Here is a 56,152-nt window from a genome sequence, read left to right as displayed (position 1 = left end):
GATGGTGTAACCGCCGTCCACCAGCAGGCTTTGGCCGGTGATGAAGCGGGCCTCGTCCGTCGCCAACCACAGCGCCACATCGCCGATGTCTTCCGATTCGCCCAGGCGGCCGGCGGGCGTATGGGCGATAAAGGGCGCGAACGCCGCGCTGTCGGCTACGCTGCCGCGCGCCATCGGCGTGTCGATGATGCCGGGGTTGATGTTGTTGACGCGGATGCCCTGGCCGCTGTATTCGAGCGCCACCGCGCGGATCATCGCATCGAGCGCCCCTTTGCTGGCGGAGTAGCTGGATGAGCCGGCCAGCGCGCCGTGGGTCAGCCAGGAGGAGGTGTTGATGATCACGCCGCCCGACCGCTGAGCCAGGAAGGTTTCAATCTCGTATTTCATCGCCAGCCAGACGCCTCTGAGGTTAATGGCAATCACCCGGTCAAAATCCTCGCTGCTCTGTTCGGTGATGGGGGCGAAGTTGCCGATGATGCCGGCGTTGTTGAAAGCGACGTCGAGCCGGCCGTAGTGGGCGGTCACCGCGGCGAGTAGCCGGCGGATATCGTCTTCTTGGGAGACGTCGGTCACGATGGGCAGGGCATCGCCGCCAGCCAGCGCGATATCGCGCGCCGTGGCTTCGATCTCCGCCGCGCGCCGGCCGGCCAGCGCCACGTTGGCGCCTTCGCGGGCATAGGCCAGCGCGGCGGCGCGGCCGATGCCGGTGCCGCCGCCGCTCACCAGTACGACTTTGCCCGCCAGACGGCGCGGCGTTTCATGGGTTGGAGCTGTAGCATTAATCATCGCATCGATACCTGGTAATGGGTTCGATCGCAATGCTATGTTGTTAGATGACGGATAACTATCCGCTAAAAATTCATCTCACTATTAGATAATTTATATCAATAGCATGAAGAAACCCGAACTGTCCGGCCTGGCGGCCTTCGTGGCTATCGCCAGTGAACGCAGCTTCCGCCGCGCCGCCGCCCGATTGGGCGTGACGCCGCCGACGCTGACCCACACCCTGCGCGAACTTGAAGCGCAGGTGGGCATTCGCCTGCTGAACCGCACCACCCGTAACGTCTCGCCGACGGAGGCCGGAGAGCATCTGCTGGCGCAGCTGGTGCCGGCTTTTACCGACATCGACGCCGCGCTGGAGAGCCTGAATGCGTTTCGCGAAGGGCCACGCGGCCTGGTGCGTATCAACGCGCCGCGTTCGGCGATCGATCTCGCCATCGTGCCGCATCTGGGACGGCTGGCCAGCGAATACCCCGGCATTACGCTGGAAGTGGTGGCGGACGAGGGGTTCGCCAACATCGTCGAGCAAGGCTTTGACGCTGGCATCCGGCTCGGCGAGGATCTGCACAACGATATGCGCGCGGTGCGCCTGACGCCGGATCTGCGTTTTGCCATCGTCGCCACGCCGGATTACTTTCAACGGCACGGTGAACCGACGCACCCGCAGGATTTACTGCAGCATCGCTGCATCGGTTGGCGCAAAGCTTCTTCAGGCGAGCGCTACAAATGGGCCTTTCAGCAGGGGGAGCAGCGGTTTTCCGTGGCGGTCAACAGCCCGTTGATACTCGATGACGGCAGGATGATGGTGCAGGCGGCGCTGGCGAACGTCGGCATCGCTTTTGCCATCGAGCAGGAGGCAGAGGAATACCTGGCGAGCGGGCGGCTGCGGCGGGTGCTGGCCGATTGGTGCGCGCCGTTTCCCGGTTTTTACCTCTATTACCCCAACCGCAGAAACCATTCCGTGGCGCTGGCCACGGTGATTGAGTTGCTGCGTCTGCCCACGTAATCCTCTTCGCCTGCCATCGCGTTCGGATGGCAGCAGGCGAATCAAGCTTGAACTATTTTTATTCCCTCGCCGTTTGTTCAGACGCAAATAAACCCTTAAATTCCCAGCGAGTTTATAACTTGCTGTTTATAATTGCTATTTGATTATTTATTACGAATATTCTGAGTTTTTATCGGTTGTTTGAGAGCCCGGTCACACTATTTTTTTGTGCGAAATGTGAAGGGGGTCAATCCATCAGGTCAATGAGAGACGGTTCTGTCTCCTTCTGGCTTACCGATCCTTTTTTCATGCTCCGTATACTGTCTGTAACCAGGGCAACGTGACGGAAATTTTCATAAGGAATGTGCGTGAAGCAATCGTGATTGCATCTGGCATACAAATAACACCGGGTTTTTTTGATTATCTGAGGTGCTTGGTATGGAAAAGAAAAAAATCTATCTGTTTTGTTCTGCCGGTATGTCCACTTCCCTGTTGGTATCAAAAATGAAGGCGCAGGCCGAAAAATATGAAGTGCCGGTGATCATCGCCGCCTATCCGGAAGCGCTGGCTGCGGAGAAGGGGGTTGAAGCGGATCTGATCCTGCTGGGGCCGCAGATCGCCTACACCCTGCCGGAAGTGCAGAAACAGTTGCCCAATAAACCTGTTGAAGTCATCGATCCGCTGCTGTACGGCAAGGTCGATGGGCTGGGCGTGCTGAAGGCCGCGGTGGCCGCCATCAAGAAAGCCAACCAATAACAGGAGGCCGCCGTGAATACCCTCATTGCCTCGCTCGAGAAGGTTATCCTGCCTTTCGCCGTAAAAATCGGTAAGCAGCCCCACGTCAACGCCATCAAAAACGGCTTTATCCGTCTGATGCCGCTGACCTTGACCGGGGCGATGTTCGTGTTGATCAACAACGTGTTCCTGAGCTTTGGCGAGGGATCGTTCTTCTATTCGCTGGGCGTGCGATTGGACGCATCCACCATCGAGACGCTCAATAGCCTGAAGAGCATTGGCGGCAGCGTTTACAACGGTACGTTGGGGATCATGTCCCTGATGACGCCGTTCTTTATCAGCATGGCGCTGGCCGAAGAGCGCAAGGTCGATCCCCTGGCCTCGGCGTTGCTGGCGGTGGCGGCCTTCATGACCGTCACGCCGTTCAACGTCGGCGAGGCCTATGCGGTGGGCGCCAATTGGCTGGGCGGCGCCAACATCATTTCCGGTATGGTGATCGGGCTGGCGGTGGCTGAGATGTTTGCCTTCATCGTGCGGCGCAACTGGGTGATCAGCCTGCCGGACAGCGTGCCGGCTTCGGTGTCGCGCTCCTTCTCGGCGCTGATCCCCGGCTTCATCATCCTCTCCATCATGGGGCTGGTGGCGTTCGCGCTGGCGCACTGGGGCACTAACTTCCACCAGATCATCATGGACGGCATTTCGGCGCCGCTGGCCAAGATGGGCAGCGTGGTGGGCTGGGTATACGTGCTTTTCTCTTCGCTGCTGTGGTTCTTTGGGGTACACGGTTCCATGGCGCTGGCGGCGCTGGACAGCGGCATCATGACGCCTTTCGCGCTGGAAAATGTGGAGCTGTACAATAAATACGGTTCGGTCGAGGCGGCGGTGGCCGCCGGCAAAGAGTTCCACATGTGGGCGAAACCGTTCGTCGACTCTTATATTTACCTCGGCGGCACCGGTTCGACGCTGGGCCTGATCATCGCCATCTTCATCGCCTCGCGCCGCGAAGATTACCGCCAGGTCGCCAAACTGGCGACGCCATCCGGCATTTTCCAGATCAACGAACCTATCCTGTTCGGTTTGCCGGTGATCATGAACCCGGTGATGTTTATTCCGTTCATCCTGGTGCAGCCGGTGCTGACCCTCATCACCTCGCTGGCTTACTACTCCGGGCTGATCCCGCCGATCACTAACATCGCGCCCTGGACCATGCCGGTCGGCCTGGGAGCGTTCTTCAACACCAACGGCAGCATCATGGCCCTGTTGCTGAGCTTGTTCAACCTGGCGGTCGCCACCGTGATTTATCTGCCGTTCGTGGCGATTTCCAACAAGGCGCAAAGCCAGATCGATGCGGCGACGGAAAGCGAAGAAGACATCGCCAAGGCGCTGAAATTCTAACTGTGGAACGGGGCGGCGCGGTCGCCCCGCGAGGGACGCGAATATGGAATATCAATTTGCCGACGGGTTTTGGTGGGGCAGCGCCACCTCCGCGCCGCAGTCTGAAGGGGCGGCCGCGCGCGATGGCAAGAGCCGCAACATCTTTGACTATTGGTACGAGATCGCGCCCGAGCGCTTTCACGATCGGGTGGGGCCGGCCGAGGCCTCGACCTTTTATGACCATTTCCGCACCGATATCGGGCTGCTCAAAACGCTGGGCCACAATACCTTCAGAACCTCGATCTCGTGGTCACGGCTGATCCCGGACGGGGACGGCGAGGTGAACCCGCTGGCGGCGGCATTCTACAACGCGATGATCGACGAGCTGTTGGCGCAGGGCATCACCCCGTTTATCAATCTCTACCACTTCGATATGCCGCTGTGCATGCAGCAGCGCGGCGGCTGGGAAAGCCGGGCGGTGATCGACGCCTATGCGCGTTACGCCGACATCTGCTTCGGCCTGTTTGGCGATCGGGTTACCCACTGGTTCACCTTCAACGAGCCGATCGTGCCGGTAGAGGCCGGTTACCTGAATGACTTGCACTACCCTTGCGTGGTGGACTTCAAACGGGCGGTCACCGTGGCGTATCACAGCGTGCTGGCGCACGCCATGGCGGTGCAGCGTTTCAGAGCGCGGGGGCAGCCGGGGAGCATCGGCATCATTTTGAACCTGAGCCCAACCTATCCGCGCTCCGACGCGCCGGAGGATCTGCAGGCCGCACACGACGCCGATCTGTTGCTCAATCGCAGCTTTCTCGACCCGGTCGCCAAAGGGCGTTATCCGGCGGCGTTGCTGCATCTGTTGGCGCAGCATGGGCTGATGCCTTACTGCGAACCGCAGGACACGCAACTGCTCGAAGGCGGCGTGGTGGATATCCTCGGCGTCAACTACTACCAGCCGCGCAGGGTGCAGGCGAAAGCGGGGCGCCGCGCCGGGGAGCCGATCGCGCTGCCGGAGGACTTGTTCAGTTACTATGCAATGCCGGGCCGCAAAATCAATCCGCATCGCGGCTGGGAGATCTATGAGAAGGGGTTGTACGACATTCTGATGGATCTAAAAGAGAACTACGGCAATCTGCCTTGTTATATTTCCGAAAACGGCATGGGCGTTGAGGGCGAAGAGGCGTTTATCGGCGCCGATGGGCGGGTGGAGGACGATTACCGCATCGAGTTTATTCGCGATCACCTGAAGTGGCTGCACCGCGCGCTGGCGGAAGGCTCGCAGTGCAAGGGCTATCATCTGTGGACCTTTATCGACTGCTGGTCCTGGCTGAACGCCTACAAGAATCGTTATGGGCTGGTGCGGCTGGATCGGGCGGAGCAGCGGCGCACCATCAAAAAAAGCGGCTACTGGTTTGCCGAGGCGGCCAGACGCAACGGATTTGACTAACGGGAGGCCGGGGCCGTGTCCGATAACCGAATTTCGCTGAGTGCGAACGACGTGAAGCTGATTCGCGAGCAGGATTTCTTTAACTGCAAAGACTTTCACCTGTTTATCTATAACAAGGTGGAAAGCGCCACCGGGCTGCATCAGCACGACTATTACGAATTCACCATCGTGCTGAGCGGCAAATGCTATCAGGAGATCAACGGCAAGCGGGTGCTGCTGGAACGCGGGGATTTCGTCTTTATCCCCATCGGCTCCTACCACCAGAGCTTTTACGAGTTCGGCGCGACGAAAATCTTCAACGTGGCGGTCAGCAAAGCGTTTTTTGAAGAGCACTATTTGCAGCAACTGCCGCGCTGCTTTGTCGCCTCGCAGGCCTACAGCCTGAGAAGCGAGTTTTTGGCCTATATCGAATCGGTGGTGAGTTCGCCGCAGTTTCGCGAGGACGATTTCGCCGAATTTCTCGAAACGCTGACCTTCTACGTGATCAGCCGTATTCGTCACTATAAAGAAGACACCGACGGCGGCGATGATATCCCGCAGTGGCTGAAGAACACCCTCGCCGGCATGCATGACAAGGCGATGTTCGGCGAGCGGGCGTTGGCGAACATGGTGGCGCTGTCGGGGAAAACTCAGGAGTACCTGACCCGGGCGATGCGGCGCTACTACCAGAAGACGCCGATGCAGGTGATCAATGAGATCCGCATCAACTTCGCCAAGACGCAGCTGGAGGTCACCAACTATTCGGTCTCCGACATCGCCTTTGATTCCGGCTATGGCGATGTCAGCCTGTTCATTAAAAACTTCAAGCGGCTCACCGACGTGACCCCGGGCAACTACCGAAAAAAGTGTTACGGCCCTCTTTAGGGCCGCTCCCGATCAGTATCAACGTCGATATGCCGATGAGCTTCAGGGCGCCGGTCGGTTAATCATTTGATTTTTATCTTAGCGAAGGGGAATGCCGCACCGGTCGGTCGGCCCTCCCTTGCCAAAAATTCATCCCGCGGGAGCCACTATGGAAAAACTACTGATCGTGAATGCCGACGATTTCGGTCTGAGCAAAGGACAGAACTATGGCGTTATCGAGGCGTATCAGCATGGCGTCGTTTCCTCCACCACGGCAATGGTGAACGGCGGCGGCGCGGAGCATGCTGCAGCGCTCAGCCGGCAATATCCCGGATTGCCGATCGGGCTGCACTTCGTTTTGACCCATGGCAGGCCGCTGGGCGCCATGCCTTCGCTGGTCAACGAGCGCGGCGAACTGGGCAAATGGCTGTGGCGCCGCGCCGAGGCCGGCGAGCTGCCGCTGGACGAGATTCAGGAAGAGCTGCAGCGCCAGTTCGCGCGGTTCGTGACGCTGTTCGGCAGGCCGCCGACGCACATTGACAGCCACCACCATGTGCATATGCAGCCGCAGATTTACCCGCTGGTGGAGGCGTTCGCGCTGGCGCATGATCTGCCGCTGCGCATCGATCGCGAAGAGGCGAAACGGCGCGACATTGCGTTGCAGACTCCCTGCAGCACCGACGCGTTTGACGCGGGATTCTACGGTGAAATGATTTCCGAAGCCTTGTTCTTGCAGCGGTTGGCGCGCGCCGACGAGCAGGGCGCCGAGTCATTGGAAATGATGTGCCACCCGGCCTTCCTCGACGCGACGATCCTGCAGAGCCAATATTGCCATCCGCGCCTCGCCGAGCTGGATGTGTTGACCGCGCCGACGCTGAAAGCGGCGATCGCCGAACGCGGTTTTCTGCTGGGCTCTTTCCGGGATCTGTAACGCAGCCATTTACAGCATGGCGTGCGCCTTTTTCAGACCGGTGTCTTCTTCCGGATCCGCCCCCTGAGCTGAGGGTTCCGCTTCCTGTTCTTCGGGCTGCGGCTCCTCGACATCGGGCGCCGCTTCCGGCGGCGGCATGGTGTCGTGAATGATCTGTTCATCGAAGGTTGGATTGAGCGCCGGTGACAGCGGCGAGCTGGCGAGGCTGTCCGGCAGCGCAATATGCGGCACCGGCGCGTCCTGCGCCAGCTGCGGTTCCTCTGCTTTGGCCGTCCGGCTCAGGGCTGCCAGCAGCACGCCGCACAGGGCAAAGAAGGCGTACAGAATATTGCCGCCAAGCGGCTCGATCAGCGCGCCGACCGCCAACGGCCCGATGCTGGCACCGACGCCGAACGCCATCAGCAGACAGGCGGCCAGCGAGACGCGGCGCTCCGGCTCGATCAGATCGTTGGCCAGCGCCACCGCGAGCGGGTAGAGCGTAAACTGCAGCATGCTGACGACGAATCCTACCGCCAGCAGCAGCGGAAAATCGATGTGCGGCAGCAGCGCCAGCGGCAGCGCCGCCACGATCAGCAGAATGGCGTTGAGGCGCATCAGCAAGGGGCGGTTATAGCGATCCGACAGCCAACTGAGCGGGAATTGCGCCACCAGCCCGGCGAAGATGGAGAGCGCCATGAACAGGCCGGTTTGCTGAGTGGTTAAGGACTGCAGGCTGGCGTAGACCGGCGCCAGCCCGTAAAACGAGCCCACGACCATGCCGATCACCAGCGTGGTGGCCAGCACCTTGGGAATGGCGCCGACAAAATAACGCAGTTCCATCGGCGCCGGCGACATGTGGCGCGCATTGGTGCGGGTAGTCAGAGCGATCGGCACCAGACAGAGCGCGAAGCACAGCGCGATCACCAGCAGCGTGGCGATGCCCAGATTGCTTTGCAGCATCAGCACGATCTGGCCCAGCGACATGCCGAGATAGGTCGCCGCCATATAGAAGCCGAACACCATGCCGCGCTGGTTGGATTCCGCCTGGTCGTTCAACCAGCTCTCCAGCACCATGTACTGACACATCATGCATAGGCCGATCACCAGGCGCAGCGCGACCCAGGCGGGAATGAACTCCGTCAGGCCGTGGCCCAGCACCGCGGCGGTGATGATGCCGGCGCAGGCCACGTAGGCGCGGATATGCCCGACGCGGGCGATGAGAAAGTGGCCGACCTTGCCGCCGATCACCAGCCCGATGTAGTTGGCGGCGATGATGGCGCCGATCAGCGCGCTGCTGACGTGAATGGAGGTCAGCCGCAGCGAGACGTAGGTAGTGAGCAGGCCTGAGCCCAACAGCAGCAGCAGGGTGGTGGTGTACAACGGCAAAAATACGCCCAACGTTTTTTTCACTCTATCATCCTAATCTCTTCTGGTGCGCCCTGAGACCGCCGCCGCAGCGTGCCGCCTCCGTGATGTTCCTTGTGCTGGTGCGCCGCCGCTCGATGGGGCGCTTCTTTTGATACTAGCAGCTTGGCCGGGCGCTTAAAACCGCACCTCCTGCGAGGCGCTGCGCATTTCTGCACGCCAGCCGCCGCGCCGCCTTGATAAATGCTACTATCGGGCGCATATACCTGAATTCGCGAGGGAGGGGTTATGAGTCAAAACCAACTGCGCCGGCTCAGCGTGCTGGCAGGGGAAAAACTGAAGGCGCAGGGCCGCTGGATCACCTGCGCGGAATCCTGCACCGGCGGCGGCATCGCCAAGGCCATTACCGATGTCGCGGGCAGCTCCGCCTATTTTGATCGCGGATTCGTGACCTACAGCAATGCGGCGAAGCATGACCTGCTGGGAGTGAGTGAAGCGACGTTGGCGGCGCATGGCGCGGTCAGCGAAGAGGTGGTGCGCGAGATGGCCATAGGGGCGCTGCGGGCGGCGCAGGCCGATCTGGCGCTGTCGGTGAGCGGCATCGCCGGCCCGGACGGCGGCAGCGCGGAAAAGCCGGTCGGCACCGTGTGGTTCGGCTTCGCCAGCAGCGATGGCCGGGGGCTGTCGCGCAAGATGCAATTCGAGGGCGACCGCGATGCGGTACGGCTGCAGGCGACGATTTTCGCGCTGCAAACCGCCATCGACGAATTTTTGTAAATTAGGCTTGATACTGTATGACCATACAGTATAATTAGTGACATTTCCTGCACAACATACATTCAGTGGCAGTGTGGGGTAACACCGGCATTGCGAAACGAAGGAGCAAAAATGGCTATTGATGAGAACAAGCAAAAGGCGTTAGCTGCGGCACTGGGCCAGATTGAGAAACAGTTCGGCAAAGGCTCCATCATGCGCCTGGGTGAAGACCGCTCCATGGACGTGGAAACCATCTCCACCGGCTCACTGTCACTCGATATCGCTCTGGGCGCCGGCGGCCTGCCGATGGGCCGCATCGTCGAAATCTACGGTCCGGAATCGTCCGGTAAAACCACCCTGACGCTGCAGGTGATCGCCGCCGCGCAGCGCGAAGGCAAAACCTGTGCGTTCATCGATGCCGAGCACGCGCTGGATCCTATCTATGCGAAGAAGCTGGGCGTCGATATCGACAACCTGCTGTGCTCCCAGCCGGACACCGGCGAGCAGGCTCTGGAAATCTGTGATGCGCTGACCCGCTCCGGCGCGGTTGACGTCATCATCGTCGATTCCGTGGCGGCGTTGACGCCGAAGGCGGAAATCGAAGGTGAAATCGGCGATTCGCACATGGGGTTGGCGGCGCGCATGATGAGCCAGGCGATGCGTAAGCTGGCCGGCAACCTGAAAAATGCCAATACCCTGCTGATCTTCATCAACCAGATCCGTATGAAAATTGGTGTGATGTTCGGCAACCCGGAAACCACTACCGGTGGTAACGCTCTGAAGTTCTATGCTTCGGTGCGTCTGGATATCCGTCGTATCGGTGCCATCAAAGAGGGCGACGAAGTGGTGGGCAGCGAAACCCGCGTGAAAGTGGTGAAAAACAAAATCGCTGCGCCGTTCAAACAGGCTGAGTTCCAAATCATGTACGGCGAAGGCATCAACAGCCGTGGCGAGCTGGTCGATCTGGGCGTGAAGCACAAGATGATCGAAAAAGCCGGCGCCTGGTACAGCTATAACGGCGAGAAGATCGGTCAGGGCAAGGCGAACGCCTGTAACTTCCTGAAAGAAAACCCGGCTATCGCCGCCGAGCTGGATAAGAAACTGCGCGACCTGCTGCTGCACAGCGGCGGTGAGCTGGTGGCTGCCTCCGGTGACGACTTCGAAGATGACGAAGCGGAAACCAGCGAGCAGTTTTAATCGCTGAAGATGTGCGCCGCCGTTTATGTGGTGCACATCCCCTGAATTCAGGCTTGAATGATGAATGACTTGCTAAGCCGCGCCATGCGCCTGCTGTCGCAACGCGATCATAGTGAAGCTGAACTGCGCCGCAAACTTGCGGCGCAGCCGTTTGTGGCGAAAGCCCGGTTTGGCGGCAAGGGGCCGCATGCGCCGACATCGCCGCCGCCGGTAGCCGAAGAACCGGTAGATCCCGCGCTGATCGATCAGGTTATCGTCTACTGTTACCAGCACAACTGGCTGGACGATAAGCGTTTCGCCCACAGCTACATCGGCAGCCGCAGCCGCAAAGGTTATGGCGCGCAGCGCATCCGCAGCGAACTGATGCAAAAGGGCGTGGATAAAGCGCTGGTGCAGGACGCGTTGGCGGAATGCGATATCGACTGGTGCGAACAGGCGAAACAGGTGGCGCAGCGAAAATTTGGCGATACGTTGCCAACCGACTGGAAAGAGAAAGCCAAAGTGCAGCGTTATCTGCTCTATCGCGGCTTCTTCCAAGAAGAAATTCAGTCAATTTACCGTGATTTTGCGCAATGAGCGCACACGGGGTTTTACTTCCCTCTGAAGAAAATTTATCTTATCCCCACTTTTTGTTCGTGAGCTGGTTGTCATCGTCGGGATGACGCGCCACCGGCTCACGTGTCGTTATTCTAGCCTTTCCAGGAAAATTATGAGCAAGAGCACCGCTGAGATCCGTCAAGCGTTTCTCGATTTCTTTCATAGTAAGGGTCATCAGGTTGTAGCAAGCAGCTCCCTGGTGCCTAACAATGATCCGACATTGCTGTTTACCAATGCCGGCATGAACCAATTTAAGGATGTTTTCCTGGGGCTCGACAAACGCGCCTATTCCCGCGCCACCACCTCGCAGCGCTGCGTGCGCGCAGGCGGCAAGCATAACGACCTGGAAAACGTCGGTTATACCGCTCGTCACCACACCTTCTTTGAAATGCTGGGCAACTTCAGCTTCGGCGATTACTTCAAGCACGATGCTATCAGCTACGCGTGGGAACTGCTGACCGGTGAAAACTGGTTCAACCTGCCGAAAGAGAGACTGTGGGTCACCGTGTATGAAACCGATGACGAAGCATTCGATATCTGGCAGAAGCAAATCGGCGTACCGGCCGAGCGCATTATCCGCATCGGCGATAACAAGGGCGCGCCTTTCGCTTCAGATAACTTCTGGCAGATGGGTGATACCGGCCCATGCGGCCCGTGCACCGAGATTTTCTACGATCACGGCGATCACATCTGGGGCGGCCCTCCGGGCAGCCCGGAAGAAGACGGCGACCGCTACATCGAGATCTGGAACATCGTTTTCATGCAGTTCAACCGTCAGTCCGACGGCACCATGCTGCCGCTGCCGAAGCCTTCGGTGGATACCGGTATGGGTCTGGAGCGTATCGCGGCGGTGTTGCAGCATGTGAACTCCAACTATGAGATCGATCTGTTCCGCACCCTGATCGCCGCCGTGGCGAAAGTGACCGGCGCGACCGATCTGGATAACAAATCCCTGCGCGTTATCGCCGACCACATTCGTTCCTGCGCCTTCCTGGTGTCGGACGGTGTGATCCCGTCTAACGAAAACCGCGGCTACGTGCTGCGCCGCATCATTCGTCGCGCGATCCGTCATGGCAACATGCTGGGCGCGAAAGACACCTTCTTCTACAAGCTGGTGGCGCCGCTGATCGAAGTGATGGGCCCGGCGGCCGACGAGCTGAAACGCCAGCAATCGCTGGTGGAGCAGGTGCTGAAAACCGAAGAAGAACAGTTTGCCCGCACGCTGGAGCGTGGCCTGGCGCTGTTGGACGAAGAGCTGGCCAAGCTGCAGGGCGATACCCTGGACGGCGAGACCGCTTTTCGTCTGTACGACACCTACGGCTTCCCGGTGGATCTGACCGCAGACGTCTGCCGCGAGCGCGGTCTGAAAGTCGACGAAGCGGGCTTTGAAGAAGCGATGGAAGCGCAGCGCCGCCGCGCGCGCGAATCCAGCGGTTTCGGCGCCGACTACAACAGCCTGATCCGTGTGGACGGCAGCAGCCAGTTCAGCGGCTATGATCATGACGAGCAGCAGGCGACGGTGATCGCGCTGTTCCGTGACGGCCAGCCGGTCGAGCAGATCAACGCCGGCGAAGAGGCGGTGGTGGTGCTGGACGAGACGCCGTTCTACGGTGAATCCGGCGGCCAGGTCGGCGATAAAGGCGTGCTGAAAGCCGCCGGCGCCGAGTTTGTGGTCAACGACACCCAGAAATACGGTCAGGCTATCGGCCATCAAGGCAAGCTGGCGCAAGGTTCGCTGAAGCTGAACGATCGCGTGGACGCGCAGATCGACACTGAGCGCCGCAACAGCATCCGTCTGAACCACTCCGCGACCCACCTGCTACACGCCGCGCTGCGCCAAACGTTGGGCGAGCACGTTGCGCAGAAAGGCTCTCTGGTTAACGACAAATACCTGCGCTTCGACTTCTCGCATTTTGAAGCGATGAAGCCGGAACAAATTCGTGCGGTGGAAGATCTGGTTAACCAGCAGGTGCGTCGTAACCTGCCGGTGCAGACCGAGCTGATGGCGTTGGAAGACGCGAAAGAGAAGGGCGCAATGGCGCTGTTCGGTGAGAAGTACGACGACAACGTGCGCGTGCTGACCATGGGCGACTTCTCCACCGAGCTGTGCGGCGGCACCCACGCCAGCCGCACCGGCGATATCGGCCTGTTCCGCATTCTGAGCGAATCGGGCACCGCGGCGGGCATCCGCCGTATTGAAGCGGTGACCGGCGCTGGCGCTATCGCTACGCTGCATCAGCAAAGCGATTTGTTGCAAGACGTTGCTCAATTGGTGAAGGGCGACAGCAACAACCTGACCGATAAAGTGCGCTCGGTGCTCGATCGCACGCGCGTGCTGGAAAAAGAACTGCAGCAACTGAAAGATCAGCAGGCGGCGCAGGAAAGCGCGTCGCTGTCCAGCCAGGCGAAAGTGGTTAACGGCGTGAAGCTGTTGGTCAGCCAGTTGGACAATGTCGAAGCCAAAATGCTGCGCACCATGGTGGATGACCTGAAAAATCAATTGGGTTCGGCCATTATCGTGTTGGCGACGACGGCTGATGACAAAGTCAGCCTGGTCGCAGGCGTGACCAAGGATCTGACTGACCGCGTGAAAGCCGGCGAGTTGATCGGCAACGTGGCGCAGCAGGTCGGCGGCAAGGGCGGTGGTCGCCCTGATATGGCGATGGCGGGGGGGACGGATATCAACGCCCTGCCAGCGGCGTTAAACAGCGTAGAAGCCTGGGTGGCCTCAAAGCTGTGAACATAAATAAATAGCACGGACAAACGCCATAATACTTTGTTGATTATGGCGTTTTCATACTGTGCTAACACAATTTAGTTACAATTGCGGGAACAAAGTTTTTCTGGTCGGCTAAACTTACCATTATCTGAGGTGGGACCAAGTCTGCTTACACTTATTGTGGATTGCGCGGCTTACGTTTTCACCACATATGATGGATAATGACGGGGAAACTGAGAGACCCGACTCTTTTAATCTTTCAAGGAGCAAAGAATGTTAATTCTGACTCGTCGAGTTGGTGAAACCCTCATGATTGGCGATGAGGTTACGGTCACTGTGCTAGGGGTAAAAGGCAACCAGGTGCGTATTGGTGTGAACGCCCCCAAAGAGGTTTCAGTTCACCGTGAAGAAATCTATCAGCGCATTCAGGCAGAGAAGTCTCAGCAGACGACTTACTGATTCCGAAGCAGCGTCTCGTTGCCAGACGAGACGCTACTGCATCGTTTTACCCACTTCTTTCGTTCTCCCCTCTCTTTTTCGTGATTATTTTCCCGGTTAGTTTCCTGCTTTATTGCTGCAGACGTTGCGGTTGCCTGTTGATAAAACGCCCTTTTTGCCGTGAAATCGCCCATGTTGGGTGCGAATTGTGCAAACGCGCATGAGTTGGGAAAAATTGTTTGACTTAAAAGTCGGAGAAAGTAATATGTGCGCCACGCAGTGCCGATGAGCTTCTCCAAAGCAAGTTAGGCACAATTCGAAAGAAGCGTATGGTGAGGTGGCCGAGAGGCTGAAGGCGCTCCCCTGCTAAGGGAGTATGCGGTCAAAAGCTGCATCCGGGGTTCGAATCCCCGCCTCACCGCCATTTGCATCCGTAGCTCAGCTGGATAGAGTACTCGGCTACGAACCGAGCGGTCGGAGGTTCGAATCCTCCCGGATGCACCATATTTTGCAGTATGGTGGGGTAGTAACAACGTACCATACGGTATCAAAAAAGAATTCCTGTGCATCCGTAGCTCAGCTGGATAGAGTACTCGGCTACGAACCGAGCGGTCGGAGGTTCGAATCCTCCCGGATGCACCATTCTTAATCTCACTCGTCGCGAAGAGCAATCTCCAAGCGGGTGGAAGAAAAGAAAGTGTTACCAGGGAGGATAACGTTGCTTAAGCAACGGCCCGCAGGGTGAGGCGCTAGCGCCGAATCATCCTCCCGGATGCACCATTCTTCAAGTCTGGCTTTATTAGCAAAGCCGGCACGCGGTAAAAATAGTAATGCATCCGTAGCTCAGCTGGATAGAGTACTCGGCTACGAACCGAGCGGTCGGAGGTTCGAATCCTCCCGGATGCACCATCTAAGAGAAGCCCGCCTTAGCGGGTTTTTGCTTTTCTGTTATTCGTGAAACAGGCAAGCGGCAAAAACAGTCATGCATCCGTAGCTCAGCTGGATAGAGTACTCGGCTACGAACCGAGCGGTCGGAGGTTCGAATCCTCCCGGATGCACCATGTTTAACCTCCCGTATCGCGAAGAGAAATCGTCATGCGGGTGGTAAAAAGAAAGTGTCCTTGGGGAGGATAACGTTGCTTTAGCAACGGCCCGCAGGGTGAGGCGTTGGCGCCGAATCATCCTCCCGGATGCACCATCTAAGAGAAACCCGCTTTGGCGGGTTTTTCGCTTTTCAGCATTTAGCCATTCTCTCTTCACCCCTTTCCTTCTTTGCATCCGATCGATCACAGCACATTCCGCTATGACGCAGTCAGCGACAACCCAACGGCTTTACGCTAAAGTAGTTTTCTTTCCTCAACGATCATGGAGTAACGATGTACGACCGCTATCAGGGTCTTATTTTCGACATGGACGGCACGATTCTGGACACTGAGCCAACGCACCGTAAAGCGTGGCGCGAAGTGCTGTCCCGTTATGGCATGACGTTTGATGAAGCGGCCATGGTGGCGCTGAGCGGTTCACCGACCTGGCGCATCGCTCAGGCGATTATCGCCAGCCATCAGGCCGATCTCGATCCCCATCACCTGGCGGCGGAGAAAACGCGCGCGGTGGAAGCGATGCTGCTGGATAGCGTGCGTCCATTGCCATTGATCGAGGTGGTGAAGTCCTATCACGGCCGCCGTCCGATGGCGGTCGGCACCGGCAGCGAGCACCGCATGGCGGAAATGCTGCTGCGTCATCTCGGCCTGTTCAACTGCTTCGACGCGATCGTCGGTGCGGACGACGTGCAGCGCCATAAACCGGAGCCGGATACCTTCCTGCGCTGTGCCGAACTGATCGGCGTGCCGCCGGAAAAATGCGTGGTGTTTGAAGACGCCGAGTTTGGCATTCAGGCGGCGAAAAATGCCGGCATGGCTGTGGTAGACGTTCGTACGCTGTGAGTAGTACGCTAGCCGTAATATCGTTATTTGGCAGCAGCTTCCTCAGTGCGACGCTGCTGCCGGGAAATTCAGAAATCGTTCTGGTCGCCTTGCTGACCCAGAGTCGCGTCTCGCCGGAGTTGCTGGTGCTGGCCGCGACCCTGGGCAACACTCTTGGCGGGTTGACCAATGTCATTATCGGGCGCCTGTTACCGGCGTTGAAACCACAGCGGGGGCTGGCAACGGCGCTCGGGTGGCTGCAACGCTTTGGCCCGGCTGCGCTGTTGCTCAGCTGGGTGCCGGTGGTGGGCGATTTGTTGTGCGTGTTGGCAGGTTGGCTGCGCATGCCCTGGGGCTCTGTCGCGCTGTTTCTGTGTATCGGAAAGGCGCTGCGTTACATCGTTTTGGCTATGATAACGGTACAGGGCATCGCCTGGTGGCAGTAACCAAGTGAATATAACTCAATATTCTCTCGGGTGCGGATTCAGTATGCTTACGAGTTATTGTTTTTAGAAGCGGGAGGTCAATTTGATCCCGGACGTATCACAGGCGCTTTCTTGGTTGGAAGCCCATCCCCAGGCATTAAAAGGCATTCGTCGCGGCATCGAGCGTGAAACGCTGCGAGTCACGCCGAACGGCACCTTGGCGACCACCGGGCATCCGGAAAAGCTGGGGGCGGCATTGACGCACCACTGGATCACCACGGATTTCGCCGAGGCGCTGTTAGAGTTCATTACGCCGGTTGATGACAATATCGATCACTTGCTGACGTTCCTGCGCGATATTCATCGCTACGTGGCGCGCAACATTGGCGATGAGCGCATGTGGCCGCTCAGCATGCCGTGCTTTATCGAAGCCGAGCAGGACATCGAGCTGGCGCAGTTCGGTTCGTCGAACATCGGCCGCATGAAGACGCTGTACCGTGAAGGGCTGAAGAATCGCTATGGCGCGCTGATGCAGACCATTTCCGGCGTGCACTACAACTTCTCGCTGCCGCTGGAATTTTGGCAGGCCTGGGCCGGCGTGCAGGACGCAGAAAGCGGTAAAGAGCAGATCTCGGCCGGTTATTTCCGCCTGATCCGCAACTATTACCGTTTCGGCTGGGTGATCCCGTATCTGTTCGGCGCATCGCCGGCCATTTGTTCTTCGTTCCTCAAAGGGCGCGAGACCAATCTGCCGTTCGAGCGCACCGAGCAGGGGATGTGCTACCTGCCGTACGCCACTTCGCTGCGCCTGAGCGACTTGGGTTATACCAATAAATCGCAGAGTAATCTGGGCATCACCTTCAACGATCTGCACAGCTATGTGGCCGGTTTGAAGCGGGCGATCGCCACGCCTTCCGAAGAGTTCGCCAAGCTGGGCGTGAAAGAGGGCGATCGCTACCTGCAGCTGAACAGCAACGTTCTGCAAATCGAGAACGAGCTGTATGCGCCGATCCGGCCAAAGCGCGTGACCCAAAGCGGCGAGACGCCGTCGGACGCGCTGCTGCGCGGCGGTATCGAATACATTGAAGTGCGTTCGCTGGACATCAACCCATTCTCGCCGATCGGCGTGGATGCGGTGCAGGCGCGTTTCCTGGATCTGTTCCTGGTGTGGTGCGCGCTGGCGGATGCGCCGGAGATGAGCAGCGATGAGCTGCTGTGCACGCGCAAGAACTGGAACCGGGTGATCCTCGAAGGGCGCAAGCCGGGCCAGACCATCGGCATCGGCTGTGGCGCCAGCCATGAGCCGCTGGAGAAAGTCGGCAAGGCGCTGTTCGCCGATCTGCGTCGGGTGGCGGAAGTGCTGGACGGCGAAGCCGGCGATCGTCAATACCAGCAGGTGTGCGATGAGCTGGTCGCCGCGTTTGACGATCCCGAGTTGACCTTCTCCGCGCGCATTCTCAAGGCCATGAAGGCGGAAGGCACCGGGCGCGTCGGTTTGCAGCTGGCGGAGCAGTATCGCCAGACATTGCTGGAAGAACCGTTGGAAATCCTGAACGAAGCCGAGCTGGATAAAGAGCGGGAAGCCTCGTGGCAGCGTCAACGCGACATAGAAGCCAATGATACGCTAAGCTTTGAAGCGTTCCTGAAGCAAAACGGCGGAAGCTGAAAAAGAAAAAGGCCACATCAATGTGGCCAAATATGCATCTCTGATGACAGGGATGATGATAACAAATGCGCGTCTTTCACATACTCAGACTCGCAGGGTTGGAAAAGGTTTCCCGGTTAGGAAAAAAAGTTTCGAAATAAATGCTCTTTTACGAGGAGGTAGCGAAATGCCATTGCTGGATAGCTTTACCGTCGATCATACCCGTATGGCAGCTCCGGCTGTCCGCGTTGCAAAAACCATGAAAACGCCTCATGGCGATACCATCACGGTGTTTGATCTGCGCTTTTGCCGCCCGAACCTGGAAGTGATGCCCGAGCGCGGCATTCACACGCTGGAGCACCTGTTCGCCGGCTTTATGCGTGACCACCTGAACGGCCAGGGCGTGGAAATTATCGACATCTCCCCGATGGGCTGTCGCACCGGTTTCTACATGAGCCTGATCGGCGTGCCGGAAGAGCAGCGCGTTGCCGATGCCTGGAAAGCGGCGATGGCCGACGTGCTGAAAGTGACCGACCAGCGCAAGATCCCTGAGCTTAACGAGTACCAGTGCGGCACCTACCATATGCACTCGCTGGAAGAAGCGCAGGAAATCGCCAAGCACATTCTGGATCACGGCGTGGTGGTGAACCACAACGACGAGCTGGCGCTGCCGAAAGAGAAGCTGCAGGAACTGCATATCTAGTCGTGCGTGGCCCGCAAAATAAAAAAAGACGCGATTTCGCGTCTTTTTTACGTTCTGGCCGAGGACTAATGATGGCCGACGCTGGACTGCAGCGAGGTGATCGGCGTGACCCGCACCTGTTTAATCATGTTGCCCTGCACGTCGAGGATGTCGATATCGTAATGACCGATGCGCACCCGGGTGCCGATTTCGGGGATCTCTTCCAGCTCTTCCAGCAGCATGCCGTTGACGGTGCGAGCCTCGTTGGCCGGCAAGGTCCAGTTGAAGGCCTTGTTCAGCTCGCGCACGTTGGCGGTGCCGTCGATCAAGACCGAACCGTCGCTCTGCGGCGTGACTTCTTCCGCCAGCGTGGGTGACATCGAGGTGGTGAAATCGCCCACGATCTCCTCGAGGATGTCTTCCACCGTGACCAGGCCCTGAATGTCGCCGTACTCGTCGACCACGATGCCGACCTTCTCTTTGTTGCGCTGGAATTTCACCAGCTGCACGTTGAGCGGCGTGCCTTCCGGAACGAAATAGATCTCATCGGCGGCGCGCAGCAGGTTCTCTTTGTTGAACTCTTTTTTCTCGGTCATCAGGCGGTAGGCTTCGCGCACGCGCAGCATGCCGATCGCATCGTCCAGCGAGCTGCGATACAGCACGATGCGGCCGTGCGGCGAGTGGGTCAGCTGGCGCATGATCGACTTCCAGTCGTCGTTGACGTCGATGCCGACGATCTCGGTGCGCGGCACCATGATGTCGTTGACCGTCACCTTTTCCAGATCCAGCACCGAAATCAGCATGTCCTGATTGCGGCGGGAGATCTGCGACTGGGATTCGCGCACGATGGTGCGCAGCTCATCCTTGCTGACGGCGTCGCTGATGCGCACGTTGGTGCGAATGCCGAACAGGCGCAAGGTCAGGCTGGTGATGCCGTTGAGCAGCCAGACCAGCGGGAACATCACCTTTTGCAACGGGGCCAGCAGGACGCTGCTGGGGAAGGCGATGCGTTCCGGATAGAGTGCGGCGAAGGTCTTCGGCAGCACTTCGGCGAACAGCAGCACGGCGAAAGTCAGTATGCCGGTCGCAATCGCCACGCCGAGATCGCCATACAGCCGCATGCCGACGATGGTCGCCAGCGCCGAAGCGAGGATGTTGACCAGGTTGTTGCCGATCAGCACCAGGCCGATCAGCCGATCCGGTTTTTGCAGCAGCTTCTCGACCCGACGCGCCGAGCGGTTGCCCTGTTTGGACAGGTGACGCAGGCGATAACGGTTGAGCGTCATCATGCCGGTCTCGGAGGCGGAGAAGTAAGCGGAGACCACGATCATGATCACCAGGATAATGATGAGGGTCCCCGTCGACACATGCTCCAATGCAGTATTCCTTATAGAGAGGGAGAATTGAGCCAGGCTGGCCTAGCGCACCATCACCTGCTGAATCAGACGGCTGCCGAAGTAGGCGAGCGTCAGCAGGAAGGCGCCGGCGAAGCTGAACCAGACGACGCGGCGGCCGCGCCAGCCCTCATGGTAGTGGCCCCACAACAGCACGATATACACGAACCAGGCCATGATCGACAGCACGGCTTTATGCACGTTCTCTTTGCTGAACAGATTATCCATGTACAGCAGGCCGGTGCACAGGGTGAGCGTCAGCAGCACCACGCCGATCTGGGTGATATGGAACATCTTGCGCTCAATGCTCATCAGCGGCGGCATGTCGGCGCTGAAGGTCAGCTTCTTGTTTTTCAAAAGGTAGTCGAGCCAGGCGAGCTGCAATGCATAGAGCGCGGCGATGATCAGGGTGGCGTAAGAGAACAGCGCCAGGCCGATATGCACCATCAGTTCCGGGCTGGCCTCCAGGTGAGTGATGAACTCGCCGGGCATAAAGCTGGCGAAGGCCAGGTTGATCATCGCAAAGCTGTAGACGATTGGCAGCAGGAACCAGCCGCGATCGCGCGAAGCGACGAAGGTCATCACCGAGCAGATGATCAGGCTGACGATGGAACCAATGTTCAGCAGGCTGAGATTCTGCCCGGCGCTGACGTCAAAGATGCGCTGCTGCAGCGCGATGGCGTGGCAAATCAGCGCCACCACCGCCGAGACGAGGGCAAGCCGACGGTATGCGCTGTTCTTCCGCAACAAACTGGGAATGATCAGTCCAAGGCTGAGCAGGTAGGCCATCAAAGCCACAATGGAGAAAACTGGCATAGCGTTTAATTTTGCTTCGGCGTGGTTAATTGGAGTGTCAGTATAACGTTGCGCGCGTTTCACTCCAACCTATCTCCAACGCTGAGGCAGAGATCCTGCTCGCTTCGTGTTATCATCGGCGCAATTGTGTCGCCGGAGCGGCCTGTCATTACACGTTGAGCATGAGACGATGTTTGAAAATTTAACCGATCGATTGTCGCGCACGTTGCGCAATATCAGCGGCCGCGGGCGGCTGACCGAAGAAAATATCAAGGAAACCCTGCGTGAAGTGCGTATGGCATTGCTGGAAGCGGACGTTGCGCTGCCGGTGGTGCGCGACTTCATCAACCGCGTAAAAGAGAGCGCGGTTGGCCATGAAGTCAACAAGAGCCTGACGCCGGGGCAGGAGTTCGTCAAGATCGTCAAGGGTGAGCTGATCGCCGCGATGGGCGAAGTCAACACCGAGCTGAATCTGGCGGCTCAGCCGCCGGCGGTGGTGCTGATGGCGGGCCTGCAGGGCGCCGGTAAAACCACCAGCGTCGGTAAGCTCGGCAAGTTCCTGAAAGAAAAACAGAAGAAGAAAGTGTTGGTGGTTTCCGCGGACGTTTATCGCCCGGCGGCGATCAAACAGCTGGAAACGCTGGCGGAAGGTGTCGGCATCGATTTCTTCCCGTCCGACGTCAAAGAAAAACCGATCGACATCGTCAACCGCGCGTTGCAGCAGGCCAAGCTGAAGTTCTATGACGTACTGATCGTCGATACCGCCGGCCGTCTGCACGTTGACGAAGCGATGATGGACGAGATCAAACAAGTGCACGCGGCCATCAAGCCGGTGGAAACCCTGTTCGTGGTCGACGCCATGACCGGCCAGGACGCCGCCAATACCGCCAAGGCGTTTAACGAAGCGCTGCCGCTGACCGGCGTGGTGCTGACCAAGGTCGACGGCGATGCGCGCGGCGGTGCGGCGTTGTCCATCCGCCACATCACCGGCAAGCCGATCAAGTTCCTCGGCGTCGGCGAGAAGACCGAAGCGCTGGAGCCGTTCTATCCGGATCGCGTGGCGTCACGCATCCTGGGCATGGGCGACGTGCTGTCGCTGATCGAAGATATCGAAAGCAAGGTCGACCGCGAGCAGGCGGAGAAACTGGCCAACAAGCTGAAGAAGGGCGACGGTTTCGATCTGACCGACTTCCTGGAGCAGCTCAAGCAGATGCGCAACATGGGCGGCATGGCCAATATGCTGAGCAAGCTGCCGGGCGCGGGCCAGCTGCCGGATAACGTCAAGTCGCAGATGGACGACAAAGTGTTGGTGCGCATGGAGGCGATCATCAACTCGATGACGCTGAAAGAGCGTGCCAAACCGGAAATCATCAAGGGCTCGCGCAAGCGCCGCATCGCGATGGGGGCCGGCATGCAGGTGCAGGACGTCAACCGCTTGCTGAAGCAGTTCGACGAAATGCAGCGTATGATGAAGAAGATGAAGAAAGGCGGTATGGCGAAGATGATGCGCGGCATGAAAGGTATGATGCCGCCGGGCTTCCCTGGCCGCTGACGGGCCTCCGCACGCCGAGTGCGGGCGCTTTCAGCATTCGCCGTTCGCGGTGAAAACCGCCCGAAATTTGACAGGCTGCAAAAGTTGTCCCCTGCGATCGACGCTTTAGATTGCTTTTTGCGCCAAAATGAGTAAAATTTTCGGGCTTTTTATATTGCAACCGGGCCCCGTCCCTCAATGGGGCCCGGCTGTTTTATTAACTAAAGAGGATGTTATGGTAACAATTCGTTTGGCACGTGGCGGCGCTAAAAAGCGTCCGTTCTATCAAGTAGTAGTGACCGACAGCCGCAACGCTCGTGATGGTCGTTTCATCGAGCGCGTAGGCTTCTTCAACCCGATCGCTTCCGGTCAGGCTGAAGCACTGCGTCTGGACCTGGACCGCATCGAGCACTGGGTTGGTCTGGGTGCAACCGTTTCTGATCGCGTTCACGCGCTGATCAAAGACGCTAAGAAAGCAGCTTAATCTGTCGCGGTGGTGGCAATGAGCAAGCAACTCAAACCGGTAGCGCCTAAGCAGCCGATTGTACTCGGTAAAATGGGGTCCGCTTACGGCATTCGTGGTTGGCTCAGAGTGTTTTCATCCACCGAGAACGCCGAAAGCATTTTTGACTATCAGCCGTGGTTTATCCAGCAGGCGGGTCAGTGGCAGCATATCGAGTTGGAAGACTGGAAGCGCCACAGTCAGGATCTGATCATCAAAGTCAAAGGCATTGACGATCGGGACGCGGCGAATCTGCTGACTAATCGCGAGATTATGGTGGATTCTGAGCAACTTCCTCCGCTGGAGGGTGACGATTACTACTGGAAAGACCTGATGGGCTGCCAGGTAGTCACCACCGCCGGCTACGAGCTGGGTAAAGTCATCGATATGATGGAAACCGGCTCGAACGATGTGATGGTTGTGAAAGCGAACCTGAAAGATGCGTTCGGCATGAAGGAGCGGTTGATTCCGTTTCTTCATGGGCAGGTTATCAAGAAAGTCGATCTCACTGCCCGCGTGATTGAGGCAGATTGGGATCCTGGTTTTTGACCCCCGGATCAAACGGTCGAAGCAAGTGGAATAACGGTAAGGGGATTGGCTTGTGTTCATCGGTATTGTAAGCCTGTTTCCTGAGATGTTCCGCGCTATCACCGATTACGGGGTGACTGGCCGGGCAGTAAAAAATGGCCTGCTGAGCGTGCAGTGTTGGAGTCCTCGCGACTTCACCTACGACCGGCATCGTACCGTGGACGATCGCCCTTACGGCGGCGGCCCGGGAATGCTGATGATGGTGCAACCTTTACGGGAAGCCATTCATGCGGCGAAAGCAGCGGCAGGCGAGGGAGCAAAGGTGATTTATCTGTCACCTCAGGGGCGCAAGCTGGATCAAACCGGCGTGTGCGAACTGGCGGCCAATCAGAAGATGATTCTGGTGTGCGGCCGTTACGAAGGGATAGACGAGCGCGTAATCCAAACCGAAATTGACGAAGAATGGTCAATCGGCGATTACGTTCTCAGCGGCGGGGAACTGCCGGCGATGACCCTGATTGATTCAGTCGCCCGTTTCATACCGGGTGTGCTGGGCCATCAGGCCTCAGCGGAGGAAGACTCCTTCGCCGACGGATTGCTGGACTGCCCGCACTATACCCGCCCCGAGGTGTTGGAAGGAATGGAAGTACCGCCGGTTCTGCTGTCGGGCAACCATGCCGAGATACGTCGCTGGCGCTTAAAGCAGTCGCTGGGCCGAACCTGGCTTAGAAGACCTGAACTTCTAGAAAGCCTAGCTCTGACTGACGAGCAAGCGGTGTTGCTGGCTGAGTTCCAACGGGAACATCAGACCAGGCAACAGGACTATGAAGGAAACGTCTGACATCAGACGGGACCGATATATCAGTTTACCTAGGGTAAGAGACATATTATGAGCAACATTATTAAGCAACTTGAACAAGAGCAGATGAAACAAGACGTACCTGCATTCCGTCCGGGTGATTCCGTGGAAGTGAAGGTATGGGTCGTTGAAGGTAGCAAAAAACGTCTGCAGGCATTCGAGGGCGTGGTTATCGCTATCCGTAACCGCGGTCTGCACTCTGCATTCACTGTTCGTAAGATTTCCAACGGCGAAGGTGTTGAGCGTGTATTCCAGACTCACTCCCCAGTAATCGACAGCATTACTGTTAAACGTCGTGGTGCCGTTCGTAAAGCTAAACTGTACTACCTGCGTGAACGTACTGGTAAGGCTGCTCGTATCAAAGAGCGTCTGAACCGCGTTAACTAACGCTGCATCCAAAAGTTAATAGTTATCAGGGGTTGGCCTATGCCAACCCCTTTTTTTATCTTAAAACCTCGGCAGGTTGCATTTGCGAGATTTCGTCTGCGCACCGCCAACATAATAAAGCCTGCATAAGCAGGCTTTTTGCATTACAGCGCCGCGGCGCTTTGTTTCTGCTGACTCTCCGGCGGGTGAGGCTGCGCCGGGATAATGTCATCGCCAGGTTTGACGATCACCCGCGCGACGGACTCGTGCGTGGCGAACGTGCAGCTGCAATTGATGTTGCGGCATTGATGGTAACGCTCTTTGGTCGACTCGCTCAGATAGCGGCTGGAGCGAGTGTGGGCCACGTGACCGCATAATGGACAGTGCATCATAGTTGAATCCCTCGTTCTGCTACATCAGGTTATATGACTTATAATAGCTCATTAACTCGCAAAAGCAAGATTAAGATGCAAATGAATTATCACCCCTCCGTGATTGCAAACTCCATGCGTTGAGTCAGTACATCTAATGCGAGGCTGGTGGAGAAACCTCGATCATTCAGCGTGTGAACGACTTGACTAATGATCCAAGGTTGTCTGTCGATAACCTCTTTGAATCCACTCAGGTGGATCGGCGTTTCTGGACTGAGATCAGGCCGGCCGACGGCGAGGTTTATGGAAAATTGCACATTCCCTTGTTGAATGTTTGCCCACCTCGCTTTTGCCGCACGCATTGCGCTTTCTTTGTTCGCGTAGAGCGTCGGCAGGGTAAAAACGTTATTGCTTTCACCTGCCAGATAGCTTGAAGCCGCATTTTCATCTGTGGTATTCCCTTCCTCACGTTGTACTGTCATCTGCTGTTGCCTGGCATGCTGAGTATCTTGCCATTTGGCAATAACGCCGGTGTAAGCGTTCCGATCGGCCACATTGAAGTAGTGCTGGTCGCCATCGCTGCGTTCCAAAGTCAGTGACGGCAGAGGTTTGCCCGAGATGCTTAGACCGGAACCTGGGACCAGAAACAGCAGGCGTTCATTTTTAATGGCGGCGACGGCACCATTCATGGTCGCCAGCCGGGTAAGAAAGGCGACATCCGTTTCCTGAGACTGATCTATATGCGTGATTTTGATCTCTGCCAGTCCTGCCGCCAGCGTATGCCCCATCCGGTTACGGTTGGCCACTTCGTTGACGATGTCACCAAGGGTGCGATCGTGATAGGAATGATCTCGCGCCACGTTCATCGAGTTTCGAAAGTCGACGCTGCGGGCCCGAATGACGAGTTTATCCGGTGCGCCACGATGTTCGATTTCATCAACGATAAACTTGCCTTTGTCGATCAAGGCTTGTCCTTTCCAGCCGAGCTTCACGGTGAGCGTTTGGCCGCGTTTGGGCATGGCGATTTGCCCATCCGCATCGTCGAGCTCAAGATCCAATCGATCCGCGGTAAAACCGCGATTATCGGTTAACGTCAATGAGAGCAGACGGTGGCGGAAAGCCTCCGTGATGTCCGCTTGCTGTAAAAACAGGGCATAGTCTGGCGCAATGAGCGCGCCAATAGGGACGGGGGTTTGCGTGATCACGGCAGCATCTCCCCGAGCCGCGCCGCAGCCTGACCTGCTTTATCGGCAAGGTCAGAGGCTTGTTGGCGCAGATCGCCGAACATGGCGATCAGCGATTCATCAACGCGCATCAGATTGATCGTAAACTCTATCTGTCGCGCGCTGCCGTTCGAGAAAAGCTGGGTTTTCGTGTCGACTATGCTTTCAATGACATACATCCCATGAATAGTTCCATTGCCCTCGATCAGCGGCCAGGCTCTGCCTTGGGCAGCCATGAGCTGAAGCGCCATCAATGATAATGTCCCTCCGGTTACTTCCGGTACCAAGACTCCCGTCAGCGTTATTTTCTCATTGTCTACTCCCAGAAACTGCGCGGCAGGGCGCTGGCCGATGCGCGGCAGGGTCGGCCAGCGGTAATTGGCGCTGCGTTGCATGCTTTGATAAGGCACGGTTTTCAACATAAAAACAAACATGCCGAGGGTCAGCATCATCATATTTCTCCTATTCGCGAGATTAACTCATCCGACTGCGGGCGTTTGCCGCTTGGCGATGAGCAAGCAATTCAAATTGCCGCGCGACTTCGCGGCCGATGTCTTGTTCATTCTGACCGGCGCCGGCAGTGATGTTGATAGTGACCGACGGAACCTGGATTTGGGTTACCAGCGAACCTGCTACCGGTGAGGCCGGCATTACAGGCGCGCTGAGCGACAGTAAAGCCGCCGACATGGCGGCCGTATGGCGGCGGCCGGTCACTTGAACGGGGCCGCTGACCAACTCAGGACCGTTTTCGCCTACAATGCCGAATTGTCCGGCAGGAATGTCTCCCCCGCGATCGAACTTGCCGGCAAACCAGGCGCTGCCGTTTTCGGCATTGCCAGAGGTGCCGCTCTTATCGCCAAATTGCATCCAGTCGGGAAGATATTCGGTCAATGAAGTCAGTTGTTTTATCCAGCCATCAATGGTGTCTGAAATGTAATTCTTCAGCGCCTCACACCCTGCCGATATCTGCTCCCAAAGGTGGCTAAAGAAGGGGCCGACCTTGTCCCAGTTTTCAATCAGGGTGAAAGCGGCAAGCGCAACCAGGCCGACAATGGCCAGCAGCGGGTTGGCCATCGCTATACGCCCCAGCCACATCATGGCTTGCCCGGCCTTTAGGATCGCGCCGCTGATAATAGAGAACCCTGAGAGTACCTGGGTGGCGACCAGGCTGACGCCGCTGAGGCCGCCGAGCAATAACGTGAGCCCACCGGCGACCTGCAGCAAGGTGCCGGCTAACGCCGGATTATTGGTTATCCAGGTATTCAGTTTTACCAGCCACTCTGTCGCCGTTTGGGTCAGTTCCCGCAGGGCTGCGTTTTGGCCGGTAAACAAGTTGATTCTCAGGCTATCCCATGAGGCAAAAAGCTTTTGGATATCACCCTCTATATTGTCGCCTTTGACGGTGACCAAGTGCTGCGCTGAGCCGGCAACCTGGTTGGCCTGGAGTTTTTCTCTGCCCAAAGGCGCAATCTGTTGCGCCGCACTGAAGATATCGGCACCTGTTGTGGCTTTACTTTTCATGGCTGCACCAACGGCCCGAACATCCATGCCATATTGATTGCTGGCCAGCGCCAATACATCGGCAATACGATCGAATTGATCGGGGCCCAGATTGAAGCTGCGCTGCATTTCCGTCATCGTTGCGACGGTTTCGTTGACGCTGCTGCCTGTCGCGGCGGAGAGTGTCAGTGCGGCGGGCGAAGCCGTTAAAATTTCCTTGGCATTCAACCCTTGTTTTGCCAGCGCTGTTTGCGCTTGTAGGGCTTGATCCGGGGTATAACCGGATTGGCTCATACCGCGAGCCTGCTGCTCGAGAGTCGTGAGCTGCGGATCGGACTTGCCCAGATTCAGCTGTGCCCGCAGTTGAGAAAGCTGTTTTTCAAATTCGATTCCCGGCGCCAGCAGGTTAGCTCCCCCTATGGCGGCACTTTTGGCGACAGAAAAGCCTGCGCTGCTGGTGTTGCGTAATTTTTCCAGCTTGTCGAGGCGCGCTTGATTGCCTGCCTGTGCGGATCGATAGCGCTCCTGCGCTATCGATTGCCGTTGTTCTTTTAGGGTAACGATAGCGGCGCCGGCATTAATTCTGCCGTCACGCAGATTTTTGCGCTCATTGCCGAGCGATTGTAGATTAATCCCTTGCTGGGTAAGATGATGGCGCTGGCTTTTATCGATTGCGGCGAGGAGATCACGTTTCTTTTCCAGGGCATTTATCGTCTCCGCGACCTGCGCAATCTCTTTGTTCATAAATCGGGAACGCTGGCTTGGCTCGCGATCTTTCGTCAGCATTGCCAGCGCGGCGGATTTTTTGCGCGACGCTGCCAGCAACTTATTGGTCTCAGCCAGCGACTGGTTCGTCTTTTGGAAAGCGTCGATGTCATTTTCCTGCCGACGCAGATGTTTGACTTTTTTCTCTGCTCGTTGGATATCCTGTCCCAGACTGTTGTACAGGTTTTTATCCCCGGTGGGCCTGCGCAACTGCCTCATCAGTTCTTTGCTCTGCTTGGCTATCGCTTGAAGCCCGATGACAATCTCGTTTTGTGACTCCAGCTCCTGTCTGCTGTTACTCATCTGTTTTTACTCCACTACGTTGCAGCGCTCTGTGGCGCCAGCCGATCAGCTCCGCCAGCGTCATGCCGTTCATTTCTGACGGCGGCCAGTGGAAAATCACCGCGATATCCGCCATCAGGTCATCTACTGTCAGAGTAGGATCGACCGTTACTCGGCCGATGTCGGCGACAAAAAACCGATCACCTGGCCGGCCAGCGCAATCAGGTCAGGCAGTTCCAAACGGGCACACTCTTCCTTGGTCAGGTTCGGGTAGGTGACCCGAGGCAGAATAGTGATCAACGCATCGACATCGGCGTTGGCCAGCGCGGCCAGACCGATGCCGCGCAGGCTGCCGGCATTCGGCTTGGTCACTTGCACGCGAGTGATTTCGCTATCGCCACGTTTAATCGGAGTATTCAGGACGACGGTGTTTTCCTGGGATGCATTCAGTTCCATGGGGTATCCAGTTTTCAGTCGGAAAAAGGGGGCCAGCGCGGGGCTGGCCGTTTGAGGTGAAAAATTACAGGCCGATGGCGCGGCGGTGCGCTGCCAGCAGATCTACGCCGTCGACTTTTTCGATCATGTTGACGGTATCGATCTCGATCAGCTCTTTGCCGTCGATGCTCAACTTGAAGTAAGTGCAGTCGGTGGAAACTTTGGTTTCGGTATCTTCACCCTGCTTGAAGTCGCCGCTGTCGATCTCTTTATGACGGCCGCGCATCACCACTTCGAGCGCAGAGACGTCGCCGGTATCGTCGCGTTGGAAAGAGCCGGTAAAGCGCAGCGGTACCGCATCGACGCGGCCCCATTGCTTGAGCACCAGTTCGTCAATGCCGCCCATGGTCCATTCCACCACCAGCGCATCGTCGTCCAGGCCGAAGTCCACCGAGGCTGCGCCGCTCATGCCGCCGCCGCGGAATTTTTCCAGCTTGCGTGTCAGTTTCGGCAGCGTCATTGAGGAAACCACGCCCATGTAGTTGAAGCCGTCGTTAAACAGGTTCAGGTATTTCAGTTTTTTTGGCAGTGCCATGCTTCAGTCTCCTTAGCTGTTCACGGATGCGGCGAAGTTCGCCAGGTAGCGATCGGTAATGCGCTGACGCAGAGTCAGATCCTCCAGCGGCGGTACCGGGGTGTAGTCGTAATCGATAAACAGCTTGCCGGCCTTCAGGGTCTCTTTGTCGTTGGCGCTTTCGTCATACCAGCAGTCACCGTCGATGATCAGACCGGCGGATTTCAGTTCGCGGAACTTGGCCTTGATGCCGTCGATCATGTCGCGGATCAGCGTCGGGGTAAGCGGACGGTCAACCGCCCACAGATGAGCTTCGGCCAAGGTGTCGGCCAATACCTGCGCGGTGCGGGTATAGTTTTCAAACTGGAACAGCGGTTCGTCGGAGCAGGTGCGAGATCCCCAGAACTTGAAGCCATCTTTGCGGATCAGGGTGGTGACGCAACCTTCATTCAGCAGATCGGCGTCGGTGCCTGCGGTTTGCAGATCCCAAAATACGCTGGCCGAGATACCGCTCACACCGTTGACGCCGACGTTGGATAAGGTTTTATGCCAGCCGGTCTCCTGGTCGATCTTGGCACGCAGCCCCAGTGCACGAGCGGTGGCGAAGGCGATGTCGCTGCTGTTGGTGGTGGTATTCCAGTTGATGAAGTCCGGCCAAATCAGCATCAGTTCGCGCTGGCTGAAGTTGGCGCGATATTTGATGGCGTCGGACACGGTTTTACAGCCGTAAGCGCTGATATAGCCGAAAGCGCGCAGCTGCTGGCAGATGCCGGCCAACGCGGTCGCCACTTCCTGATTATCATGGCCCGGTACGCCCAGAATGCGTGGTTTCACGCCCAGCTCGGCCTGAGCGGCCAGCAGCGCTTTCATGCCGGTGTACTTACCGTTTTCATCGGCGCCACCGATGATATTGGACGTGGTTTCGGCCTCGTCTTTCCCTTCCGCCACGCGTACCACGACGGTTACCGGCTTAGTCTGCTCGGCGATCGCCAGCAGCGAACGCGCCAGCGTCCCTTTTTTACCTGCTTTGCCGCTGGCGGCCAGGACGTCGGTAATCAGCACCGGGGTGTTGAGAGGAAACAGGGTTGCATCGGCATCTTCTGCGGTACAAACCATGCCGACAATGGCCGTCGAGACGGTGGAAATTACGCGGGTGCCTTCGTTGATTTCGAGGACACGCACGCCGTGGTGATAGTCACCCATAGCATTACTCCGTTTGTGGTTGGTGATGACAGCATGCCTGTTGGGAGGTGGTGCCGCATCTCATTCGGGGTGTGGGATAACTGGTACAACAGCAGGAAAAATAAAGAAAAAAAACGCCCCGGGCGGGGCGTTGAACGACGTTATTGCGGTGGTTGCGGCCAGTCGATATCCGGGGCCGCTTCGGGATCGACCCGATTAAGCAATACGCGGTAGGTTTTCCAGCGGGTCAGCAGCCGCAGTTCCTCTTCGCTCGCCATTCCCAGATCAGTAGCGTCGTTAAGCGTTTCTATCTGCAGCGAACTTTGCTTAATCAACTCTTGTTTTTTATTGGCGGCCTGTTGCCGTAGCTCCTGAGTTGAATACGATCTTGGTATGATGTTTTCTCCATCAAAAATCCAGCGGCCGTTGATATCAGCGCCTTCCGGCAAGTTTTCGACCTCCGCCACACTCATATTTTCTGGGAAAAATCCGGAAACGTCATAATGGCCTTCGGCATTCGGTTTCGCGGTGATTGAACGAATGATCCCGTCCTTGTCATACATCAGTTTTACCGTCTCAGGACGGAAGCTTTTTTGACATTCATACCAGTCTTCCCCGGCATCGGATTTTAAAAACAAAACACCGTGCGAGGCGGCCAGCTGTTTCTGTTCTACCGTTTCCGGCGCGGCGAGGGTAAAGTTTTTCATGTTATTCATCATTATACGCTCCAGACGGTAACCCAATTGCCACCAATGTGTTTTTGCAGCGGACGACGGAAAATTACGTCGATGTATTCATCCACGTTGTTGTTTGCTGCGCCGGTCAGGACATAACCCGCGCTATCCGAATAGCCGGGGCCTCGCCAGGTAGCGATACTTTCCACATTACCCAGGCGAACATCCCGCACAAAGTTGTGATTGAGATAGTTGCTTAAATAGCCTCCCCAAATGCCGCCGTTAATATTGCCGTCTGTTTGATAAGCGGCACCTGCAGCAAATAAGGTGCCGTTCGCGCGGAGTTCACCGTTATTACGGAAGCTGAACCAGCCATCGGCCCCGCCGTTGGCAACATGGATACCGAACTCATGGTGGCTCCCGACCTTCTCATAGTGGTAAAGATCGACGAGCAGATTACCTTGCCCCTGTAGACGCATACCGTTTGTTTGGCGATTGCCGTCGGGATGAGTAAGATTTCCTTGTTTAGTAATAAAATCAGAACTATAAAAAGCGGCCATACCGTTGATATTGGCCTTTCCGCCTATCCAGGCATCACCCGTCGCGCTCAGCTTGCCATTGACGTAATATTCATTGCCGTGAAAGGCTAAGGTGCCTTTGTTGTCATTGATGAGTCTGACATCGAAGTCACCGTTGCTATTGCCGTAATGAAAATCCAGATAGGGGGTGGTACCGAACAGCTCGACACCGGCTTTTGTGGTCAACGCTCCGGCGATGGTTACGCTGCCATTTACGGCTAAAGAGGGTGTAGTGAGGCCGGATTTACTCTCAATCGCTCCATTGACCGTTAAAGCGCCGGTAATGGTATCGCCGCTCTGTTTGACGAACTTCCCGTCGGCTTCCGCCTTGCTGTAGGCGTCGACGTCTGTGGCCGTCGGTTTAAAGCCGGTAGTGTAAATTCGGTACCAGTTCAGCGGTTTGTCAGGGGTCGTGGACGTGCCGATGTAAGATGATCCATTAGGCTGGATCGCCAGATAGCCGCTGGAAGGGCCGCCGTCACACGGCAGGTTCAAGACGCCATAAACACCGCCGCCCGGCGCATTTTTCGATGCACCCGTAACCCGATAGATTTCGCCACGGTTGCTCAGAGTGTCTTCGCGATGTATCGGGCCCCCCCCCAAACCGAACGCGCCCACCTCCATCAGGTTGGTTTTTTGCGCGCCGACGTTGCGTGTGGCGGCAGTACCCAGCTCCAGGTTGCCGCGCGCGACGGACTTGTTTGGCAGGTCTTTCAGGTTCGCCGCGATTTTCAGCGAGGCATCGTTAACCGCTTTGACGGCTTTCGGGGTAGCGGCCAGCGTTTCGCTACCGCTATTGCTGTCGTTGCTCAATTGAGTGAAACCCTTTGCCAGCAAGGTGGCGTCAGGATGATTGCGCGAGCGGGCATGTTCGGCAATGGCTGCACTCAGCGTATCGCGCGAGACCAGTAAGGCGGTCTTGTCTGCGACGATCGCCGCATTGGCGTCGCCTTTTACCAGAAGCACCATGCGCACGACCTGGGTGCGGCCGGCACCTTCGGTCAACTGCGGCTTGTAGGTGTCGGGCGTATTGGCGATCGCCACCAGCACGCCGTTTTTGTCATACAGCCCCAGCTCGCGGATCCACCAACCGCCAACGTCCTCCGGGATCACTTGTTCAGCGATCACTTGGTTGCTGTTGCCGGTATCTATCTGCAGTGAATTCAGCTCGGCGCGCCGTTTTTCGTTCACCAGCTTGGTCTGGCTTTCATCGGGCTGCGTTGGCGAACCGCCGCCGTCGCCGACCGCCATATGCGTAATTTCCAGCTTTTGGCCGGTTGCTGCAGCGTTAGCCAGCAGCGCTTTGCCCTGTTCGGTGAGCAGGGCGCGGTATTTTGCTGTCATGGTGTGGTTCTCTTCTGTTTGCCGGCCGGGTAGGTAAGGCCGTTTTTATACATCACATACAGACTCAATCCGCGCAGGATCTCGCCTGACCAAAAGCCGAAGAACATGCCGTTATCGGTGCCGAGACGCGGCGCGGGCGACCAGCCGCCGTCCATCACGTCACCGGTGGAGAGGTAATGTCTTTGTAATTCCGTAACGCATTGTTCGATAAAGTGTTCGAGGCCCTCAATTTCACTGCCGGCCATTCTTGCCAGCACCGCGCCAGCCAGCCACAGGCCGCACATGTGGCCGGTAAAATCCTGTGCATCGGGCTGCGGCAGGCCGGCCATCGGGAAATCGGTCGGCGTGACACCGCCGGCGTCATTGGTAAAATCAATCAGCCAGCGCAGCCAGTTTTCGACATATTCCACCAGCTTGAGCGGTGGCGTTTTGCTCGCCTGCTGTAACTCGAGCCAGGCGCGCGCGGCACCGAAGAAGGCGCGTGGCTGATAGCCGGACCAGGCCGTGCCGTCACCCCAGTGATACATGGTCCAGGTATCCGCCGGACCGTAACTCAGATTGTCCCAACGGTTCCAGATATAGGCCGATGCGCTGGGGCCCAGCACGCCGAATTGCTGCTGATACCACTGCTGCGACTGCCACAGAAACTCGACCATGTTGTTGAGCATCACCCCGTCGGGATCGGCGGCGGCGTGCACGAAAATGAACGGGTACTGGTAGCCCGGATAAGGCATGCCGTGCCAACCATCGAACTGTTGGCTGTCCGCCTGATAAATGTTGGAGAACGGCATGACGCCCGGCGTACAGAACAGGCCGTCGCGGCGGTGATTCAGGAGGGTGCAGTCTCCCAACAGCGCGGTGTAGGGGTGTGCCGCCTGGAACGTGATGCGATAGCGGATCGTGTAGCCGTCATCGGCGTTGAGCGTTGGTGGAATGTCGTTCAGTACGTAGTAGCTGAACGTGGCGTCCGGTACATTTCCGTCTTGCAGAATGGTTACTTGCTTGACGCGGCTGAAGCGAGGTGCAGCCGGTTTGGGCTCGACATCCTGATGGTCCGGCTGATAGCCGCTCAGCGTAGCCGCTTGCGGGGCGAAATTTGCGATTTGCCATTTGCCGCCGGTGGCGGGCAGCATCCAATACCAGCGCCATTTGTCATCATCTTCGAGCCGCAGGTTGAAGTCGGCGTCCGCGCGATAGACCAACTGCGTAACGGGGAAACTTTCCTCTGCGGTCAACCAGGCGCCGATCACCATACCTGCGTCGTCATTGGGGAAACGGGCTTGGATCACTGTCGCGCTGCGGCTGTCGTAAACCTGTTCCTCAAATTGGCTGGCGATCGCGCAACCGCCGTAGTCGGTCACTGCGCGCAGATCGGCCAGCAGATAGTCGCTGCCGTCTTCTTTCGTCAGCGCCGCCAGGCTGCTGAGCGCGATGTCGTAAGTTTTTACCTGAGGTTGGAGCGACTGCGGCAGACCGATGCCCCATTCCGTGGTGCTCGCCGCGTTTTTTTCCGGTGCTATAGACAGCTGTATTTTGCAGGAGATCGGCTGATTCTGATCGTCGACGCCGCCAAAGCAGGTGCGGATTTTTGACTGGCGATTAATGCGGAACCAGATTGCCTGTTGTTCCAGCGATTGTTGCGATGCTATCTCTTTGCGAATGGTGATCATGCCTTCGGCGCTGCGGCCGTAGCTTACCGGCGCACCGGAAGGGTATGACCAATCGTAGGAGATGCCGTCGGTAAACGGCGTATTGGCGCTGCGGCTCTGGCGAAAGAACTTATCCTGCGCATCAATATCGGTATATTCCATCGCGGTGAATTCAACGCTTTTCCAGGCGTTGAAATAGCGCTGCTCGCCGGTGATGCTGTGTAGCAGATAGCAGGCGTCGGCAAACCACAGCTCGGCATCGGCCGCGTTGCCCATGGCGTTGTGCGGGACCGGCACATGCAGCGGACGGTTATGCTGTACCTGATTGCGTTCGATTAACACGCCGCCGTGTTCGACCGGTTGGCGATTGGCGAAATTCAGCTTGTGATTGCCGCCGAGCGTGGCGTCTTTTAATTGCACCGTACCGATTTGTTCAGCGGGCAGCCCTTTGGCCAGGATCTCGCCGTCGGCGCCGATCTGGTAACCCTGCCAATTGATGATCCAGTCCACGTCATAGCGTGTACCGTCGTTATTCCAGTCGATTTCACCGGCGGCATTGAGCGCGCGCACCTGGGCGTTGACGGCATCCCAGGCCAGCGCGCCGTCGAAGGCGAAAGTAGCGATATCGAGATATTCACCCCAGTAGGGCGCGCCGTGAGGGATCTGCGTACGGCCCTTGTTGAACGTTAGCGGAATACCTTTGAAACCGCTATGCGTCGGATCCCTCGTATCGACCGGCCAATTGGCGGGCACTGGCTCTTTGGCGTTGACGATCCAGTTGGCGATCCAGCGTTGAGGGCTGTCAGGGATCGGCGCACCGTCGTAAAAGTAGGTCACATAGGCGTCAAAACAGGCGATGGCCTGATCCAAATATTTTTGTTCTCCGGTCGCCAGATACGCATGGGCATAGCCAAGGATCTGCAGAGCCTGTCCTTCGGTGGTGGCGTCGTTAGGCAGCCCCGCCATGCGCGACAGCTCGCGTTCATGACGGGAATCGGCCAAAACATGTTCGTCGTTGAACACGAAGTGTTGCTGAGTCGAGTCCAGCGTGGTGCCGGTATTGCGTTGCAAGAATTGGTAATGTCCCTCCAGCATTTGCAGGGCGAGACTGGCATAGTCGGGGTACACGGTAGTAAGCTCTCCATCATATTGACCGCCGGCGACGTCGATTGCGCCAGCGGCTTCGAGGTTCAGCGCCAGGCCTGTCAGATGGCGGCTGACCGGCTTGGCATCGGCGATCATCCGCTCCATTTCCAGATACATCTCTTCGGTGATACCGTTCTCCAACACGCCGATATCCAGCGTGAAGGTGCCGGGCTCACCGTTGGTTTCCCACCACTCGCGCAGTTTGATCAGGTAACCCAACGGTTCCACCACACGGCGAATAGCGCCGATGGTGCCCTTGTGACGGTGGATGAAGAAAGCGGCGGCTACGACGCTGCGTTTGGCATCTTCCGTCCAGGTTTCATCCCAATGATCGACCGAGAAGGCCCAGGCCAGGTACGGCAGCAGATTGACCGGACAGGTGGCTGGATCCCACAGATCGCGCAGCGGCACCGGCATGGCGGCCAGTTCGGCACAGGCGGCCGCAGCCGCGACCTCCAGCGGGGAAGAGCCGACCGGCAGCAGACGGTTACTCATCGGAGCCTCCCACCGTCAGACGATAAGAAGCGCAATGTGACGCCTGGGTTTTGTCCAATACGATGTCGGCCTGCGGGGTCTTCAATTCAACGCGTTGCACCCCTTCGGCATGCAGTGCGGCGTAGATTGCCGACAAGCGAATGTCACGGCCTAAACGGTGCTGGGCGCTGATGTAATTTTTCAGTTTGGCTTCGGCAGCGCGACGTACCGGTTCTGCTTCAGGGCCAGGGTAGAGGTACAGTACGGCATCGATGTTGTAGCTGATGATGTTGGCAGAGCGGACGGTGACGCGATCGGCCACCGGGCGCACATCTTCATCGTTCAACGCTTTATCGACGATCGCCACCAGTTCGGCGCTGGCGGTACCGTCTCCTTCGCGTGACAGTACGGAAATCAGCACGTTGGCCGGACTCGGACTTATTGCGGAAACGTCGGCGACCCGGCCATCGGCGGAACGACCGTGATACTCGTAAGAGCCACTGGATCCAGCCACGCTTAAGCCTTCGAATGCCTGTTGGATGCGCACGCGGAAATCGCTATCCGATTCCATGACCGCCGGCAAGGGCGGGATGACGCTGTCATCCGGCTGTTGCACCACCAGGCGTCGCACCTGGAAGTTTGCGCCCAGTTGGTCGAGGTCGCTGCCGCTGGCATAACCCAGCATCACGGCCTTTGCGGCTTCATTCACGCGCTGGCGTAACAGCAGTTCGCGGTAAGCATTTTCTTGCAACAGTTTGACGATCGGCTCCGATTCCAGCGCCAATGTGCGGGCGATGGCTTCGCGCTGCTCTTCCGGATAAAGGGAAATCAGCGTGGCCTTGCGATCGGCCAGCAGCGATTCGTAATCGAGAGGATCCACCACCGTCGGGGCGGGTAATAAACTCAGGTCAATGGTTGCCATGGTGTCAGCTCACTGAAATAGAAAGGGAAAAGGCATCCGGCGTATCTGTGCGGTTGCCGGTAATGTCGACCACCATTTTTCCGTCAAAGGTGGTGTTGCAACTGATGCCCGTCAACCGAATGCGTGGTTCCCACTGCAGCAGTGCGCTGTAGCAGGCCGCCATCATTTGCAATCGCAGTACGTCGTTTTGCGGCTGATCCAGCAACTCGGACAGCAACGAACCGTAGCTGCGGCGCATGACGCGTGAGCCGATAGGCGTAATCAGGATGTCGCTCACCGACTGACGAATGTGCTCGAGATCGGCGATTGCGCGGCCGTTGCCGCGATTCATGCCAAGAAATTTCGCGTTGTTCATGCTGGTTTGTCCGTTTGGCCTCCGCCGTTTTGCACTCCACCGTGGGTGTGGGTATGCACCACAATGCCGTTAGAGCTGATGCTGCCACCGGTGTGATTGAGATCGCCGGTCATCGAGCCGCCCTGATGGATGGCGATGGTGCCGGTAGTGAGTTGCTGGGTACACTCCACTTCGGGAGCGTCCAGCGTAATTTTTCCGCTGGCGATACAGGTGATGTTTGGCGCCGTCAGAGTGATCCGCTCGGCGGCTTCAATGGTGGCGCTTTTTATGCCGACGGCCTTAAGCGCCCCGATAGCCGGCTCGTATTCGAGCACTGCACCGTCAGGAAAAGCGATATGCGCCGCCTGTGCTGAGGCCGACGGTGCGGGGTGAGCATCGGAAAATACGCCGGGCAACACGAAAGCGGTTTCAAGTTCCCCGCCAAGTGACAGCACCAAGACCTGTTCACCAATGCTGGGCGCCCACCAGCTGCGTGCGTCGCCGGCCCGTCCGGTCAGCCAGTTGAGCCAGTCGGTAAGATTGCCGCCGGTGGCGACGCGGCAGCGCCCGCGTTCCAGGTCGAGCTCGCTGACGGTCCCGATCCGTATCAGGTTGCGCACCAGGCGCTGAATATCGAAGTTGTCTGTGTTCATGTCTCAAGAATGCCGCTGGATGAAAAGGGGGACAACGCGACGGCGTTTGGCTGCCGCCGGCACAACCGAAGCTGCCTGTAGGGCGCTACGGCTGACCAAATTCGCTGAGTAACTCTCCGTGCAGATAAACCTGGGTGAAGCGAACGATGTTCTCCGGTTCGGGAGGTTCAGCCAGCGGGGTGATATGCAATGCGCCATCGCGCAGTTCCACCCGGATTCGTTCGGTGAGTTGCAGCTGCAATATCAACTGGTTCGGCGTGTCTATATCCCTCTGAAACGAAAAATCATTTTTACGCTTGTCCGGATTGGCAAGAAGGTCTGGTTGGTGGCTGCGCAGCCAGGCCAGTACGGCGACCATGACCCGGTCGTCGTCAGCTGACGGCCCATCCAGCGCCAGATTGAGCTGATAGCGATATTCGAAGGACAGCGAGGGGGCGAGCGTTGAGATCACGCGGCCGTTAGCAATGCCAAGGCGCAATCGTTCGGGGTTTTGCCGCAACACGGGAATGGCATTGAACAGTGCGGCACGGAGCTGTTCGGGTTTTAACATGATGTATCTCCTGAAAAAGGGAGCGGTTTGAGTGGGCGTTTGTTGAAAAACGATCAGCGTGAGATGCCGCTCAGACATAGCGCACGTTCGGCCGTGCGGCGGCGCTCCAGTCCTTTGTTTTTGACGCCGTTGACATAAATCCAACGAGGCAGTTGATCGCAAGCCGCCTGCCACTGACGACGTTTGACAAAGGTGGCCAGCGTTGAATTGCAGGCGGCGTTGACGCCGACGTTGAAAGCGAAAGCGCTGACGGCGTCGTAAACCGGCTGCGGCATCTTGACATCCATACAGCGCGCGAGACCGCGCTCTACGGCGCGTACATCGTCGATCAAATGGGCGGCCGCCTGGCGTTCGTTGATGACGGCGCCCGGCTTCACGCCGGCGGTGTGGCCGATGCCGTTGGTCCAGACGCCGGCACTGCATTGGTAGGGTGAAAGCCGGCAGCCTTCGAAATCGGCGATCAGGCGCAAACCTTCCTCAGAGGTTTTCAGCGTATTGAACTGAGGCAGCAGGGCAGCGAGGGTTAAAATAGCCGCCACGCTGCAGCGTTTAGCGAGTGAGCTCATCGTAGACTCCGCGTTTTAGGCCGTTTTTTTTTAGCGATTTCAGCAACTGGTAGCTTTTACGCCGGTAGTACCAATTCACTGCAAAGGTACCGACGCCGACTGCGGCGCCGACCAGGATGGCAATGTCCTGTGCAGAGTGGCTCCCTAACCAGGCCAGGCAAGCCGCGACGAAATAGGCAAGGGTTGAAGTGAGTTTCTCCATCGCTTAATCCCACAATTTGACGGTTTCTCGTTGGGCCGCCGCAGGCAGGTCCGGCAATTCCACCGGTTGACCGTGCGGCAGCAGGGGCCCCAGATCGGCGAGGCCACGGTTAGCCAGATAGACTTGTTCCACCTGGCGTTGCGTGCTGCCGTAGTAGCGCCAGCAAATCGCATCAATGGTGTCACCTTGTTGTGCATAAATTTTCATCATTACCATCCTGCGATAGCGTTGGGAGAGAGGGCTGTGGCCCCGGATATCTTCAGTTTCGCGCGCGTGGGAGGGAGGGGCAACGCGAGGGGGTTGTGGATGAGATGGCACAACTGAGGCGCAAAAGTGCCGCCGGCAGAAATAAAAACCCCGCCGGCGGCGGGGGGATGAAAAACGTTTGGCTGGAGGGATTAGCAGGGGGGGTGTTCGTCAGCGGGATAAAATATTTCTTGATAATCATTGTTCGGCAGCACCTGACTGGCCAAATCGGAGATCAGCGACATGGCGATCAGAAACTCGGAGGCACTGCATTGCGCAGCCTGTGAAACATCGGCGATGAATTGGATGCGGGACAGTGTTACTTGTTGTTTATCCATAATTTCCACTGTTTTTGCCCTCTCTTGATTATACTGTGTATTTATACAGTATTAAGCAAAACGCTAAAGGCGTCAATGGTTGGACTTATCATTTGTGCAGTAAAAATACGGCCAATCATTGATTAGCGGAAATTGTACAAGGAGGCCGTCAAAATGAATTTTGCCGCCGCGTGCGAGAACCTCCAACTGCCAGCGTTGCGGTTCTATGCCAATACCTCGAAGTTTGCGGGCAATATTCAGACAATGCTGCCGCTGTGGCGGCGTCAAACGAGCCGACGGCGCGGGTGCCGGCGGCAAGTAAAGAGCGCGCGTTCCACAGTTATTGCCAGAACTCCAAGGCGTCGCGGCGGCGAGTGTTTTAGCGACGATCCGCCATTGCACGGTGCGCGTTCGGTATACCCGCTCAATTCCCAAATGCGGTGCATAAATGCCGACAACTTTTGTGACGGGCTCGTCATAAGCGTTCCGGGTTTCTGAGGCTTCGCGCGCGACACGCACCCACTGGTGGCTGCGTGGCACATTGGCGCCGCCTTGCGCCTGTATGTAACCGGCAAAGTCGCCGGCGTCGGCAGCGGCGCGCACGGCTTCGGTGCCGGCGTCAAACTGCGGCGTCAGGTTTTGGCCGCGAATACGTCGACATTCGCGGTAGACCCCGAGACCGGGCAGGCCGAAGGGATGAAACTGGGGGATGCGCCAGGTGGCGGCCCAGGCGCTGACCGCGCGGGCGGTATCGCTCAGCGGGGCGCCGGTTTCGCGATCGAGCTCTTCCTCCAATGCATATCCATCGAGGTTTTTTGCGACATATTTGGCCAGATAGGCGGTTGCGCCACCCCGGTTGAGGTGTTTGCTCTGGAAACGATGTTGTTGGGCGCCTGGTTCTGCTGCATCCTGTTGCAGCGCATAACGCTGCATGATGTCAAGCACTGCCTGACGTTGCATTTGTGGAGTGAACATCATCAGATGCCAGTGCGGCGTGCCGTCATGATGAGGCTCAACCACTCGCATACCGTAGACCTGCAGACGGCGATCCTTGAAGGCGGTTCGCATTTTCCCCCACTGGGCAACCAGATAACGTTGGCCATCCTTCGGTGTTAGGGCTTGTCCTTGCCAGCGTGTATTGAAGCGCATTTTGCCTCGTGTGCCGACATGCTGGATAGGGTGAAAGCGTGCCGGCGTCGTCAACGTGATAAACAACCCGCAGTGGCCGTTGCGAGTGGCGTAGGTTTCTATACCGGCGAGGGTATTCATCAACTCCATACGACGAATGGCGGGATTGGCGATGCTGCCGAGCACTTTATCCATAAGATCGGCGCGCTCGCCCGTGGCGACGTTTTCCAGCTCGCAACGGTGAAGATAATCGAGGTTCGATTGACGCCGAGCCTTGACATCGTGAAGGGCCTGTCTGCTGGCATAAGGTGACGTGTTGTTGCGGACGTTGCCTATCGCGATTTGCAGCGCCTCGCGCCACTGCATGCGTTGCATTTTGAGACGCCGCAGCCACCAGCGATCGTCGGTCAGGCGCGACAGCGCCGCAATTGCCCGCTCGCTGTCCAACTTGCCTTTACGATAACAGCGCCAGTGCATGGGCTGGATATTGAAGGCGCGGGCCATCGTGGCGATTTGGCGATAGAGGCGGCGCTGTATATCCGCGTGTAGCAGGATCTCTGCATTATTGCCATGCTTCGCCAGCAAGGCGTCACATTCACTCTGGTAGAGCGCAGAAAGTTGGCCCCCGATACGCCGCGCCAACTGCTCCAGCGCTTTATCGCCCAGCGCGGGCAGTGCGCTATAGCTGTCCGCTTCGCTGCCAAAGTGCAGTGATTTGCGTTGATCCAAACCGAAATTATTATTTATCTGCTGAATGCGTGGCCATATCCGCCGATGGAAAACTCGCACCAGATAATGCCAGGCGGCGTGGGCTCCCTTCTGGCTGAGCAGTTGGCGGTGGCGCTCAAGGAACGGCGTGCGCAAATAATAAGGCAGGTCATGAATGCACTGCAGTATCGCTTGCCATTGGCGCAGTTGGTCGCGATTCAGCGCCGCTTCGCGCCCTATCGCACGTCGTGGGGCATTCCATGGATAGGCGTAATCACCGTACGCTGCGTGTTGTATGGCAGAGGCGTTGACCGGCAGATGCTCCGCCGGCCTATTTTTAACGGCGAGCGACATGACGTTGCTTGGCTTCTGATAGCTGCTGGCAGGTCACGCAGCGGCTGACGCCGGGAATCGCAATGCGTCTCGCCACAGGAATCGCCGCGTCACAATCGGCACAGCAGAACGCCGAGGGCGCTGTGGCAACCGGCCTGGCATACGCAATTTGTTTCTCGAGCATCAATGCCTGGCGCTCCTGCGCCATATCAATAGTATCAGCCATAATATTTTCCAGTATTTAATAGGGTGAATTTGGGCCGAGCGGTGCCCGGCGGGTTGCACGCCAGCTTGATTCGAAAGGTTATTTTTTTGGGGTTAACAGACAGTCTGTTTCGCTGATATAGCGCGGCAACGATTGACTGAGCGAGATGAGTTCATTGAGTGCCGCGACGATTTTCCGCCGTTCGGCATAACCCATTTCGTGAAACTTTAACCACACATAGCGTTCAGTCAGCCCGGCGAGGAAGCAAAACGTATGGCGCAGGTGCAGCGGCGCCGTGTCGTAAATCTCTTCGGCATGGTTGGGTTGCCGGGCAAACAGTGTGCGGCGGATTTCAGCAATACGCCGCAGGCCGATAGCCCGTTGCTCCTCGCTGGCCAGCAGCATGACAGCCTCCTTATCTGAATTTGATGATGGATGAATACTCGCAAAAGCAAGGTTTGGTTATCCGTCGTTTAGGGTCGAAAATTTGAGTAAACACGCTGTAAACAAGGTGATTACGCAAGATTGTTGTCGCCTTGTGGTATTTGCATTTTCATCACCCATGTCGCATCATCTTAACTAAAGCGATCGACATGCCGAGTGACGGCGAATTGACGGTACTTTAAATCGCAAAATGCGACTTGTAAATGCGAATTTCATTTTTAATCGGTGATGATATGCGTGAAGATGCAACAAACAACAACACCTCCGTGGGAGCGGTAATTGAGAGAGTTCTTTCATCTTATGGCGTTGGCACGCAGAAGGAATTGAGTGAAATCCTTGGGATAGCGCCGAATAACATCAGTAGTTGGCAACAGCGGGGTAGTGTTCCCGGATATGTCATTATCAACTGCGCGTTAACTACGGGAGCAGACCTGGCCTGGCTGATGACTGGTGAACTTGCAAATTCAAAAGTAAATCGCAAGCCTGCGTCATCTGCGCAAGGTAAAGCGCTTTACGATCGCGTTTTGGCTTCCGGTGGGAAAGGGGTATTGCGCCGCATTTTGGATGCTTACGGTTTCAATCTGCAAAAAGAATTGGGCGACCTGCTGGGTATCTCTTCAGGCACGATGAGCACCTGGGTCCGCCGCAACTACTTCCCCGGCGATATCGTGGTGACCTGTGCTCTGGATACAGGCGTCTCGCTGCTGTGGCTGGCGACGGGCCAGGGGGAGATGTGGGGTGATGCCGCATCGGCGGTTCCGGTATCCGGAGTTCGCACGATACCGAAATATCGCCTGCTCGCCGGGCAGTTGAAAGAGGGGGGGCAGTGGTCGGCAGACTGTTCTTTGATTCCTGACGGCGTGGCTCAGCCGGCTTATGTTGATGGCGGGCGCGTATCCTGGCTGGTGGATCTGGCCGTTACGCATATCGCCAATGGCCGCTGGCTGGTGGACATCGACGGTAACCTGGACGTATACGATATAGCGCGTTTACCGGGTAACCAGGTGCGGGTCAGCGGCGGCAACGTCGACTTTCAATGTTCTCCGGATGCATTGAAAGCGCTTGGCATGGTCTGGTTAACGTTGACGCCGCAGGCATAAAAAAAGCCCATCGATGATGGGCTTCGAGAAATAATGGGCGGGCAGGTTACAGGCCGTAGACCAGCGTGACCGAGGTTGTCGTGTCGGTGTTCTTCGGCGCAGAGGCCGGTGGCTTGCTGTTGTAGGTCACGGTGTAAGCTACGCGCAGTGAAAAGCGATCGTTGATCGCCACGTTCAACGCGCTTTCCGAGTTCAGCGTGGTTTCTTCGTTCGCCAGTGCGGAGACGCCCTGAATGAACTTGGTGTTGTCGGTCAGCTGATAGGAATAGTTGGCCGCGCCATAGGCCAGCCCTTTGGTCGAGCGGCCGCCGCCATGGTATTCGTCATGGCGCACGCCGGGACCGAATTCCACCCGCAGGTCGCTGAGCGGCCCGTTGAGGATTTGACGGCCATAGCCGCTGGTCAGCGTGGAGCGTGAGTCGTAACCGTTGAAACGGTCGCTCAGCCAGCTGGCCTGGCCGAACAGGTAGTTGCGATCGGTCAGGTTATAGCGCGTACGGCCGCCGGCCTGATACTTTTCGGACGAGCGCACGTTGGAAGAGGTGGTGTTGTTGGCCGCCCCCCACAGGCTGTACGCCGCGTCGGTGTTGAACCAGGTCATGTTGGTGTTGGCCAACAGAGTGGAACTCTGCGAGTTGCCGGACTGGGCGTTGTAGCCCGCCTGCACGTTGCCTTCGAACGGTTTCTTGGCGGTGGCCGGATCGTCCATCGCGGTGAAAAGCGTATTGTCGGCAAGGGCTGAAACACTGGTGAAAGTCGTTAAGCAGCAAATATACAGCGGAAAAGCGCGACGAGCGCGGGAAGAGAGCATCTTGGATCCAGTTGTTAAGGGTGATTATTGTTGATGACGGTCACATTATATCGGTTCATTTCGGCGACAAAAATAGCCGCCATTAGCTTAAGTTTTTAATTTTTATCCCTCATTTATTCGCTTTTCTTCTACTTAAATTCATCGCTTTCGACGGCATTTCGTGCTGATCCTGCTTCGCCCGACCGTCGGTGCCGAGATGGGCCGTGCATCCTCGCTGCAAAATTTAATGTACAAATATGTTTACATTCATTGGCTTTGTTAGGCATGAGGGGTTATAGCGTGGCGATGGGTTTATTATTTGTTTAATTGGTTGTATTTGTTGTATTTAAAACAATTTTTGCAACCCTGACTCAAAGGTGGTTTAAGCAAGATAATGACGGTAATCTTTTATTTACGGAAAATGGATTGAAAACTTTACATATCGTGATAGGGTAGACCCCTGAAACGCTCAATGTTCCATTTCAACGCATAACGCCAAACGACAGGAATAGCATCATGCAAAAAGACGCGCTCAATAACGTACACATCAGTGCAGAACAGGTTCTCATCACGCCGGAGGAGCTGAAGAACCAGTTCCCGCTCAGCGCCGACGACGAAAATGAAATCGCCACCTCGCGTAACACCATCGCCAACATTTTGCAGGGGCGCGATCATCGCCTGTTGGTGGTGTGCGGGCCTTGTTCGATCCACGATCCGGATGCGGCGCTGGACTACGCCCGTCGTTTGAAAACTCTGGCGGCTGACTTGAGCGATCAGCTGTATATCGTTATGCGCGTCTACTTTGAAAAACCCAGAACCACTGTCGGCTGGAAAGGTTTGATCAACGATCCGTACATGGACGGTTCGTTTGACGTTGAAGCAGGCTTGCATATCGCGCGTCGCCTGTTGCTGGATCTGGTGGGCATGGGCTTGCCGTTGGCTACCGAAGCGTTGGATCCGAACAGCCCGCAGTACCTGGGCGATTTGTTCAGCTGGTCGGCGATCGGCGCGCGTACCACCGAATCTCAGACCCACCGAGAAATGGCATCCGGCCTGTCGATGCCGGTCGGGTTCAAAAACGGCACCGACGGCAGCCTGGGTACCGCCATCAACGCCATGCGCGCCGCTGCCATGCCGCATCGCTTCGTCGGCATTAACCAGGCAGGCCAGGTTTGCCTGCTGCAGACTCAGGGCAACCCGGATGGGCACGTGATCCTGCGCGGCGGCAAAACTCCGAACTACAGCGCTGAGCACGTTGCGGCCTGTGAAAAACAGATGCTTGAGGCGGGACTCCACCCGTCCTTGATGATAGATTGCAGCCATGGCAACTCGAATAAAGACTATCGCCGTCAGCCGGCGGTTGCCGAGTCCGTGGTGGAGCAGATCAAGGCGGGTAACCGCTCAATCACCGGCATTATGCTGGAGAGCCATCTGCATGAGGGCAATCAGTCTTCCGAACAGCCGCGTGCAGACATGCGTTACGGTGTGTCCGTCACCGACGCCTGCATCAACTGGGAGAGTACGGAAACCCTGTTGCGCCATATGCATCAGGAACTCGGCGCTGCGCTGACGGCCCGCACGGGAGAAAAGTAAGTTATGGTGGCAGAACTGACCGCGCTGCGCGATCAAATCGATGAGGTGGATAAAGCGCTGCTGGATCTGCTGGCGAAACGCCTGCATCTGGTAGCGGAAGTGGGCGAAGTCAAAAGCCGTCATGGCCTGCCGGTTTACGTACCGGAGCGCGAAGCCGCGATGCTGGCCTCGCGCCGCCGGGAGGCGGAAAATCTCGGCGTGCCGCCGGATCTGATCGAAGATGTGTTGCGCCGCGTGATGCGCGAGTCATACGTCAGCGAGAACGATAAGGGCTTTAAAACCCTGTGCCCGCAGCTGCGGCCGATCGTCATTATCGGCGGCAACGGTCAAATGGGCAGGTTGTTCAATCGCTTGCTGACGTTGTCGGGTTATCAGGTCAGGGTGTTGGATCAGGAAGATTGGCCGCAGGCGGAGCAGCTGTTGGCGGATGCCGGCATGGTGATCGTCAGCGTGCCGATCCACGTGACCGAGCAGGTGATAAGCCGCCTGCCGACGCTGCCTGCCGATTGTATTCTGGTGGACCTGGCGTCGGTGAAGAGCCGGCCTTTACACGCGATGTTGGCGGCGCACAGCGGCCCGGTGGTCGGTCTGCATCCGATGTTCGGCCCGGACGTGGGCAGCGTGGCCAAGCAGGTGGTGGTCTATTGCGACGGCCGCCAGCCGGAGGCGTATCAGTGGCTGCTTGAACAGTTGCAGGTGTGGGGCGCGCGGCTGCATCGCATCAGCGCGGCCGAGCACGATCAGAATATGGCGTTTATTCAGGCGCTGCGGCACTTCGCTACCTTCGCCTACGGGCTGCACCTGGCGGAAGAGAACGTGCAACTGGAGCAACTGCTGGCGCTCTCTTCGCCAATCTACCGGCTGGAGCTGGCGATGGTTGGCCGCCTGTTCGCGCAGGATCCGCAGCTGTACGCCGATATCATTATGTCGTCGGAAGAAAACGTGGCGCTGATTAAGCGTTACTACCAGCGCTTCGGCGAGGCGATAAAGCTGTTGGAGCATGGCGACAAACAGGCGTTTATCGAGAGCTTCCGCAAGGTAGAGCATTGGTTCGGCGATTACGCCCAGCGCTTCCTGGTGGAGAGCCGCACGCTGTTGCGGCAGGCTAACGACAGCCGGCAGTAAAACTGCGGGCAGTAAACATAAAGGGTTCGGCTTGGCCGAACCCTTTTTTACGGTTTCAGGATGGGTTGACCGGCACCACGGTGTCGCTTGGGTAACAGCCCAGCACCTTCAGCGAGCGGGTGATCGGCGCCAGATCGCGCAGCGCTTTTTGCATCGCCTCGGCGCGCAGGTTGGCCTGCACATCGATATAGAACATCTCCTCCCACGGATTGCCGTTGATCGGACGTGATTCCAGCTTGGTCATGATGATGCCGTTATCGCGCAATACCAGCAGTGCTTCGACCAGCGCGCCGGATTGTTGGCCGGTCGCCATGATCAGCGTGGTTTTTGCCGGCACCTGTTCGGAGACATCGATCGCTTTGCGCGCCAGGACGATAAAGCGGGTGATGTTTTGCTGCTGGTTGGCGAGATTGTGTTCCAGCACCTGCAGCCCGTACAGCGCGCCGCCGGCCTCGCTGCCCAGTGCAGCCACCTTCGGCGAATTCAGCTTGGCGACTTTCTCCATCGCGGCCGCCGTGCTTTCGGTGTATTCGATTTTCCAGTGCGGGAAGCGGTTAAGGAACTGGCTGCACTGTTGGAACGGCTGCGGATGGCTGTAGACGGTTTCTATCTGGCTCAGATCGCTGTCGCCGGCGATCAGAACGCAGTGGTTGATAGGGTTAGTCAGTTCGCCGACGATCGACAGGCTGGTGTGTTGCAGCAGATCGTAGACCTCGTTTATCGAACCGGAGCTGGTGTTCTCGATCGGCAAAATCGCGTAGTCCGCCTGGCCGGTTTCCACCTGGGCGAAAATATCCTGAAACTTCTGGCAGCCGCATTCGATCAGCCGATCGAAGTGGCGGGCAGCGTATTGGCGCGCCGCCAGATGTGAATAAGAGCCTTTCGGGCCGAGGAAAGAGATGCGGGCGGAATGCTGGCTGACGGGGTTGAGCTGGTGCTGCAACAGCGCCTGCTGGGTCAGAACGGAGTCTTCAATGATCAGTTGGAACAGGCGGGTGACGTAGAAACCGTCCAGGTCGTAAGGCTTGGCGGCGGCGATCAGCGCATCCAGCAGATCGCGTTCGCGCTCTTTGTCACGGATCGGACGGTGAGAGTGCAGCTTGGTCTTGCCGACTTCGATCGCCAGCTCACGGCGTTCCGCCAGCAAGGCCAACAGTTTCAAGTCCAGTGCGCTGATGCGCTCGCGCAGCACCAATAACGGGTTGTCAGTCATAATCAGCTTCCGCCTTCAGTTCTTATTCGTTGTAAAACAGCCATAAAAAAAGCCCCCTGTTTCCAGGAGGCCTTGTTGTTCGTCTTCGCATTCTTTCTCACACGACGAAACGCCTCCCAGTCAGGGGAAGGTAAAAAAGAATGCGAAGAAAAACGGTGTGCGTGGCATGGTCTACCTAAGGTTAATGCGAACAGGTTTTAAAGTAACCGCTGGTTTTTACCTCGTCAACAAAAATACCCGACAAAAAACGCGCCCTCGGGCGCGTTTGATGCGGCAATCGCTGTCGGACGGTTATTCCTGCTCTTGCGTGACTTCCGGCACGATGTCTTTCACGCTGGCATTGCAGCGGCGCGCTTCGCCTTTGTGCTGCACCTTGTTCAACTGGCGCTCCAGTTTGGCGATCAGCTCGTTAACGGCGGTATACATGTCATCATGTTTGGCGCTGGCGACCAGCGGGCCGTTAGGCGTGGTAATGGTAGCGTCGGCGACAAACCCTTGCGGCTCTTTGGATAAGACGATATGCGGGTTAATCAGCTGGGTCTGCCATTTTTCCAGTTTGGTGAGACGGTCTTCGACGTGATTGCGGATTGCGGGAGTGATATCCATTTGTTTGCTGGTAATGTTCAATGTCATATAACTTACCTCTCTGTCTTTCCGTCTTGGTGAATCCAGCATACCCCGCTTTTTGTTTAAATGCGTGATGTAAATCACGATTTTTTGTCACTTTTTGCAAAGTTAGTTCAATCTGTGATTCAGCATTTGAATTGGCTATCTAATGCTTGAGAGTTGCCGCCGGATGGCGCATTATCGATGAGTTGACCGGTGAGGAGCGCTAGCTAACACCGTGTTTTTACTTGTGTATTTTTCCAGTAAAAACCAGGTCGACGCCAATGAAAACGGCAGCCTTGGCTGCCGTTTGGTTTTTCTGCCGTTGCCGACGCGCGCTTATTGTGGGTTGGCGGCGATCACTTTGGCCACTTTGTCAGCCTGGCCGTTCAGCTGCAGCTGCTTGTAGGCATTTTCCATCAGCGGCAACACGTCGTGCGTCGCTTTGGTATCCGGGAATTCACGCAACATCTGCTCGGCGCGATTAACGACCGCGACGTAAGCACCACGTTTAGTGTAGTATTCCGCCACCGAAAGCTCATACTTGGCCAAACGATCTTTCAGATACACCAAACGCTTGTTGGCGTCGGTCGCGTATTGGCTGTTCGGGTATTGCTGAATCAACTGGCTGAAGTCGCGGAACGCAGCGCGAGCGTGCTGAGGATCGCGGTCCGAACGGTCAACCCCGAAGAAGCCCTGCAGCGCGCTGTCATCAAGCGCCATATCGGTCAGGCCGCGCATGTACATCACGTAATCGATGTTCGGGTGCGTCGGATTCAGGCGCATGAAGCGATCGATGGATGCCTGAGCCATTGGCAAGTCGGCAGCCTTATAATAGGCGTAAATCAAATCCAGCTGGACCTGCTGGGAATACGGCCCGAAAGGATAGCGGTTATCTAACGCTTCGAGTTGCGTAATCGCGCCCTTGAAGTTACCGTCCTGCAGTTTTTGCTGCGCGGTAGCATAGATTTCCGAAGGCGGGTTGTCGGGAACCGCATCCTTGGATGTGGAGCAACCTGCCAGCGCCAGGCTCAACGTGGCTGCCGCCACCAGATATTTCATACGCGTCATGACGTTTTGATTATCCTCAGGGTGTTATTCCGGGAGACTGTCCGTTAAGCTCCCGACAAAGACCAGGTACAATAGCACATTATATTAAACGGCATCGCCGTGAAAACCCAACGTTAACGAAGAAGCTGCATATGGCACAACAAGTACAACTCACCGCAACGGTGGCCGAATCTCAACTCGGACAACGTTTAGATCAGGCTTTGGCCGAATTGTTCCCTGATTATTCACGATCTCGCATAAAAGAGTGGATCCTGGGCGATCGGGTGAAGGTCAATGGCAAAACGTCAAACAAACCGAAAGAGAAGGTGCTGGGCGGAGAGACAGTCGCCATCGATGCACAGATAGAAGAAGAAGCGCGTTGGGAGCCGCAGGATATCGCGCTGGATATCGTCTATGAAGACAGCGATATCCTGGTGATCAACAAGCCGCGCGATTTGGTGGTGCACCCTGGCGCCGGTAACCCGGACGGCACGGTGCTCAATGCGCTGCTGCATCACTACCCGGAAATCGCCGACGTGCCGCGTGCCGGCATCGTGCACCGTCTGGATAAAGACACCACCGGCCTGATGGTGGTGGCGAAAACCGTGCCGGCGCAAACCCGGCTGGTGGAGGCGCTGCAGGCGCGCGAAATCACCCGTGAATACGAAGCGGTGGCGATCGGCACCATGACGGCAGGCGGTACGGTAGAAGAACCCATCGCGCGCCATTCCACCAAGCGCACTCACATGGCGGTGCACCCGATGGGTAAGCCGGCGGTGACGCACTATCGCATTATGGAGCACTTCCGCGCGCACACTCGTCTGCGCCTGCGCCTGGAAACCGGCCGTACTCACCAGATCCGCGTGCACATGGCTTACATTAGCCATCCGCTGGTGGGCGATCCGCTGTACGGCGGCCGTCCGCGTCCGCCGAAAGGCGCTTCGGAGGCCTTCATCAACACGCTGCGCGGCTTTGACCGCCAGGCGCTGCACGCTACCATGCTGCGTTTGTATCACCCGATCAGCGGCATCCAGATGGAGTGGCATGCGCCGCTGCCGCAGGACATGGTTGATCTGATCAACGCGCTGAAGGCGGACACCGAAGAATTCAAAGATCAGATGGACTGGTAATGCGCTCGCTCATTCTGCCCGACTGGCCGTTGCCTCCCGGCGTTAAAGCTTGCAGCACCACGCGCGATGGTGGCGTCAGCCTGCCACCTTATGACTCGCTGAACCTCGGCGCTCACGTGGGCGACGAGGCGCAAGCGGTGAAGCGCAATCGGGAACGGTTGGTTACCGCCGCCGGCTTGCCGCAGATGCCGGTATGGCTCGAGCAGGTGCACGGCACTCGCGTGGTGACGTTGACGGGACAAGCGCCCGCCGATCTGCGGGCGGATGCGGTGTACAGCAACGTGCCGGGTCAGGTGTGCGCAGTGATGACGGCGGATTGTCTGCCGGTGCTGTTCTGCTCGCAGCACGGCGACGAAGTGGCAGCCGCTCACGCCGGTTGGCGTGGGCTATGCCACGGCGTGCTGGAGCAAACCGTGGCGGCGTTCAGCGCCGCACCGGGCCAAATCAGCGCCTGGCTGGGGCCGGCGATCGGCCCGCAGCAGTTCGAGGTCGGGCCGGAGGTGCGCGCCGCTTTCATGGCGGAAGACGCTGAGGCCGCAGCGGCATTTACCCCGCACGGCGATAAGTTTTTGGCTAATATCTACTTGCTGGCTCGCCAACGCTTGTTGCGTGCGGGCGTTCAGGCCATTTATGGCGGCGACCGCTGTACGGTTAACGAAATGAGCCATTTTTTCTCCTATCGACGCGATGGAATAACCGGACGTCTGGCAAGTTTAATCTGGCTGATATAACCTATTGAATTAGGACGATCCAACGACGCATGGCGTTGTACCGAAAATTTAGCGTCGAGATAACCTTGAAAATTTGAGGGATGACCTCATTTAATCTCCAGTAGCAATTTCGACCCATCTTGGAGGTGTTATGCGTCTGGATCGTCTTACCAACAAATTCCAGCTTGCCCTCGCCGATGCCCAGTCACTAGCCCTTGGGCACGACAACCAGTTTATTGAACCGCTACATCTGATGAGCGCCCTGCTCAATCAGGAAGGGGGCACGGTTCGTCCACTATTAACTTCCGCAGGTATCGATGCCGGGCGTGTGCGCACCGAGATCGAACAGGCGCTGTCCCGTTTACCGCAGGTAGAAGGCACCGGTGGCGACGTTCAACCGTCCCACGAGTTGGTGCGCGTTTTGAACCTGTGCGACAAGCTGGCGCAAAAGCGTGCGGACAAATTCATTTCTTCCGAGCTGTTTGTGCTTGCGGTGCTGGAAGACCGCGGCTCGTTGACCGACTTGTTGAAAGCGGCCGGCGCGACGGCCGATAAAATCAGCAAAGCCATTGAACAAATGAGAGGCGGTGACAGCGTGGAAGACCAAGGCGCCGAAGACCAACGGCAGGCATTGAAGAAATACACTATCGATCTGACCGAACGTGCTGAGCAGGGCAAACTTGACCCGGTGATCGGCCGTGACGAAGAGATCCGTCGCACCATTCAGGTGCTGCAACGCCGTACCAAAAACAACCCGGTGTTGATCGGCGAACCTGGCGTGGGTAAAACCGCCATCGTCGAAGGCCTGGCGCAGCGCATCATTAACGGCGAAGTGCCGGAAGGACTGAAGCACAAGCGCGTATTGTCCCTCGATATGGGCGCCTTGATCGCCGGCGCCAAATATCGCGGCGAGTTTGAAGAGCGTCTGAAAGGCGTGCTCAACGATCTGGCCAAGCAGGAAGGCAGCGTTATCCTGTTTATCGACGAACTGCATACCATGGTCGGTGCCGGTAAGGCGGATGGCGCGATGGACGCAGGCAACATGCTGAAGCCGGCGCTGGCGCGCGGCGAACTGCACTGCGTCGGTGCCACCACGCTGGATGAATACCGTCAATATATAGAGAAGGATGCGGCGCTCGAACGTCGTTTCCAGAAAGTGTATGTGGCTGAGCCGAGCGTGGAAGACACCATTGCTATTCTGCGCGGCCTGAAAGAGCGTTACGAACTGCACCACCACGTGCAGATAACCGACCCGGCCATTGTGGCGGCGGCAACGCTTTCGCACCGCTATATCGCCGATCGTCAATTGCCGGACAAGGCTATTGACCTTATCGATGAAGCGGCGTCCAGCATTCGCATGCAGATGGACTCCAAGCCGGAGTCGCTCGACAGGCTTGAGCGCCGCATCATCCAATTGAAACTGGAACAGCAGGCGCTGAATAAAGAGTCTGACGACGCCAGCAAGAAACGCCTGGACATGCTGAGCGATGAGCTGGGGCAGAAAGAGCGCGAATACTCGGAGCTGGAAGAAGAGTGGAAAGCGGAAAAAGCGTCGCTCTCCGGCACCCAGAATATCAAGGCTGAACTCGAGCAGGCCAAAATCACCCTGGAGCAGGCGCGTCGCGTCGGCGATCTGGGGCGGATGTCGGAACTGCAGTACGGCAAAATCCCTGAGCTGGAAAAACAGCTCGCCGCCGCCACGCAGGCCGAAGGCAAGAGCATGAAGCTGCTGCGCAACCGGGTGACCGATGCGGAGATTGCCGAAGTGCTGGCGCGTGCCACCGGGATCCCGGTCGCAAGAATGCTGGAAGGCGAGCGCGACAAGCTGCTGCGCCTGGAACAAGAACTGCATTCGCGAGTGATTGGCCAGGACGAAGCGGTCAGCGCAGTCTCCAATGCGATCCGCCGCAGCCGTGCGGGGTTGTCCGATCCTAACCGACCGATCGGTTCGTTCCTGTTCCTCGGCCCGACCGGGGTAGGGAAAACCGAGCTTTGCAAGGCGCTGGCTTCGTTCCTGTTCGACAGCGACGACGCCATGGTGCGTATCGATATGTCCGAGTTTATGGAGAAACACTCCGTTTCGCGTCTGGTCGGCGCGCCTCCGGGCTATGTCGGTTATGAAGAGGGCGGCTACCTGACGGAAGCCGTACGTCGCCGGCCTTATTCGGTGATTCTGCTGGATGAAGTCGAGAAAGCGCACCCGGACGTGTTCAATATTCTGTTGCAGGTGTTGGATGACGGCCGCCTGACCGATGGTCAAGGCCGCACCGTCGATTTCCGCAATACCGTGGTGATCATGACGTCCAACCTGGGTTCCGATCTGATCCAGGAGCATTTCGGTCAGATGAACTACGCGCAGATGAAAGAGTCGGTGATGGAGATGGTGAGTCACCACTTCCGTCCAGAGTTCATCAACCGTATCGACGAAGTGGTGGTGTTCCACCCGCTGGGCGAGAAACACATCGCCGCGATCGCCAAGATTCAGTTGTCGCGTCTGTACAAGCGTTTGGAAGAGCGCGGTTACGAAGTGACCATGACCGAACCGGCCCTGGCGCTGTTAAGCAAAACCGGCTACGACCCTGTATATGGCGCACGCCCGTTGAAACGCGCTATTCAGCAGGAAATCGAGAACCCGCTGGCGCAGCAAATCCTGTCCGGCAAGCTGATCCCCGGCAAGCTGGTAACGCTGGATGTGGAAAACGACCATATCGTTGCCCGACAATAACGGCAATTAAGGATAATAAAGATGAAAGGGAGCGGGTGACCGCTCCCTTTTCTTTACCTTCGTTTGTCCCTGTTTACAGGGTTTGCCGCTATTACTGTGCTAAAACCGGTATTTTCTGACTAATAAACATCCTAAAAAGGCGTTTTTGGTGATTATTTGAACGCTTGAAAAGTTTTTTGCATTTAGGGGTTGCGGCCCGCCGAGAACTCCCTATAATGCGCCTCCACTGACCGGGAACAACGACTGACAAGTCGCCGGGTCAGCGAGAAGAAAGCGAAATAAACGCTTGACTCTCCGGGTGAAAAGCGTAATATACGCAGCCCGCGCCGATGAGTTTCTCGGCACTGCTCTTTAACAATTTATCAGACAATCTGTGTGGGCACTCCACAAGACGATATCCAGCATCTTCGGGTGCAAAAAAATATCAAGTCTTGAAGAGTGACTAACTGAAGTAAAATTCATGCAGTAAATCTTTGAGCATCGCTTCTCGAGTGGAAGCACATCAAG

The 56,152-nt window shown here is 57.2% G+C and carries 57 protein-coding genes, 5 tRNA genes, 1 pseudogene and 1 other annotated feature (1 of these 64 cut by a window edge); of the genes and pseudogenes, 31 read left to right on the top strand and 32 right to left on the bottom strand.

What is annotated here, in order from left to right:
• On the bottom strand, positions 1-786 hold the 5' portion of the coding sequence (locus tag HWW83_RS18460) for an SDR family NAD(P)-dependent oxidoreductase (protein ID WP_049866646.1). It extends 15 nt beyond the left edge of the window; the window shows 786 of its 801 coding nt (coding positions 1-786); it begins with the start codon at positions 784-786; the stop codon falls past the left edge of the window.
• Between the two features lie 106 nt (positions 787-892).
• Here HWW83_RS18460 and HWW83_RS18455 point away from each other — a divergent pair, with 106 nt between their 5' ends.
• The 6 genes from HWW83_RS18455 to chbG all read left to right on the top strand — a co-directional run bounded on the left by HWW83_RS18455 (position 893) and on the right by chbG (position 7,098).
• Entirely contained in the window at positions 893-1,786 is an 894-nt protein-coding gene (locus HWW83_RS18455) for a LysR family transcriptional regulator (RefSeq protein ID WP_033641897.1), read from the top strand.
• A 417-nt stretch (positions 1,787-2,203) separates the two neighbouring features.
• Positions 2,204-2,521 (top strand): PTS sugar transporter subunit IIB, encoded by a 318-nt coding sequence (locus HWW83_RS18450; protein WP_004932561.1) that lies wholly within the window; start codon positions 2,204-2,206, stop codon positions 2,519-2,521.
• A 12-nt stretch (positions 2,522-2,533) separates the two neighbouring features.
• Entirely contained in the window at positions 2,534-3,895 is a 1,362-nt protein-coding gene (gene chbC / locus HWW83_RS18445) for a PTS N,N'-diacetylchitobiose transporter subunit IIC (RefSeq protein ID WP_033641899.1), read from the top strand.
• Between the two features lie 43 nt (positions 3,896-3,938).
• Positions 3,939-5,324, top strand: coding sequence for a glycoside hydrolase family 1 protein (locus HWW83_RS18440; protein ID WP_176589471.1), 1,386 nt, complete (start codon positions 3,939-3,941; stop codon positions 5,322-5,324).
• Between the two features lie 15 nt (positions 5,325-5,339).
• Positions 5,340-6,188 (top strand): transcriptional regulator ChbR, encoded by an 849-nt coding sequence (chbR, locus tag HWW83_RS18435; protein ID WP_004932550.1) that lies wholly within the window; start codon positions 5,340-5,342, stop codon positions 6,186-6,188.
• 148 nt (positions 6,189-6,336) lie between these two features.
• Positions 6,337-7,098 (top strand): chitin disaccharide deacetylase, encoded by a 762-nt coding sequence (gene chbG / locus HWW83_RS18430; RefSeq protein ID WP_033641902.1) that lies wholly within the window; start codon positions 6,337-6,339, stop codon positions 7,096-7,098.
• A gap of 9 nt (positions 7,099-7,107) precedes the next feature.
• Here chbG and HWW83_RS18425 read toward each other — a convergent pair whose 3' ends face one another.
• Positions 7,108-8,487 carry an MFS transporter gene (locus HWW83_RS18425; protein WP_033641904.1) on the bottom strand — a complete coding sequence of 460 codons (1,380 nt, stop codon included), beginning with the start codon at positions 8,485-8,487 and terminating at the stop codon, positions 7,108-7,110.
• A gap of 243 nt (positions 8,488-8,730) precedes the next feature.
• On the opposite strand from HWW83_RS18425, the gene pncC reads away from it, so the two are divergent.
• From pncC to recX, 3 genes are all read left to right on the top strand, one after another.
• Positions 8,731-9,219: a nicotinamide-nucleotide amidase gene (gene pncC / locus HWW83_RS18420; protein ID WP_033641905.1), complete on the top strand. Its 489-nt coding sequence runs from the start codon at positions 8,731-8,733 to the stop codon at positions 9,217-9,219.
• A gap of 111 nt (positions 9,220-9,330) precedes the next feature.
• Positions 9,331-10,395 carry a recombinase RecA gene (recA, locus tag HWW83_RS18415; RefSeq protein WP_004932541.1) on the top strand — a complete coding sequence of 355 codons (1,065 nt, stop codon included), beginning with the start codon at positions 9,331-9,333 and terminating at the stop codon, positions 10,393-10,395.
• Positions 10,396-10,455: 60 nt separating this feature from the next.
• Positions 10,456-10,971 carry a recombination regulator RecX gene (recX, locus tag HWW83_RS18410; RefSeq protein WP_176589470.1) on the top strand — a complete coding sequence of 172 codons (516 nt, stop codon included), beginning with the start codon at positions 10,456-10,458 and terminating at the stop codon, positions 10,969-10,971.
• Positions 10,972-11,011: 40 nt separating this feature from the next.
• On the opposite strand, the gene HWW83_RS18405 is transcribed toward recX, so the two are convergent.
• The gene (locus HWW83_RS18405; RefSeq protein WP_162180460.1) at positions 11,012-11,155 is read right to left on the bottom strand and encodes a hypothetical protein; all 144 of its coding nucleotides are present in this window, start codon (positions 11,153-11,155) and stop codon (positions 11,012-11,014) included.
• Between HWW83_RS18405 and alaS the strand changes: the two genes are divergently transcribed.
• From alaS to luxS, 11 genes are all read left to right on the top strand, one after another.
• Positions 11,105-13,732, top strand: coding sequence for an alanine--tRNA ligase (gene alaS, locus HWW83_RS18400; RefSeq protein WP_033641907.1), 2,628 nt, complete (start codon positions 11,105-11,107; stop codon positions 13,730-13,732). The two genes, HWW83_RS18405 and alaS, sit on opposite strands and share 51 nt — an antisense overlap.
• A 252-nt stretch (positions 13,733-13,984) precedes the next feature.
• Positions 13,985-14,170 (top strand): carbon storage regulator CsrA, encoded by a 186-nt coding sequence (csrA, locus tag HWW83_RS18395; protein ID WP_004091602.1) that lies wholly within the window; start codon positions 13,985-13,987, stop codon positions 14,168-14,170.
• 310 nt (positions 14,171-14,480) lie between these two features.
• A tRNA-Ser gene (locus HWW83_RS18390) sits at positions 14,481-14,573 on the top strand.
• 3 nt (positions 14,574-14,576) lie between these two features.
• Positions 14,577-14,653: transfer RNA gene (locus HWW83_RS18385), tRNA-Arg, on the top strand.
• Positions 14,654-14,714: 61 nt separating this feature from the next.
• Positions 14,715-14,791 (top strand) — tRNA-Arg (locus tag HWW83_RS18380).
• Positions 14,792-14,981: 190 nt separating this feature from the next.
• Positions 14,982-15,058: transfer RNA gene (locus HWW83_RS18375), tRNA-Arg, on the top strand.
• 75 nt (positions 15,059-15,133) lie between these two features.
• A tRNA-Arg gene (locus tag HWW83_RS18370) sits at positions 15,134-15,210 on the top strand.
• Positions 15,211-15,525: 315 nt separating this feature from the next.
• Positions 15,526-16,092 carry a fructose-1-phosphate/6-phosphogluconate phosphatase gene (yqaB, locus tag HWW83_RS18365; RefSeq protein ID WP_033641908.1) on the top strand — a complete coding sequence of 189 codons (567 nt, stop codon included), beginning with the start codon at positions 15,526-15,528 and terminating at the stop codon, positions 16,090-16,092.
• Complete coding sequence (locus HWW83_RS18360) at positions 16,089-16,517, top strand: YqaA family protein (RefSeq protein WP_004932520.1); 429 nt, start codon at positions 16,089-16,091, stop codon at positions 16,515-16,517. Before yqaB ends, HWW83_RS18360 begins: the two co-directional genes overlap by 4 nt.
• A gap of 82 nt (positions 16,518-16,599) precedes the next feature.
• Positions 16,600-18,162: a glutamate--cysteine ligase gene (gene gshA / locus HWW83_RS18355; RefSeq protein WP_033641909.1), complete on the top strand. Its 1,563-nt coding sequence runs from the start codon at positions 16,600-16,602 to the stop codon at positions 18,160-18,162.
• A gap of 166 nt (positions 18,163-18,328) precedes the next feature.
• Positions 18,329-18,844, top strand: coding sequence for an S-ribosylhomocysteine lyase (gene luxS, locus HWW83_RS18350; RefSeq protein WP_033641910.1), 516 nt, complete (start codon positions 18,329-18,331; stop codon positions 18,842-18,844).
• Positions 18,845-18,909: 65 nt separating this feature from the next.
• Here the strand turns inward: luxS and HWW83_RS18345 are convergent, their stop codons facing one another.
• Positions 18,910-20,199, bottom strand: a complete 1,290-nt coding sequence (locus tag HWW83_RS18345; protein ID WP_016929024.1) for an HlyC/CorC family transporter — start codon at positions 20,197-20,199, stop codon at positions 18,910-18,912.
• Positions 20,200-20,241: 42 nt separating this feature from the next.
• Positions 20,242-21,033, bottom strand: coding sequence for a cytochrome C assembly family protein (locus tag HWW83_RS18340; protein WP_004932506.1), 792 nt, complete (start codon positions 21,031-21,033; stop codon positions 20,242-20,244).
• A 169-nt stretch (positions 21,034-21,202) separates the two neighbouring features.
• Here HWW83_RS18340 and ffh point away from each other — a divergent pair, with 169 nt between their 5' ends.
• The 5 genes from ffh (at position 21,203) to rplS (ending at position 24,819) form a co-directional block, all read left to right on the top strand.
• On the top strand, positions 21,203-22,564 hold the full coding sequence (ffh, locus tag HWW83_RS18335; RefSeq protein ID WP_004932504.1) for a signal recognition particle protein: 1,362 nt from the start codon (positions 21,203-21,205) through the stop codon (positions 22,562-22,564).
• A 214-nt stretch (positions 22,565-22,778) separates the two neighbouring features.
• Complete coding sequence (rpsP, locus tag HWW83_RS18330; protein ID WP_004932501.1) at positions 22,779-23,027, top strand: 30S ribosomal protein S16; 249 nt, start codon at positions 22,779-22,781, stop codon at positions 23,025-23,027.
• A gap of 18 nt (positions 23,028-23,045) precedes the next feature.
• Entirely contained in the window at positions 23,046-23,594 is a 549-nt protein-coding gene (rimM, locus tag HWW83_RS18325) for a ribosome maturation factor RimM (RefSeq protein WP_019455135.1), read from the top strand.
• 52 nt (positions 23,595-23,646) lie between these two features.
• Complete coding sequence (trmD, locus tag HWW83_RS18320) at positions 23,647-24,414, top strand: tRNA (guanosine(37)-N1)-methyltransferase TrmD (RefSeq protein ID WP_033641911.1); 768 nt, start codon at positions 23,647-23,649, stop codon at positions 24,412-24,414.
• 48 nt (positions 24,415-24,462) lie between these two features.
• Positions 24,463-24,819 (top strand): 50S ribosomal protein L19, encoded by a 357-nt coding sequence (gene rplS, locus HWW83_RS18315; RefSeq protein WP_015376707.1) that lies wholly within the window; start codon positions 24,463-24,465, stop codon positions 24,817-24,819.
• A gap of 143 nt (positions 24,820-24,962) precedes the next feature.
• Here the strand turns inward: rplS and HWW83_RS18310 are convergent, their stop codons facing one another.
• From HWW83_RS18310 to repB, 22 genes and pseudogenes are all read right to left on the bottom strand, one after another.
• Positions 24,963-25,190: an ogr/Delta-like zinc finger family protein gene (locus HWW83_RS18310; protein ID WP_033641912.1), complete on the bottom strand. Its 228-nt coding sequence runs from the start codon at positions 25,188-25,190 to the stop codon at positions 24,963-24,965.
• Between the two features lie 89 nt (positions 25,191-25,279).
• Positions 25,280-26,374 (bottom strand): phage late control D family protein, encoded by a 1,095-nt coding sequence (locus tag HWW83_RS18305; RefSeq protein WP_033641913.1) that lies wholly within the window; start codon positions 26,372-26,374, stop codon positions 25,280-25,282.
• The gene (locus tag HWW83_RS18300) at positions 26,371-26,844 is read right to left on the bottom strand and encodes a phage tail protein (protein ID WP_033641914.1); all 474 of its coding nucleotides are present in this window, start codon (positions 26,842-26,844) and stop codon (positions 26,371-26,373) included. The genes HWW83_RS18305 and HWW83_RS18300 overlap by 4 nt, the downstream gene beginning before the upstream one ends.
• A 22-nt stretch (positions 26,845-26,866) precedes the next feature.
• Entirely contained in the window at positions 26,867-28,960 is a 2,094-nt protein-coding gene (locus HWW83_RS18295) for a phage tail tape measure protein (protein ID WP_176589469.1), read from the bottom strand.
• Entirely contained in the window at positions 28,953-29,075 is a 123-nt protein-coding gene (locus HWW83_RS18290; protein ID WP_033641916.1) for a GpE family phage tail protein, read from the bottom strand. Before HWW83_RS18290 ends, HWW83_RS18295 begins: the two co-directional genes overlap by 8 nt.
• 32 nt (positions 29,076-29,107) lie before the next feature.
• Positions 29,108-29,395, bottom strand: coding sequence for a phage tail assembly protein (locus tag HWW83_RS18285; protein ID WP_033641917.1), 288 nt, complete (start codon positions 29,393-29,395; stop codon positions 29,108-29,110).
• Positions 29,396-29,459: 64 nt separating this feature from the next.
• A complete protein-coding gene (locus tag HWW83_RS18280; RefSeq protein ID WP_033641919.1) occupies positions 29,460-29,969 on the bottom strand; it encodes a phage major tail tube protein in 510 nt (169 codons plus the stop codon).
• Positions 29,970-29,981: 12 nt separating this feature from the next.
• Complete coding sequence (locus tag HWW83_RS18275) at positions 29,982-31,151, bottom strand: phage tail sheath protein (RefSeq protein ID WP_033641920.1); 1,170 nt, start codon at positions 31,149-31,151, stop codon at positions 29,982-29,984.
• A gap of 140 nt (positions 31,152-31,291) precedes the next feature.
• Positions 31,292-31,849: a tail fiber assembly protein gene (locus HWW83_RS18270; protein ID WP_050594401.1), complete on the bottom strand. Its 558-nt coding sequence runs from the start codon at positions 31,847-31,849 to the stop codon at positions 31,292-31,294.
• On the bottom strand, positions 31,849-33,726 hold the full coding sequence (locus HWW83_RS18265) for a phage tail protein (protein WP_176589468.1): 1,878 nt from the start codon (positions 33,724-33,726) through the stop codon (positions 31,849-31,851). The genes HWW83_RS18270 and HWW83_RS18265 overlap by 1 nt, the downstream gene beginning before the upstream one ends.
• 2,768 nt (positions 33,727-36,494) lie before the next feature.
• A pseudogene (locus tag HWW83_RS25800) lies at positions 36,495-37,016 on the bottom strand (phage tail protein I); the annotation flags it as partial.
• Positions 37,009-37,917 (bottom strand): baseplate assembly protein, encoded by a 909-nt coding sequence (locus HWW83_RS18255; RefSeq protein WP_033641923.1) that lies wholly within the window; start codon positions 37,915-37,917, stop codon positions 37,009-37,011. The gene HWW83_RS18255 and the pseudogene HWW83_RS25800, both read right to left, overlap by 8 nt.
• Before the next feature lie 4 nt (positions 37,918-37,921).
• On the bottom strand, positions 37,922-38,272 hold the full coding sequence (locus tag HWW83_RS18250; RefSeq protein WP_033641924.1) for a GPW/gp25 family protein: 351 nt from the start codon (positions 38,270-38,272) through the stop codon (positions 37,922-37,924).
• Positions 38,269-38,904, bottom strand: coding sequence for a phage baseplate assembly protein V (locus tag HWW83_RS18245; protein ID WP_069101126.1), 636 nt, complete (start codon positions 38,902-38,904; stop codon positions 38,269-38,271). Before HWW83_RS18245 ends, HWW83_RS18250 begins: the two co-directional genes overlap by 4 nt.
• An 85-nt stretch (positions 38,905-38,989) precedes the next feature.
• Positions 38,990-39,454 carry a phage tail protein gene (locus HWW83_RS18240; RefSeq protein WP_089194298.1) on the bottom strand — a complete coding sequence of 155 codons (465 nt, stop codon included), beginning with the start codon at positions 39,452-39,454 and terminating at the stop codon, positions 38,990-38,992.
• 53 nt (positions 39,455-39,507) lie between these two features.
• Positions 39,508-40,020: a lysozyme gene (locus tag HWW83_RS18235; RefSeq protein ID WP_046688264.1), complete on the bottom strand. Its 513-nt coding sequence runs from the start codon at positions 40,018-40,020 to the stop codon at positions 39,508-39,510.
• On the bottom strand, positions 40,004-40,222 hold the full coding sequence (locus HWW83_RS18230) for an HP1 family phage holin (protein ID WP_033641928.1): 219 nt from the start codon (positions 40,220-40,222) through the stop codon (positions 40,004-40,006). The genes HWW83_RS18235 and HWW83_RS18230 overlap by 17 nt, the downstream gene beginning before the upstream one ends.
• 3 nt (positions 40,223-40,225) lie before the next feature.
• On the bottom strand, positions 40,226-40,429 hold the full coding sequence (locus HWW83_RS18225) for a tail protein X (RefSeq protein ID WP_033641929.1): 204 nt from the start codon (positions 40,427-40,429) through the stop codon (positions 40,226-40,228).
• Between the two features lie 191 nt (positions 40,430-40,620).
• Positions 40,621-40,815 (bottom strand): hypothetical protein, encoded by a 195-nt coding sequence (locus HWW83_RS18220; protein WP_033641930.1) that lies wholly within the window; start codon positions 40,813-40,815, stop codon positions 40,621-40,623.
• Between the two features lie 63 nt (positions 40,816-40,878).
• Entirely contained in the window at positions 40,879-42,975 is a 2,097-nt protein-coding gene (locus HWW83_RS18215; RefSeq protein WP_176589467.1) for a replication endonuclease, read from the bottom strand.
• Positions 42,959-43,180 (bottom strand): TraR/DksA C4-type zinc finger protein, encoded by a 222-nt coding sequence (locus HWW83_RS18210; RefSeq protein ID WP_033641931.1) that lies wholly within the window; start codon positions 43,178-43,180, stop codon positions 42,959-42,961. Before HWW83_RS18210 ends, HWW83_RS18215 begins: the two co-directional genes overlap by 17 nt.
• A gap of 78 nt (positions 43,181-43,258) precedes the next feature.
• Positions 43,259-43,564, bottom strand: coding sequence for a phage replication protein B (repB, locus tag HWW83_RS18205; RefSeq protein WP_060659931.1), 306 nt, complete (start codon positions 43,562-43,564; stop codon positions 43,259-43,261).
• A 242-nt stretch (positions 43,565-43,806) separates the two neighbouring features.
• Between repB and HWW83_RS18200 the strand changes: the two genes are divergently transcribed.
• Complete coding sequence (locus HWW83_RS18200; protein WP_103101724.1) at positions 43,807-44,703, top strand: helix-turn-helix domain-containing protein; 897 nt, start codon at positions 43,807-43,809, stop codon at positions 44,701-44,703.
• Positions 44,704-44,749: 46 nt separating this feature from the next.
• Here the strand turns inward: HWW83_RS18200 and HWW83_RS18195 are convergent, their stop codons facing one another.
• Positions 44,750-45,514 (bottom strand): DUF481 domain-containing protein, encoded by a 765-nt coding sequence (locus HWW83_RS18195; RefSeq protein WP_033641933.1) that lies wholly within the window; start codon positions 45,512-45,514, stop codon positions 44,750-44,752.
• 495 nt (positions 45,515-46,009) lie between these two features.
• Between HWW83_RS18195 and HWW83_RS18190 the strand changes: the two genes are divergently transcribed.
• Together HWW83_RS18190 and tyrA are read left to right on the top strand one after the other, a co-directional pair.
• Complete coding sequence (locus HWW83_RS18190; protein WP_033641934.1) at positions 46,010-47,086, top strand: 3-deoxy-7-phosphoheptulonate synthase; 1,077 nt, start codon at positions 46,010-46,012, stop codon at positions 47,084-47,086.
• A gap of 3 nt (positions 47,087-47,089) precedes the next feature.
• Positions 47,090-48,211: a bifunctional chorismate mutase/prephenate dehydrogenase gene (gene tyrA / locus HWW83_RS18185; RefSeq protein WP_176589466.1), complete on the top strand. Its 1,122-nt coding sequence runs from the start codon at positions 47,090-47,092 to the stop codon at positions 48,209-48,211.
• A 55-nt stretch (positions 48,212-48,266) separates the two neighbouring features.
• Here the strand turns inward: tyrA and pheA are convergent, their stop codons facing one another.
• The 4 genes from pheA to bamD form a co-directional block, all read right to left on the bottom strand.
• Positions 48,267-49,424: a bifunctional chorismate mutase/prephenate dehydratase gene (pheA, locus tag HWW83_RS18180; protein ID WP_103101723.1), complete on the bottom strand. Its 1,158-nt coding sequence runs from the start codon at positions 49,422-49,424 to the stop codon at positions 48,267-48,269.
• A 42-nt stretch (positions 49,425-49,466) separates the two neighbouring features.
• Positions 49,467-49,593: a sequence feature (Phe leader region), on the bottom strand.
• Positions 49,545-49,592 carry a hypothetical protein gene (locus tag HWW83_RS18175; RefSeq protein WP_101428074.1) on the bottom strand — a complete coding sequence of 16 codons (48 nt, stop codon included), beginning with the start codon at positions 49,590-49,592 and terminating at the stop codon, positions 49,545-49,547. Its footprint overlaps the feature before it by 48 nt.
• Positions 49,594-49,715: 122 nt before the next feature.
• Positions 49,716-50,057 (bottom strand): ribosome-associated translation inhibitor RaiA, encoded by a 342-nt coding sequence (gene raiA, locus HWW83_RS18170; protein ID WP_004932457.1) that lies wholly within the window; start codon positions 50,055-50,057, stop codon positions 49,716-49,718.
• 312 nt (positions 50,058-50,369) lie between these two features.
• On the bottom strand, positions 50,370-51,101 hold the full coding sequence (gene bamD, locus HWW83_RS18165) for an outer membrane protein assembly factor BamD (protein ID WP_004932456.1): 732 nt from the start codon (positions 51,099-51,101) through the stop codon (positions 50,370-50,372).
• A gap of 131 nt (positions 51,102-51,232) precedes the next feature.
• Here bamD and rluD point away from each other — a divergent pair, with 131 nt between their 5' ends.
• From rluD to clpB, 3 genes are all read left to right on the top strand, one after another.
• Positions 51,233-52,210 carry a 23S rRNA pseudouridine(1911/1915/1917) synthase RluD gene (gene rluD, locus HWW83_RS18160; protein ID WP_004932452.1) on the top strand — a complete coding sequence of 326 codons (978 nt, stop codon included), beginning with the start codon at positions 51,233-51,235 and terminating at the stop codon, positions 52,208-52,210.
• Positions 52,210-52,941, top strand: a complete 732-nt coding sequence (gene yfiH, locus HWW83_RS18155; RefSeq protein WP_103101722.1) for a purine nucleoside phosphorylase YfiH — start codon at positions 52,210-52,212, stop codon at positions 52,939-52,941. Before rluD ends, yfiH begins: the two co-directional genes overlap by 1 nt.
• A gap of 130 nt (positions 52,942-53,071) precedes the next feature.
• On the top strand, positions 53,072-55,645 hold the full coding sequence (gene clpB, locus HWW83_RS18150) for an ATP-dependent chaperone ClpB (RefSeq protein ID WP_025301647.1): 2,574 nt from the start codon (positions 53,072-53,074) through the stop codon (positions 55,643-55,645).
• Positions 55,646-56,152 lie beyond the last annotated feature (507 nt).

Source organism: Serratia ureilytica, assembly GCF_013375155.1.
Classification (GTDB): Bacteria; Pseudomonadota; Gammaproteobacteria; order Enterobacterales; family Enterobacteriaceae; genus Serratia; species Serratia ureilytica.
Note: the sequence above shows the minus strand (reverse complement) of the source record. Positions and strands in the feature narration are given on the sequence as shown.

Bases quoted from the DNA above. Each gene is read 5' to 3' on its own strand.
- HWW83_RS18455 (WP_033641897.1), top strand. From the start codon at position 893: ATGAAGAAACCCGAACTGTCCGGCCTGGCGGCCTTCGTGGCTATCGCC.
- HWW83_RS18450 (WP_004932561.1), top strand. From the start codon at position 2,204: ATGGAAAAGAAAAAAATCTATCTGTTTTGTTCTGCCGGTATGTCCACT.
- HWW83_RS18440 (WP_176589471.1), top strand. From the start codon at position 3,939: ATGGAATATCAATTTGCCGACGGGTTTTGGTGGGGCAGCGCCACCTCC.
- chbG (WP_033641902.1), top strand. From the start codon at position 6,337: ATGGAAAAACTACTGATCGTGAATGCCGACGATTTCGGTCTGAGCAAA.
- pncC (WP_033641905.1), top strand. From the start codon at position 8,731: ATGAGTCAAAACCAACTGCGCCGGCTCAGCGTGCTGGCAGGGGAAAAA.
- recA (WP_004932541.1), top strand. From the start codon at position 9,331: ATGGCTATTGATGAGAACAAGCAAAAGGCGTTAGCTGCGGCACTGGGC.
- recX (WP_176589470.1), top strand. From the start codon at position 10,456: ATGAATGACTTGCTAAGCCGCGCCATGCGCCTGCTGTCGCAACGCGAT.
- alaS (WP_033641907.1), top strand. From the start codon at position 11,105: ATGAGCAAGAGCACCGCTGAGATCCGTCAAGCGTTTCTCGATTTCTTT.
- HWW83_RS18405 (WP_162180460.1), bottom strand. From the start codon at position 11,155: ATGAAAGAAATCGAGAAACGCTTGACGGATCTCAGCGGTGCTCTTGCT.
- csrA (WP_004091602.1), top strand. From the start codon at position 13,985: ATGTTAATTCTGACTCGTCGAGTTGGTGAAACCCTCATGATTGGCGAT.
- yqaB (WP_033641908.1), top strand. From the start codon at position 15,526: ATGTACGACCGCTATCAGGGTCTTATTTTCGACATGGACGGCACGATT.
- luxS (WP_033641910.1), top strand. From the start codon at position 18,329: ATGCCATTGCTGGATAGCTTTACCGTCGATCATACCCGTATGGCAGCT.
- HWW83_RS18340 (WP_004932506.1), bottom strand. From the start codon at position 21,033: ATGCCAGTTTTCTCCATTGTGGCTTTGATGGCCTACCTGCTCAGCCTT.
- ffh (WP_004932504.1), top strand. From the start codon at position 21,203: ATGTTTGAAAATTTAACCGATCGATTGTCGCGCACGTTGCGCAATATC.
- rpsP (WP_004932501.1), top strand. From the start codon at position 22,779: ATGGTAACAATTCGTTTGGCACGTGGCGGCGCTAAAAAGCGTCCGTTC.
- rimM (WP_019455135.1), top strand. From the start codon at position 23,046: ATGAGCAAGCAACTCAAACCGGTAGCGCCTAAGCAGCCGATTGTACTC.
- rplS (WP_015376707.1), top strand. From the start codon at position 24,463: ATGAGCAACATTATTAAGCAACTTGAACAAGAGCAGATGAAACAAGAC.
- HWW83_RS18310 (WP_033641912.1), bottom strand. From the start codon at position 25,190: ATGATGCACTGTCCATTATGCGGTCACGTGGCCCACACTCGCTCCAGC.
- HWW83_RS18300 (WP_033641914.1), bottom strand. From the start codon at position 26,844: ATGATGCTGACCCTCGGCATGTTTGTTTTTATGTTGAAAACCGTGCCT.
- HWW83_RS18295 (WP_176589469.1), bottom strand. From the start codon at position 28,960: ATGAGTAACAGCAGACAGGAGCTGGAGTCACAAAACGAGATTGTCATC.
- HWW83_RS18290 (WP_033641916.1), bottom strand. From the start codon at position 29,075: ATGGCGGATATCGCGGTGATTTTCCACTGGCCGCCGTCAGAAATGAAC.
- HWW83_RS18285 (WP_033641917.1), bottom strand. From the start codon at position 29,395: ATGGAACTGAATGCATCCCAGGAAAACACCGTCGTCCTGAATACTCCG.
- HWW83_RS18280 (WP_033641919.1), bottom strand. From the start codon at position 29,969: ATGGCACTGCCAAAAAAACTGAAATACCTGAACCTGTTTAACGACGGC.
- HWW83_RS18275 (WP_033641920.1), bottom strand. From the start codon at position 31,151: ATGGGTGACTATCACCACGGCGTGCGTGTCCTCGAAATCAACGAAGGC.
- HWW83_RS18270 (WP_050594401.1), bottom strand. From the start codon at position 31,849: ATGATGAATAACATGAAAAACTTTACCCTCGCCGCGCCGGAAACGGTA.
- HWW83_RS18265 (WP_176589468.1), bottom strand. From the start codon at position 33,726: ATGACAGCAAAATACCGCGCCCTGCTCACCGAACAGGGCAAAGCGCTG.
- HWW83_RS18255 (WP_033641923.1), bottom strand. From the start codon at position 37,917: ATGGCAACCATTGACCTGAGTTTATTACCCGCCCCGACGGTGGTGGAT.
- HWW83_RS18250 (WP_033641924.1), bottom strand. From the start codon at position 38,272: ATGAACAACGCGAAATTTCTTGGCATGAATCGCGGCAACGGCCGCGCA.
- HWW83_RS18245 (WP_069101126.1), bottom strand. From the start codon at position 38,904: ATGAACACAGACAACTTCGATATTCAGCGCCTGGTGCGCAACCTGATA.
- HWW83_RS18240 (WP_089194298.1), bottom strand. From the start codon at position 39,454: ATGTTAAAACCCGAACAGCTCCGTGCCGCACTGTTCAATGCCATTCCC.
- HWW83_RS18235 (WP_046688264.1), bottom strand. From the start codon at position 40,020: ATGAGCTCACTCGCTAAACGCTGCAGCGTGGCGGCTATTTTAACCCTC.
- HWW83_RS18230 (WP_033641928.1), bottom strand. From the start codon at position 40,222: ATGGAGAAACTCACTTCAACCCTTGCCTATTTCGTCGCGGCTTGCCTG.
- HWW83_RS18225 (WP_033641929.1), bottom strand. From the start codon at position 40,429: ATGAAAATTTATGCACAACAAGGTGACACCATTGATGCGATTTGCTGG.
- HWW83_RS18215 (WP_176589467.1), bottom strand. From the start codon at position 42,975: ATGTCGCTCGCCGTTAAAAATAGGCCGGCGGAGCATCTGCCGGTCAAC.
- HWW83_RS18210 (WP_033641931.1), bottom strand. From the start codon at position 43,180: ATGGCTGATACTATTGATATGGCGCAGGAGCGCCAGGCATTGATGCTC.
- repB (WP_060659931.1), bottom strand. From the start codon at position 43,564: ATGCTGCTGGCCAGCGAGGAGCAACGGGCTATCGGCCTGCGGCGTATT.
- HWW83_RS18200 (WP_103101724.1), top strand. From the start codon at position 43,807: ATGCGAATTTCATTTTTAATCGGTGATGATATGCGTGAAGATGCAACA.
- HWW83_RS18195 (WP_033641933.1), bottom strand. From the start codon at position 45,514: ATGCTCTCTTCCCGCGCTCGTCGCGCTTTTCCGCTGTATATTTGCTGC.
- HWW83_RS18190 (WP_033641934.1), top strand. From the start codon at position 46,010: ATGCAAAAAGACGCGCTCAATAACGTACACATCAGTGCAGAACAGGTT.
- tyrA (WP_176589466.1), top strand. From the start codon at position 47,090: ATGGTGGCAGAACTGACCGCGCTGCGCGATCAAATCGATGAGGTGGAT.
- pheA (WP_103101723.1), bottom strand. From the start codon at position 49,424: ATGACTGACAACCCGTTATTGGTGCTGCGCGAGCGCATCAGCGCACTG.
- raiA (WP_004932457.1), bottom strand. From the start codon at position 50,057: ATGACATTGAACATTACCAGCAAACAAATGGATATCACTCCCGCAATC.
- bamD (WP_004932456.1), bottom strand. From the start codon at position 51,101: ATGACGCGTATGAAATATCTGGTGGCGGCAGCCACGTTGAGCCTGGCG.
- rluD (WP_004932452.1), top strand. From the start codon at position 51,233: ATGGCACAACAAGTACAACTCACCGCAACGGTGGCCGAATCTCAACTC.
- yfiH (WP_103101722.1), top strand. From the start codon at position 52,210: ATGCGCTCGCTCATTCTGCCCGACTGGCCGTTGCCTCCCGGCGTTAAA.
- clpB (WP_025301647.1), top strand. From the start codon at position 53,072: ATGCGTCTGGATCGTCTTACCAACAAATTCCAGCTTGCCCTCGCCGAT.